Source organism: Pseudoalteromonas sp. PPB1 (genome assembly GCF_015356275.1).
Taxonomy (GTDB): Bacteria; Pseudomonadota; Gammaproteobacteria; order Enterobacterales; family Alteromonadaceae; genus Pseudoalteromonas; species Pseudoalteromonas rubra_D.
In genome coordinates, this window is record NZ_JACEQV010000034.1 from 1 (window position 1) to 57033 (window position 57033).

A 57033-nucleotide genomic window follows, 5' to 3' on the forward strand; every position below is an offset into this window, starting at 1 on the left:
GATGAGGACTTTGTTGTAATCGCGCCAGTTGGTGATACGCTTTGCTTTCAAAGTTCAGTCTCGGTGTTTGCTTTTGAGATCTGATCACACAAGACTAAATTAGTTCAATGATTTAGGAAACAACGCCACCAAAGGATACAATTCCAGCTAATCTACTCGAGCTAATAAATTGAGGTAAAGAAGCATTGTATGATGGAGGTTTTTTTAAACCGGTTCAGGGCGAAGCACTTTTTCATATCTTTTTAAATATCCAGAAACCTGTGTGTTGAGCTATCTACTATGAGGAATTTATGAAGAAGCATTGTGTAATTTTAGGCCTGGTTCAGTTTATGTTCGGTATGTTGATTTCGATACTGTTAATTGCTACCAACTTTAGCAACTTAGAATCTATCGTGACTATAAAATGGTGGTTGCAAATGTTTGTTGGCATATGTTTTTTCGTTAGTGCATTCAGTGGTTTCTATTTGGTAAAAAATAAGCCATGGGCAGTAAGTTTGAGTAAAAAAACGAGTTTTATCTGGTTGGTCTTTTTTCCGTTGGGTTTACTTGTGATTGCCTATAATTTCTGGCTAATCAGGCAGATTAATAGAGGTTTTAATTAGTCTTTTAAAGGGGGTTTAATTAGTTATATTGTGATTTTTATGAGGTTTATTGTTAGGCTTCTTTAGGAGAGGTTGAGCCAATACAAAGGAAGTTGTTATTTTAATTGTCACGCCGTTGAGCAGCTCTGATTGCTTTTTTAGCAAGAATTTTAAGCTTAAAAATCGTTTTATCCCCCCCTATTGTATTACTCAACATCAGTTAGTTTTGCATTTATATAGAACGTCACTTTTTTGCATCCAGTGATTACTTCGTGAAAGAAGGTTATGTATTTCGAGTTTCAGCGGGTTGCATTGTAAACAGCAAACCTGCACTAATTCGAATGCCCATGACTTTTTAGGACAGGTTAAGGAGTTTACTGAGGAGATGATCATGAAGGTATCGACTGCGCACACAAACATATAGATGCTAATCCTATCGGCGTGGATTTACCTGCCACCAATGATAATCAAGCTGGCATACTCGATGTGCTCGCGATCAAGAACGCGAAAATTAATTATCTTAATGACATAGCGCTCCACTGCACAGAAGCTAACAGAGCAGTGCGTGACGGCAGAAGTTGCAGATTGTAACCTTTGTATAGCTATTTTATCTTTTATTTTAAGTAAAAAAGGTCTTTTTAGTTTGAAGGTAAATGGTGCTACTGCTCGTATGAAATATCGACTTTTAGATTGTTTTTGTTGGGGCTAGTGCTTGGAATAATTTATTTACTCAAGCTGGGGGGTAACGTTGTTGTAAGTTTTTAGTTAGTAAAGTAAAGTGCCTTTTTAATTCGTTTTAAATTAATAGAAAATAACAAGTGTAGTCAAAACGGAGGCCTACTCTCTGGCCGATTTTTCGCGAGTCGTTTCGCGATAAATATGCCTATGAGGAATTTTTCGTTAATGTATACATTAGTTTTAAAGGAAAATTTATGAGACATTTAATTTGTGCGACTTTGTTTTTGGCTCCTTTTTTTAGTGGAGCAGGAGAGTTGGTAAGGAATGCTGTAATTACTGAAGTGGCTAGTTCCAGCAGTAATAAAGATGTGTTTTACGTTAAATTAAGCGGAGGGACTGGTCCATGTGCCAACGGATCTGTCGAGTTTCCAGCAAGTCAGTCACAATCAGAGCAGTCTTACAATCAAGCCTTTTCAATAGCCCTTGCAGCGGCAATGAGTAGGAAGAAGATCAGAATACACAATTATTCAAATAATGAGTGTAATGGAGCAAACTTTATTGGTATTTTCACAAACTAGTAAAATGTAGAATAAGACTTATCAGGGTTGGCGTTCGCGGCAGTTGAGCATATGAATGACTCAGTTTAAACGATATGTTGCTGTTGCGCGCCTGCTAATTCAGAGCTCCTGGTTTTGGCCTCGCAAAAATGACTGAACAGTTAGACAATAGTTGCATTCTTCTGGCACTAGTGCACATAAAAACGCGTATATTGATGTTACTTTCAAGTTTAAGTGAGGACTGGCTTAAAGAAAGGGCATTAAAGTGGAAACATTAGATTTCAGGTGGCTGTCCTTTCCCTCCTTCAAATGAATCGGAGTCTGAAATGGCTCGGTTCGACTTTACCGACTCAAACCAAAGACCATCATTGTCAAGATCAATAGATGCGTAAGTTAGGTACTATGTGTGCTTATCACTAGTCCGCAAGGTTAACACTTTGGTTTTTTGTAAGTGGATATTGGTTTTAAAGTGTCTCTATTGTAAGTACAATATTTATAAAATTATATTGTAAGGATGAGTGATGTATAAGAATTGGATGGGAATAATGACGACAGCTTGCGTACTGAGTGCGTGCGGTGGCGGAGGCGACTCGCCAAAGTCTGCACCAAAGTCAGAGCTTGGTTTACAAACACTGTCGGATAACCCCAGTGGTGATTCACCACAACGAAAGATTCAAGCTGTGTATGATGGTAAAAAAGAGCCAGTACAAATTGGCACTGACAACTTTATGCAAATTACGCACGATGTGCTGTACTGGCGTGATGTCGCTCAGTTTATTGTTAACACTGACAGTCGAAATTTCACTCCGCGCTACCCTAAATTCAAACAATACCATAATGGGAATTACTGGTTGCCAGATGACCAGTTATGCGAGTCAGGAAAAGCCACACTCCCTCAATTTGAAAATGAAACTGCTTTAAAGCCTAGTTATGACGTTGTATATGAAAACTGCAAAGTAGGGCCTCTGATTGCGAATGGCCAAGCTACATTACACTTGATTGGGCCTGATGTCGCATCGGGACGTGTCGAAAAACTTGCAATAGAATTATTATCCGGGTTTTCAATTCATGAGCAAAGTGCGGACCAAACCTATCAGGTTCAGGGGTACTCTATAGAAAGTCAGTACGAGCGCTCAAAGAGTGTAAGTATGGTTTTTAGTCAGGATGGCAAAAAACTCGCGTGGGTTGATTACGGCGAAGGCGCAGAGCACTACGATAATGTCTACTTGGCTAAGTATGGAAAAGTGAGTCACCCACTAAGCTCAGTAATTGTTGATGAACAGGGGGGCGAGATCCATCTCCAGCATAGGGAAGATGAGATTTGGATTGCACTTACACAGCCACAGGAAGAATACTTCTTTGAACTCAACAATTGGCAGCGAAATTATTTTTATTCTGGTGGTAAAGACGACGCCAGATGGATAGCAGTTGCAAACTCTGATTTTAACTTAACCACTTTGCTGGCTGACAATGGCCCAACACAGGTGCGCTTTGACGCCAAAAATGTGGTGAAGCAGGGAGAGCAGGTCACGTTACGTCCTTACTTTATTGACGCGCCAGATTATAACCTGTCAAAAGTCACTTGGCATATCAAGGCACCAGGCGTATCTGAACCTGTGACCGACAGTCAATGGGAAAAAGAATATACGTTCGAACAAAGCGGAGAATATCTGGTTACGCTGATTGCGACGGATACCCATAATAACAGTGCACAGTTCTCTGAGACTATATATGTCACTGGGGGAAGCACGTATCTGGGGGCAGAGGTGAGTATTGAAGTTGAGTCGGACTTAACTGAGCAAACACCTTATCGCGCTAAAATAGGTGTTGCTGAGAAAGGTACGTATCAGTTCGCTCTGGCTTCTGGCCCTGCTGGCATGACTGTGGACGAAGCCGGGGTTGTCAGTTGGGATGGACAACAGTCCGCGACTTTTCAGTTTGCGGATTCAGTTCATTACAGCGTGAAAGTGACAAACACAGAATCACAGGGATCCGAATTAATCTCTGGTAAAATCGTCCTGATGCACACACCTAAGCAGCTTGAGTCACTCTATCACTTAAGTGGTGATACACCTGCCAAAGCGCTAAGCTGGAAAAACCCCGGCAATGCAAATCGCTCTATGCTGTTAAGTAGTGAAGAAGCGTCCGGTGCTGGTATTACCTCTTTGACACTGCAAGATGAAACTCTGGTTGTCGAAAGTAACTTATTCCAAACTCCTACCAAGGGGAAGGTACTGAATGTGACGTATAGCGGCAACGCGGAAGAGCTCGTTTATTTATACGCACATGAATACGACTATAGCCGGCTGGTAAATTTTAAGGTTTCAACTGACGAAGCACATGTGTTCAATCCAGAAAATTCGCTCCATCGCATTGCTCCTTATATTACTGACCTGGATAACGACGGTGAGTTAGAGATAGTTAATACGTATTCTGTAAGAGGTGTTGAGCTGTATAACTCAAGCTATGAAAGAAGTGTGGCTGAATTAGTAAACGGTATGACGGGTTATACAAGTTACAGCAAGTGGCAGGAATGTGACTTGGATGGCGATGGGACTGCAGAGTTGTTGCAGACGGTATCAAACTCAAGTAGCGTTCAGCTCAACTTAATTAGCTATGCTGATAAACAATTCAGGGCAGTGAATAGCGCCCTAATTAGTAATGAATCATATTATCGTGACCCTATCGCCAATATGATTGATTTAGATGGTGACGGTCGATGTGAGGGGATTATTTCCTACGTAGGCACTGCCGGTAATGCATCACTTGGCTGGCATGTTTACGACGGTGAAACCTTGGTGTTAGAGCATACTTCTGATGAATATTCAGAGATGTTTGATTATGAACATGAGCCGTTTGCGGTGAATTATAGCGCACTCATTTTTAAGTCTCATTCTACTATGCGAACGCTAAGTTATAACCCGCAGGAATTGCAGTTTACTACCTCACCATTGACGTTTTCCACTGGATTAGATATTCAGCTGAACCCGGCGCACTCGACATTGGTTGGGCGAGCCGACCTGGATAATGACGGGACGCAGGAGTGGGTCTATAAACATGTATTGTCTCCTTTGGACGCATTGTATAGCGAATTAGGTGAGCACTATGGATCAGATTATAATTTTACTGCGCATGATATTGTTTATGTGGCCGCCAATGTAAAGCAGGGTCTGGTGACGCCCAAATATCGCAGCAAAGCAATCAGTATTGCGTCGGTTATCGGTGTACTTCCTGATGGCAGTGGAGCCACACGAGTGGTTACTGAGCGAGATGAATATAGTCAAGTTCGGTATTATACTGAGATAGACACGCAAGGAAAAATTACGCCTCAAAGCCGGGAAGAAATAGCGGGAGTACAGGTTGTATATCGTGATGATGGCTCGTATTACAGATTTGACTCATACGATAATACCTATGCGTTATATGATGCTGGCGACAAGGTTATGCATACAGGAGTGTGTACTTTTTATTCGTGTTTCCTCGACACTGACCAAAGTATAAGACGCGTTACAGGTAGCCATCAGGGGATCGATATAGTTGCAGAGCCTGGCGAGCATAATTTTCTACTCATTGACACGAACGCTAAGCAAGTTCACCGATATAATGAGCACTCAGATATCGGTATAACACATTTAGTGCCACATCCTGACTTTAATAATAATGGGTTGATTTTTGTTAAAGAGAAGAACCCGCATCGGCAGACAAACTTAGATGATTCAGAGCCGAACAAATTCGATATTCTGGACTCAGGTGTATACCGGATTACCCGCAACGGTATGGAGTTGGTTCATTCGTGGAAGGATAAAGTGTTCAGTCAGCACAGCGACTATACTTATGCGGCGGTGTGGATGAATACGGACGCCGACCCAGAGTTGGAAATTGTTCATTATATCCAGAGTGAATATCATTCCAGCTATGACGATACTCTGGAGTACTCGTTCTCGGCTGACAGCAATGGTGACAATGTTACGTACCATAAATACCTGAGTTACCTTAATATTGGTAGTAAAAGTCAGCAGGGTATTTTCGAGCAGGCATGTATTGAGCAATCTTGCCGGGAGTCAGTTATTCGCTTAGTCGAGTCTGATGAGGGGACTCAATTAAGTGCATCAGACAGGTTAACCGGATTACCAATTTGGTCGCGGAACATTGCAAGCAGCAATCTGCAAGGGCAAGTGCTTTACTATGATAAAGAGCGTATATACTTTAAAGCAAACGGACTGCATGTAATTCGCTAGCCTTAAAAGTCGGTGTCACTCATGTACAGCTGGAGTGCACGAGTATATTCCATTTAAACTAGGCCCACACAAAGTGGCAGTAATAGATTTTAGGTTGTTGTCCTTTTATCTTTTTACCTCAATCGACTTCGTCAATTAAACACCTGTGTCAAATCCGATACACTGGCCTGTTTCACCTGTCTCAAAACTGATACAACTGCAAATACCCCATTTTCAGGGAAATAAATAAACATCAATTAAAACAGTTGTATACAGTGGTTTTAAATCTGGCACATCCCTTGTAACACCTTCTGCAAACCAGACCCAATAACAGAAGGGAAAAGCAGATGGACATACAAAGAGATCTTACACAGCCAGTGCGCTGGAAAAAACTGAGTTATTTGCTGCCGGTTGTCGCGCTGGCTTTGGGTTACTTGGCAATGCAGGAGTTCACCGGTGATGCGTCTTATTTCGTGGATCGGGAAACTGTGGTCACGGCGAAGGTGGAGCAGGGCGATTTTCAAATCAATGTTCGGGCTACCGGTGTGCTAAAGCCCGCAGAGATCCGTTGGGTGGCAGCGCAGGTATCCGGTCGGGTAGAGCAGGTGCTAGTTAAAGCGGGTGCTGAGGTCGAAGTCGGGCAATTGCTACTCAAGTTATCTAATCCGCAGTTGCAACGAGAACTTGAGCAGGCGCGTTGGGAGCAAGAAGCCGCTAAAGCTGAAAATAACGCCACCATTGTGGCGCTGGAATCTCAACTGGTCGAACTCGACAATCAGGTGGTTTCGGCAGATCTGGGTTATCAGGCAGAAAAGCTAAAACTCGACGCCGAAACCCTGTTGATCGAGCAAGGCAATGCCACTGTGTCTCAACTGGATTATCAAAAAAGTCAGCTGGCAGTAAAGCGTGAGCAACAAAAGTGGCAGGCCGCGATGCAAAAAGCGCTCAAAATGCGCGCTGAAATTGAAGCTACCAAAGCCGCACAAACTGCCCGTTTTGGCCTGCTGGAGAATAATCTCAGGCGCATGCAGGAACAGGTTGATGCTTTGCAGGTACGTGCAGATAAAAGTGGTGTCGTACAGCAAATTTCGCTGGAGCTGGGTGAGCAGGTGAGTCTGGGCGGTAGCATCGCATTGCTGGCATCGCAACAGAATTTATACGCCGAGTTGCAAGTACCGGAAGTCAGGGTTCAGGACATTCAGATTGGCCAGAGCGTGACGCTGGATACCCGAAATAATGAAATAACCGGCACGGTCACACGCATAGACCCCGCAGTGGAAAATGGCATGGTATTGGTGGATGTTGCGTTACCCGACAGTCTGCCTGCGGATGCCCGTCCTGAGCTGACGGTAGACGCACAGGTTCAGGTCAGCCATCTGAGCAATACATTGTATGTCCGCCGTCCAACTTATGCACCCAAATCCAGCCGGATCCAGCTCTATAAACTCGATCAGGCTGGACGTTTTGCCCACAAAACGGCGGTGGCCCTGGGTCAGGTTTCCGTCAATCGGGTGCAGATAGTCTCGGGGCTGAGCGCGGGGGATGAAGTGATTATATCCGACAGCAGTGACTGGCAGGATCATGCCGAAATAAAGCTGAATTAATGCGTTTCTACTAGAAGAAACAAGCAGGCCGTTACGCCTTAACCTTGCCAACAGTGGCTGTTTGCTGCACCCTGTTGGCTCTGAAATGGAGTCATTCATGAGCGCACTCATAAGATTAGAAAATATCAGTAAAAGTTTTTATACCGATGAAATAGAAACTCAGGCATTGCACGGCATTAACCTGAGCATCACAGAGGGTGAGTATGTGGCCCTGACCGGGCAATCCGGGTGCGGTAAGTCAACCCTGTTGTCCTTGCTGGGATTGCTGGATGCACCCACACAGGGGCACTATATACTGAGCAATCAGGATGTATCCCGGTTGTCGCGCGATCAGCGGGCATCCATCCGCAGTAAGCAAATTGGCTTTGTATTTCAGTCGTTCAATCTCATTTCTGACCTCACGGTGGCAGAAAACGTCATGTTGCCTTTGAGCTATCAGTCCGGGGTCAGCCGCAAGGAAATGCAGGCCAAGGCGCAGGAAGTGCTTGAAAAAGTCGAAATGAGCCATCGTACTGCGCATTTTCCATCCCAGCTATCCGGTGGTCAGCAGCAACGCGTTGCCGTTGCCAGGGCATTAGTGAATGACCCTGCCATTATTCTGGCCGATGAGCCCACAGGTAACCTGGATTCTAAAAACGCCACGGCGGTGTTGTCGTTGTTCGACAAGTTGCATAGCGAAGGCGCAACCATCTGTATGGTGACCCATGACCCTGCGTCGGCATTGCGTGCGCAGCGTAGCCTGGAAATGTTTGATGGCCGCCTGGTAGGAGACACCCGTAATACACAGACATTGGCACACAACGCGTTGGATCTGGAGGCGTTATGATGGCCATGTTGCTGGACCTAAAATACGCATTGCGTCAGCTTTATAAGTCGCCCAAGTTTACCGTGATGACGCTGGGGGTGCTGCTTGGGGGCCTGTCGATAGCCCTGTTCACGTTTTCATTTTTGTATACCACTATCTACAAAGCGCTGCCTTTGCCAGAGGGCGAGTCAGCAAAACGTCTAGTGGTTTATAATGATGGCGAATTCGATATGCCCACTGCCAACGAGTTTCAGGCCCTGAGACAAGGTGCACAGGCTTTCTCTGAACTGGGGATCTTTCGCGATCAGGATGTGCGGATGAGTAAAGGTGAAGCTGGGCGCAACTTTTTTGGCGCTGCGGTTCAGGGAGGCTTTTTTGAATTCAGCCGTATAAAACCACTGACAGGACGCACGCTCAATGCTCAGGACAGCCTGCCAGGTGCCCCAGCTGTGGCGGTGATCAGTGAAGAGGTCTGGGAGGATGAGTTTAACCGGGACCCGCAAATGTTGGGTCAGGCCATTGAGCTTAATGGTGTACAGACCGAAGTGGTGGGGATCATGCCCAAGGGGTATCGTTTTCCACATATTGCACGTATCTGGTTACCCCTGCCCGACAAGGTACTTGATGCGCAAGCCCCGGTGAGCGAGCAGTTTAATGCGTATATTCGCCTCAAAGAAGGTGTTGAAATAGCCACAGCTGAGCGCGAAATGACGCAAATACTGCGTACCCTGCAACTGCAAAATCAGCAAAGTTATGGCATGGAGCCGGTACAAAAACAGGTGCGCATCCTCACCTTTCAGATGGCCCAAACTGGCGGCGAGGGCGCCACGGTGTTTTTCTTTCTGAGTGCGGTTTCCTGGGTGGTGCTGCTGCTGGCCTGTATCAATGTGGGCAACCTGTTGCTGGCCAGAATTCTTGAAAAACAAAAAGAGACGGCTATTCGCAACGCGCTGGGGGCAAGTTCCGGGCGCCTGATCAGCCAGTTAATGTGGGAAGGCGTGTTAATCACTCTGTTGGGGACATTTTTGAGTGTTTGCCTGGTTGGCGCAGTGTTGGATTATGTTAACGTGGCGCTGCGTTCCTGGTTGCCTGGTGCCGGCCTGTTTTGGTGGCAATATGGGCTTGATGGGGCAACCTTATTGATGGCGCTGGCCTATATGCTGAGTACCGTAATGCTGGCGGTCTTTTTGCCTGCCTGGCGCAGTACGCGTCAGGATATCAATGCCACGCTCAGAGATGGCACCCGTGGGGCGCAAAGTCGCAAAGCTGGTCGCTTGTCTCGTGTTCTGGTAACCACTCAGGTCTTTTTAGTGGCTTTGTTAATGTTGATAGGCTCGATATCAGCACTGATCGCCAATAAATTTGTTAATCTTGACCTGGGCGATGATTATCAGAATGTGATGAGCACGCGTTACAATACCCCAGAACACGAGTATCCCAGCTCACAACAGCGTCTTAACCTGACCTATGCACTGATGAATGAGGTGCAAAATCACAACGCAGTCACGCACGTATCGGTGGCACAATGGTTAGGCCCAAGCAACGTCTTTTTTGCCGACAATGCCTATGGGGATGGGCAAACGGGCACTGAAATTGACACGATTTCGATGTTGGGGGATTTCCAGGCCACCGGGGTTAAGCTACTCGAAGGGCGTTTATTTAACCTCGGCGATACCATGGATAAGCGCAAGGTGGTGATCATCAGTGACTCTATGGCACAGCGTTACTGGCCGGGACAATCCGCACTGGAGCAGCACTTTACCATGGAACTGGAGGGCAAAAATCAGCAAGTGTTTGTGGTGGGTGTGGTCTCGAACCTAATGAACCCGAAATCTTTGTTTGGCAAGCTGGACTCAGCCGATGAAATTTACATCAGTGGTAGTCAGTTCGTGCAAACTCTGCAAAAGCTGTCGTATCGCATTTTGCCCGGCACCCGCAATGCTGACGAAATCTTTTATCAGGCGATGTACAAAATTGCGCCTAATCTGGAGGTTACGCAGACGGTGATGCCGGCCATTAAAAATCGCGATAAAATGCGCGAGTCGATGAAGTTTATTTCTCAATTAACCTTTGCAACCGGCGGCTTTGCATTGGTGCTCGCGGTCATTGGTATTTATGGCCTGACAGCCAATGCCGTGGCACAACGCACGCATGAAATTGGCATTCGTCGTGCCGTGGGCGCACGTGACAGTATTATTGTGGGGTTGTTTATGCGTCAGGGGGCGGTTCAGCTGGTGATTGGCCTTGGGCTGGCATTGTTGCTGTTTGCTTTGTTAGCTATGGGTTTTCAGAAGTTTACTGAGGGTTTATTCCCCGTTGGAGCCTATTATGCTTTGGCTGTGGCGGTAAGTGCTGCGCTAAGCGCTGTGGTGTTGCTGGCGGTGTATATGCCTATCAAACGTGCGATTAAGCTTGAACCGAGCGCAGCGCTGCGTTATGAATAATCCCATAAAAGTGAAGGAAGTATAAGAACTGGCATGAGCACAAAACAACATATTCTGGTCGCCGATGATGATATGAACGTCATTGCCGGTTTGTCTTTTTTGTTGCAGGACGAAGGCTATGAGGTGAGTTGTGTTACCACGGCTCAGGCCGCGCTGGAAAAAGTCAAAGTGCAGTCGTTTGACTGCGCTTTGTTGGACATGAACTTTGGCAAAGACACCACCTCAGGACAAGAAGGGCTTGCCCTGATAGCTGAACTCAGACAGCTCGACAGCCGCCTGCCGATTGTGATGATGACCGGCTGGGCGACCATTGAACTGGCGGTAGATGCGATGCGCAGTGGTGCTCAGGATTTTGTGCAAAAACCCTGGGACAACGAGCGTTTGCTGCATACGCTGCAAACCCATATTACGCTTGCACAAACACAGGGGTTAAATGAGCGGCTGAAACAGCAAAACCAGTTGCTACAGCAAGCCGCCTATCCTCAAGAACGCAGCGAGATTGTGGCCTGTTCACAGCCGATGCAACAGTTGCTGACCCAGCTTGAACAACTGGCTCAAAGCGATATGAGCATCTTGCTGACTGGCGACAACGGCACCGGTAAAAGCATGCTGGCGGCCTATGTGCACCGTTGTTCGGCGCGCGCTGAACAGGCGTTTGTCACGGCCAACATGGGGGCGATAGTCGAAAGCTTGTTTGAGAGTGAGATGTTCGGCCATGTCAAAGGGGCCTTTACCGATGCCAAAGCCGCCAGAGCGGGCCGTTTTGAAATGGCGCGCCATGGCACCTTGTTTCTGGATGAGATTGCCAATATACCGTTGTCTCAGCAGGCTAAGCTACTCAGCGTACTTGAAGAGCGCAGGTTTGAGGCTGTTGGTAGTAGTCAGTCACAGGTTGCGGATGTCCGGGTTATTTCGGCCACCAATGGTGATTTGCCAGCGCAGATCCAATCGGGTGGCTTTCGTCAGGATCTTTACTATCGGCTGAATACGGTGGAACTCAGAGTACCCTCGCTCAGAGAAAGAGTGGCCGACATTGGCCCGCTGAGCGAGCACTTTTTGACACAGTTTGCAGCAAAGTACAACAAACCTGTTCCGCAACTGAGTGAGCAAGCCCTCACCGCGCTTTGTCAGTACGACTGGCCTGGCAATATTCGCGAGTTGCGCCATGTCCTGGAGCGGGCGCTGTTTGTATGTCGTACGGCCCAGATCATCCCGGACGATTTGGCTATCACAACCGGAGAGCCAGCGGAGGCTAATGTGGACGACCCAAGCCTGACGCTGGATGAAATCGAGCAAGCAGTACTGCGCCAGAGGCTACGTCATCACCAGGGTAATGCCAGTGAAACAGCTCGCTCTTTGGGGCTCAGCCGCAGCGGCTATTATCGCAGGCTGGCCAAGTTTGGTATGGCCGAATAGCAATGCGCAAGGTCTCTGGTTTTGCCCTGACGCACTTGCAGTGCTTGATTATCGCGATTTGTCTGCCTTGTTATCTGTTGATGGTGACAGGCTTGTATATGGCCACCTGGAATGGCTATTTGGTGGTATTTATTGCGACTGTGTTTGCTTTGTTGCTGATCTGTCTGGTGGTGGCGAGCAAGGCCATGGTGGCGCATCAGCTGCATACCTTAACGAATCTGATTGAAGCCATGACAATGGGGGATTATTCGATGCGAGGACGGGTGAGCGGCGATAAAGCCATGTCTGATTTGCTCAGTCAGGTTAATCTGCTGGCAGACAGCCTCAGCCATCATAAAACCCAGGCGGTGGAATCGCGTCTGATGCTCAATAAGTTCATTAATCAGATGGATGCCATGGTACTGGTGCTGGATGAGCAAGCGCGGGTCATTATGGCCAATCAGCCCGCCCAGACCGTGTTGCTTACAGGCATACCCAGCCCAGAGCAGCCACTCGAGCTTGCCAGCAGTGCTTTGGGCCGCCAACTGATTGCCTCTGATGGTAAAATAGTGATGCTCGACGACGGCCAGATCAGCGGTGAATACCTGGTATTACGAGAGCGCTTTATCAGCGAAGGCAAAGCACATCAGTTTTTAATTATCAGTAATGCTGAGCGCTTGCTGATGGAAAAAGAACGCACGGCCTGGCAGGGTCTGTTGCGGGTATTGAGTCATGAAGTGAACAACACCCTGACGCCCATTAGCACCATAGCGCAGCAGCTTAGCAAGCGTTTATCACAGCCAGACAAACAGCCATCAGCCGACAGTTTGTGTCAGGGCATAGGCATTATCAGTGAACGCGCCAGCTCTTTGAGGGTTTTTTTAGAAGGGTATACTCGTCTGACGCACTTACCTCAACCTAACAAAGTTCCGGTAAAACTGGACCGGGTGATCAGTACCCTCACAACCCTTTACCCTGATATACATTGGCAGTTTGAACTGGAGCAGTCTGCTTCAGTGCTGGTTGACCAACAGCAGTTTGAACAGGTGTTGCTCAACCTTACCAAAAACGCGCAGGAAGCCGTCACGCCCGGCCAGCGGGTCGAAATCACTTTGTCTTCTGCTACTTCACTGGGCCAGCTGGTTCTGACCATGGTGGATAATGGCGGTGGGATCGCAAACCCGGACAATGTCTTTGTGCCTTTTTACACGACCAAAGCACAGGGCAGCGGGATTGGCCTGGCTCTGTGCCGGCAGATCATGTTTGCACACGGCGGCAGCATTAAGCTCGACAATAACCCGGACGGTCAGGGCGCGCGAGTGCGCTTGCTATTTCCGCATTACGAAGGCTGACAGCAGGTAAATTGGCGATTGCTTTTTAGTTATCACTTCAACTGAAATAAAAAATTAACTTTTTGGTGTCTTTTTATTCACTCTGTGGGCTTAGTCTGTGTGTTGCCAGTATTGGCACTAATCAACTTAAGGAAGAATAATGAGAACACATTTGTTACGCGCCGCTATTGGCGTATGTATGGCAGGCAGCGCATTTGCTGCACAAGCAACCATCTTTACCTGTTCAGGAGTTGTGACCAGCGTTGCTTCTCACAATGGTAATTTTGAAGTCAGATACAACAGTGAGCGCACTGGTAATCAGATGGAGCCGGTAATCATCTATAGCACGCACACTTATCTGCTTGGCCCGGTGCTGAAAGCCATTGAAGCAGGTCAGGACTCACGCACAGTCTACAACCTGGTTATTGAGAATCGCGATGGCGGCAATACCCGTTGTTATGATGGTGAGTCAGAGAACGCCTTGATCGGCATCAGCGCAAAATACTAAGCCGCTGTGCTGTATGGCTGCTGGCGCACAAAGCCAGGCAGTTTAAGGGGCGTTACCGTGATGCCCCAATATATTGTAAAGTCCACTTCTTTCAAGATCATTTCTGTCTGCTTACTCAACCTTTTTCTGTATGAAATACAGGTGCAATTCAACTGTACCTTGGATGCTTTTTAATCTTTTTGTTTACAAGTGTAAAATTAGTGTTTATATTTTTCGGTTCCCAATAAAGGAAAAACAAAGGTATACACATGTTAAAGGTTAAAAAAACACTTTCAATGACAGCGTTGTCTGTATCGCTGGGGCTAGGTCTGAGTGCCGCAGTGGTTGCGCAACCAGCTAATGTGGGTGAGCACTTACTTGGTGGTATAAGTACTGAATATTATGAGCCTGAAATTGTCGGTGGTAATCCAGCTAACACCGCAGACTGGCCATTCTATACACAAATCTTAAGTTCGAATGGCACCACTGCATTTTGTGGTGGTAGTTATGTCGGTGATGGTTACGTACTGACTGCGGCGCACTGTGTGAGTGGCAGATCGGCAAGCGGACTTAATGTTAAAGTGGCGGGTTTTGTGCTTGGCGGCAATGATGGTGACCGCATTGCGGTTGCTGAAAAGTATGTTCACCCACAATATAACAGCAGCACGTTAAACCACGATATTGCACTGCTTAAGCTGGTTCGTACTCCAACTCAGGGGTCGAGCGTTACACTGGCACAGGGCAATGTTGAGCAGTATGTGCGCGTTGGTGATTTAATTTCTGTTGCAGGTCTTGGTCGTTTGAGTGAAGGCGGCAGCCGTCCTACTAACCTGTATGAGGTAGACGTACCACTGGTTTCTGATCAGGTATGTCGTCAGTCTGGCGGCTCGTACCAGAATGTAGGCAGCGTGGCATTCTGTGCCGGCTACCCTGAGGGTCAGAAAGACTCGTGTAGCGGTGACAGCGGTGGCCCAATCGTAGCAAACTCAGGCGGCCAGGTCGTACAGTTGGGGATCGTCAGCTGGGGGATTGGCTGTGCACGTCCAGCAAAATATGGTGTGTACTCAGATGTGGCGGCACTGCGCAGCTGGATCGACAGCGTAAAAGGTGGAGCTGAGCCGGTTTCTGTGTCGTTCAAAGCAAACGATACGCTCACGGGTTTCAAGGTTGGCGAAACCAAAGCACATACTTTCACCATCACGAACTCAGGTAACACGTCATTCAGCTTTAAGACCTTAAATGTAACCGCCAGTGGTGTCACTTCTGGTCTGGTTAAGCCGGTTGATACGTGTAGCGCGAGCACGCTTGCCGCAAATCAGAGCTGTCAGGTGGGGGTTGAATTTGGTGCTAGTCGCAGTGGCTCAGCCGGTGTTGCTGTCAACTTCACCCTGGAAGAAAGCCAGGTGAACTACAGCGCCAAAGCCACGGCGACGGTCACATCGGGTGGTGATACAAACTGTCCTGGTAACTGGGATGCGAACAAGGTTTATGATAAGCCAGATCAGGTGACTTATCAGGGCTTTAAGTATGAAGCGCGCTGGTGGACACGTGGCGATGTGCCAAGTGAGTCGGGCACCTGGGGTGTCTGGAAGCTGCTTGGCCAGGACACAAGTTGTACGCGTTAAGCAATTAAGTAAAAAAGCAGCCTAAGCTGCTTTTTTACTGCAAAAATAAGGGAAATCTATTACTCAGCTTATGGCTGGCGCTCGCCACCACGCGTCATTTTCAGCAAAGTCCTGTCACGTCTGACTAAGTGATGGTACAAGGCTGCACCTGCATGACCCAGGATCAGCAGCCAGATAAGCCAGGCGCCGAGAATTTCCTTGTGAATAAAGTCGATGGGTTTTTCAAACTCGGCGAATGACAGTCCCATCCCCTGCTCGACGAGCGCCCTAAACAGCACTGTGCTTTCAAATTTAGGAATATCAAACAAAAAGAAAAACTCGGTGTCCACACCTGTGCCAATATAGCCGGTTATTGGTGCGATGATCATCACGGCATACAAAGCGTAATGGCCGAGATGGGCAGCCAGATGTTCGATGCGAGTGCCTGGTTCGGCTGCGGGCGCAGTATTGAGCCATCGCCAGATGAGTCTGAGTGCGACAATCACCGCAATTGAAACACCGAACGACAAATGGAGCTGCAATGTGGTCCAGTTTTCCGGGGTTTTGGCTTCGGTAAACCACTGACGATAATAGACGCTGACATAGGCCGCCAGAAATAACAGGGCAGTGCCCCAGTGTAGCCATTTTGCAATGGTGCCATAATCTCGTGAGGTATTCTTGATGCTCACCGGTTCGCTCCAGATAATGAGTTGTTACTGCCGAGGATGGTAACAGTTTGAGGTATAAATGAATGCCACAAAGATCCGGATAAAGTATTCTGTTTTTGAGAACACTGATTTTAATGCTCTGATTTATATTACCTTTATTTTATTAAGTGTGAGTTGTGCTGATTGTATCGCGTGAGGCTGGTTTTGATTTGCCCTGCTATACTGCAAGCGAATACTGTGGGAATCATCCGGAGGTCCTTTGCACACTTTAACCTTAGTCTCTTTGTCGGGGTGGTCTGATATTGTTGAGCGTATTGGCCAGTCTACAGCACATAAAGTATGGCGTGCGTTAGTGACATTACTATCGCAAAATGTCCAATCCGGGTTGAAGCAGGACATATTTGAGCTGGGTGAGCTCTGGTTCGAAACTGACCAATTTGACTCTCCCGCGCAGGCAGAAAGAGCACTGAGCCAGCACGTGGCGCAGCACCTGCTAAACGAGTTGGATTGTCAGCTGGTTCATGAAGCCGAGATCCAGGTGAGCTCAGCGCAGGTGACAGCGCAAACTTCACAGGAACAAACTATCCGGGCTGGTGCAGCTTGTGCTCTGAACGAGCTTTACCCCGATAGTAAGGAAGATTTGTTGCGGGTGTTTGCCAACAAAAATCTGCTCCCTTACTGGCAGTCAATTCAGCATGTTCAAAGCAGCGGCATATTTGGATACGAAGCCTTGATCCGAGGTCCGAAGGCGTCACCCTTGCACCGTGCGGACAAGCTCTTTGGTGCTGCCATGGCACAGGGTCGACAGTTTGATATGGAAAAGCTGGCACTGACAACCCATTTAGCAACGCATCAGGGTCAATGTGAGCAACAAAGCGCGGTAAGGTTAACGGTTAACCTCTCTCCCGCTTTATTATTTGACGCGGATGTGTCGGGCAAATTGCTAGATTATCCTTATGCACACTTGCTCTGTATTGAGCTGACAGAACATCTGCCTGTAGATGACTGGGCACCCATCAAAGCAAAAATGGCCGAATTACGCCAGCTAGGTTACACCTTCTGGCTAGACGATGTTGGTTGCGGATTCTTTGAGCTGACTTTGATCAATGCGGTGAAACCCGATGTGGTCAAGCTGTGTATCACCATTATCAGCCGACTGGATTATGGCGCTGAGATCATCGATGAGATCAGGCAAGTGGTTGATACGGTCCACCTATATGGCGGTAAGGTGCTGGCTGAAGGCATAGAAACACAGCAGCAGTTAGCTATTGCCCGGGAGTTAGGGGTTGATTATGCACAGGGATTTTTGTTTGATAAACCCAGGGAAGCCGGGCTGTAAGCACCTAAACCTGTGCTCGTGTAAGGCGGCTTCCAATCTTTAGCGCAATCAGTATACTGCGATTATTAAACCAGTGCAGACGATTGGAGTAGTAATATGCAGTGTCCCAGAACTTCACACCCGCTTAAGCCAGTGAAAGTGGGTGGTATTAAAGTGTATATATCCGAGCACAGTGGTGGTGTCTTTTTTGACAACCAGGTGTTATCTAATTTTACTAATCCATCTGAATTGCGTTCAGAGGTGCTGGCAAAGCACCTGCGCCAGTTCTCTGCTCCGCTTGGTGATGAAAGCGCCCGGATCAAGTGCCCAAAATGCCCTGATATCGTTATGATGCGCCGTTATTTTAGTCCGTTACGTGTGGTTGAAATTGACGAGTGCCCGGGCTGTGGTGGCATCTGGCTTGATACCGGTGAGCTGGATACATTACATGAGAATCATCTGAGTGCTAAAGAGCGTGAGATGCTGAGGATCAAAATGCTCGAAGAGCATCAGGCCTTTCACATTGATAGCCCCAGGCGCTATAAATTGTCAGAGCAGGACGGGCGCAGCAACCTTGAAAAAGTGTTTGCAATTGCTGCAGACGTGATCGGTGATTGATGAGCAAGTAGGGCGTCCGCCCTTTAACTTTGTTAAAGAGCAGCTGTGTTATCTCAGTGAGTGAACCAGGATCACGGATAGCTGAATAACAATACCGAACCAAAAAACCACCGTGTAACCGGCATACCAGGTTTGACGCAATGGCTGAAACTCGGGCTTATTTGGCAGGGTGCGCTCGGGCGGGCCTATATACATAGGAAACCCTAGTTGGTAGTTGTTCATCTGGGTCAGGTTGAACAATCCCAGCATGAGATTAAGCGTTACAAAGCTGAAAAATTGCTCTAAAGGGTGGCTGAAGTAGCTCAGCGCAGACACAATAAAGAGGTATGCCCAGTATCGAGTAAACGAATAATGCGCATATATTACATTTATCACTCGGACTGACGTTGTTTTTGCGATTCGAAGCATGTGAATTAACTCGGGCACTAACCGTTGATATCCAGCAGCATACCGACGGCCACACCAATCGCTATACCAAGCGTTACACCATTGACAATATTCTCAGAAGAGACGCCTATGGCAGTACCAACAGCTAACCCGGTGACCATACTAACGCCAATTTTACTGGCTATCTTTTTACGATTTTGTTTATCTGTCTTCATGATTTCACTCCTTTAAAGTCACGTTAGACGGTGGCTAATTTAGCACCAAATGACACCTTATGCCATTTATTTCAATAAAGGGGGAATGAAAAAAATAGCTGCGCCACGTTATAGAGTTAGGCTTGATTGGCATTTTAGCAGCTAAGAGAAAGCCACTGTAAACGGGGTTTACAGTGGCTGTATAGGGCACTTAGCCGCGTTGGTGTGGCTGTGAGTAATCGATATCCGGGCCAACTGGCACAACCTGAGTCGGGTTGATCATGGTATGGCTAAAATAGTAGTGGCGCTTGATATGGTAGAAATCCACCGTATCGGCGACATTGGGCCATTGATATAGCTCGCGGATATAACCGGCCAGATTTGGATAGTCTTCAATTTGCTTGAGGTTACATTTAAAGTGACCATGGTAAACATTGTCGAAACGGATCAGGGTGGTGAATAAACGCCAGTCGGCTTCTGTTAGAGTATCCCCAACCAGATAGCGTTGCTTACTCAGTCTTTGCTCCAGTTGCTCAAGCGCTTCAAATAAGGTCTGTACTGCTTCTTCATAGGCAGCCTGCTCGGTGGCGAATCCAGCTTTGTATACCCCATTATTGATTTTGTGATAAACAAAATCGTTAATGTCGTCGATGTCCTGGCGCAGTGCTTCAGGGTAGTAGTCATCAGTGTTGCCTGTCAGCTCGTTAAAGGCTGAGTTGAACATGCGAATAATCTCGCTCGACTCATTACTGACGATGCGCTGAGTGTGTTTGTCCCATAGTACTGGCACTGTCACACGACCTGAATAGTCTGCTTTATTGCGTGTATACAGCTGGTGCATATAGTCCTGATCAAACAGGGTATCACCACTGCTGCCAGTTGCCTTGTCAAAGGTCCAGCCGTGCTCCAGCATATCAGGACTGACCACAGAGACATCAATGTGCGCTTCAAGCTGTTTTAATCGTCTGAAGATCAGCGTTCTGTGGGCCCAAGGACATGCCAGCGACACATATAAATGGTAGCGGCCAGACTCAGCTTTAAAGCCACTGTCGCCCGTAGGTCCGGCGCTGCCATCAGCCGTTACCCAGTTGCGTAATTGCGCGTCTTCGCGTTTAAACTTACCCTGATTGCTCTTGGTATCGTACCAGACGTCATGCCACTTACCTTCAATTAATCGTCCCATTGTGTTGTCCTCTTAATTTGCTAAATGCTTTACTGTGCCGGGTGTTAAATGCTACCGAATTTTCCGGCCTGATAATCACGTACTGCCTGATGTAGCTCCGCCTGGGTATTCATGACAAACGGACCCATGTGGGCAATTTTTTCTCCAATAGGCTGACCTGCCAACACCAGCATACCTGCTCCTTCTTGGCCACTGCGCAATTCTACCGGGTGCGCCGGGTCGAGTTCCAGCTGATAAGTGGCACTGAATTGCGACTCTGCCAGAGTACCGGTATGAATATAGATCAGGACTTTGCCATAGCCCGACATATCCAGTGTAATCTGCTGGTTGGGTGGTAAAGTCACATCCGCAATGGCGCCATTGCCTGCTAAATCTTTCAGTGGTGATCGAACAGTTTGTTCGCCCAGTTGCCAGCTACCAGCAAGCGCTTTGAGCTCTGCGCCGGAGTCGGTGATAATTACAGGTGCCTTATGCTCGGTGGTATCCTGATACCGCGGCGCGCGCATTTTGTCTTTGGCTGGCATATTGAGCCAGATCTGAAAACCATGCATACCTTGCTCGGCGTCACTGAGTGGCATTTCAGAGTGGATGACGCCGCGTCCGGTGCTCATCCATTGCACATCTCCGGCACGGATGGCCTTTTTGTTTCCCATCTGATCCTGATGCTCAAAGCCACCTTTACGAATATAGGTAAAGGTTTCAATACCACGGTGGGGATGAGGCGGAAAGCCTGCCATATAGTCGCTGCTGTTGTCTGATTTTAGTTCGTCGATCATCAAAAAGGGATCTAAACTCTTACCATCAAAGCCCGCAATACGGCTGATGTTCACGCCCGCGCCATCCTGCGTAGCCTGTGCTTTATTGGTACGAATAATCTGCATAAAAACCTCGTTGCTCGCGCTATCAGTTAAAGTTAGTCCAATGCGCTGTGTCTGCCTGATGTGATCACTTTAGCAATGCCGTTAGAAGAATGATATTTGCAAATATTGAAGGTTTTGTTCTGAAAAAAAGAATGAATGTGAGATGCGAGAGTTCACAAATGAGCCAACGACACCGTTTTAAATGCTTAAGGAACAAGTTAATATCAGGACTGGATGAAAAATAATAAAAATCTCAATAAGGATTATGACGGTGCAACCAGAACATAAGCTGGTTCAATGGGTTCTAGCGACTCGAGGATGAGTTGTGAAGAGCGCCACAGCTATGCAATACCCTAAAGTGAGGGGACCACAGAATATATTGCTCGCGCCGTATATAGCCCAGATTGAATAATAGAATCAGAGGGACACAAAAGGTTTGCCGCTTAAAAATCAGTCATTGTCTGTAATGCGCCTTGACCTGCGCAAAAAAGTGACTTTAACTTTGTGTGTTATTTGACCCACAAGGGGCAGATTGCAAGGTAGTAGGCACCCGATGAAATTTTCGTTAAACTTGAAGGTAGAGCCGTAGCTCTGTTTTAGGTGTAAGCACCTTTGAGTTTTTTGTGGCAAAGTTCCACAGCGCCCGGCTGAGCGTATATGTCAGCCTGATTAAGAGTACAAACTATGTTAGAGCAAATGCTACTGAGCAACCTGAACAATAAAGCTGAACTCAACGATGAGTCTTTCGAGTATAAAAGCATTTTTTTGAGCTCAGTTGTTCCGGACCCCACCAATGGCCGATTTTTACCGTCAATTTTCGTGAGTGATGAAGACGCTCGTCTGTTTGTAGCGCGTAAGCTGAGTAAAGCACAGCTCATTAAGCTCTATCAGGGAGAAAACCATGTTCTGATTGGTAAATCTATCATCATAAACTGTTTAAAACGCGATACTGAAGACTGGAAACGGGCTTCGCAGACCATAGATTCCATCATTGAGCTAGGCAACAACATTTCTGTGTCAGAAATGATTCAAGTACCCACTTTGTATCCATTGGAAGATGGTCGCTTTCAAATTCTCACAGGACATCGCCGCTTTTTTGCGCTGGTGTATGCCAAAGGGTATGGTGCGGCTGCGCAGTTTAAGGTTTACGATAGCAAGCCCCTGCTAACTAAGGTTAAGCAGTTTCAAGAAAATGCCAGTCGTGAGGATTTGCCTCAGTATGGAAAGTTACAGGCATTTTCTAATGCCATGACAGAGATTGAGCAGCTAAACAAGGCACGCCTGCAGTCTGGTATGTCTCGGCTCACTGTCAGGACAATAGTCCCCAAACTCGGCATTTCGATGGGGGCATATGATAACTACAACGTATTATCGCGTTACCCGGTGGTTATGTCAGCTTATGAAACTGGGTGTAGCTACTCTTTTGTCAAAATGAAACGTCTGATTTTGTCTGTGGAATCACAATATAAGGCAGATCATGACAAGTCTACCCTAAATGCCGTGGATAAACGCGCCATCTCAGATCTCATCGTGCAGCAGTTACGAGGGATCAAGAAGCGGCCTGAAAAAAGCAAAACCCCATTTATCACCACCTCGTTTGATTCACCCAGCGCACTACAAAAATTGCTGACACAGGATGTGACGCAACTGGCATGCGGTGTCGACTGGTCTGCTCTCGACTGGCAGGATAAAAAAGCGGTGTCAACGGCGCTGGCAAAGGTGATAGCCCATCTTGAGCAAGAGTAAAGACCTCAGGCGCGGGTTATCCTCTTAGGATTGTATCAGTGAAAATAGTGGCATAATGGAGATATTTTGGGGCCGTAATGACGTGCTCTTTTGTTGCGTTTTATACTATTTATTTAATTCCTACCTGTAACTTTTGGTCACTAAATAGACACTGAAACGCCGGAAAATGTGCTCCGGTATCAGTGTCTGCTGCGCTTAATTCGTGCACTTTTTGGGTAAGCTTTGCACCGTGTGTCAGGGTATAACCGGGTGTTTATTTGTGATCCGGGCATTGATGTCAGTTTTGCATTTGTGCCAACAAACCGAACGAATTGGAGATTATGACAACTAAAAGTCATTTTTTTATGGCGCTTTTATTTCACCGTCCATGAAAATAAAATCTATAAATTAATCAAGCCTATAAACGTCATAATCACTGTTAACCTGAGCGACTGGCTAAAAGCCTTGTAGCGCTTTTGAACCATTTTGAAACAATTAATTCCCTAAACCGTCATGTTATTGTCCCGATGTATGGGGTATAAATGTCCCCAATGAAGCACATTGAACAGGATCGAAACGCGTATATAGTATCGGTCTGGTTTAGGCTATGAGACACGATGTGGCGCCGCTGAAAGGGCTTTGGTGCGAGGGTTGTTAATGTTGTTGTTGAAATGTTGCTTTAAACTATACCTGTTTTGGGTAAATTTTGCGGATCAAGTGAAAAGAAGTTAAAAACTCAATTAAGTCAATAAAAATAAAGGTTTATTGATTTGGTTTATGAAATTTATAATTTTGAGAAATAAAAGTGTAGAAAAAAGATGCAGATTACATAATAATGCGTTTGCGTGAAAATTTAACACTTTGCAATACTTTTTAACATGGACTGATAAGATGAAAAATGACGCATTGACAGAACTGGGCATGAATCTGAATATTCACAATATGAATTCAGAGGCTGTAGATGTACAGCTGCTCCATCATATCTTCAAATTGGCCTATGACTTTGGTTACAAAGATGGGCGCAGCGGTGTATACGTGTGCCCGGCTTCGTCACTGCGTTCATTAAGCGGCAGCGAGCTTGACGCATAAGTCGGGCTATGAATTTATACATACCTAAATACCGCTGACTGACATTTATGCACGTCAGCGGGTAATAAACAGCAACATTAAACCAAAGAGCCGGTTGCATTTGCATGCAGGGCTTTACGATGCCAATTCACTTAATTGTGTACGCTGTTTTGTAGCGAAAAAGTGTCGCGACAACATGACAGCCCGGGTATGAGCTTGTGTTCATCGAGCCGGGTATTGAACAAGTACAGTGTGCGCTGGACTTTTCATTCAATATGGCAAAAAGATTAAGACTGATTGGACTTATGTATCACTGGTGCTGATATCACAGATTACCTGCTTTAGGGATTCTGATGCCGGTGTTTTTCTTTATCATTAATTTGATTGCAAAAGCGAAAATATGAAACAGTTCTTTTTACAGCTCAGCGAAAAAGGGATCAAACTTACTGTCGATGAACAGGGTAAGTTACTGGTCAGAGGTAAGCTCAAGGCTTTGACAGCAGATGAGAAAGATTTTCTAAAGAACAACAAACAACAGATCATCCAAGCGATTGGTCAACGCCAAAATGGCGTTACTGAGTCGCCCATTGCGGTTGCCAAAACACAGCCAGGCGAGCCGCCAGTATTGTCCTTTTCTCAGCGCCGTTTGTGGTTTATTGATCAACTGAATCGCGGCTCCAGCGAGTACAATATGCCGGTGGCTTTCGAGGTGCATGGACACCTGGATGTAGCCAAGGTGGAGCAAGCGCTGAACGCCATAGTGCAGCGTCATGAGGTGTTGAGAACGGTTTTTTATGAGTGTGATGGTGCGCCGTGTCTGCGCGTGTTAGACGATGCCAGATTGCATATCACAGTGTTAGATTTGAGTGACCAGGCCGACCCACATCAAGCTGCCAGGGCCCATCTGGAGCGCGAAGCAAGCCGCCCCTTTGATCTCAGCCAGGATCTGATGGTCAGAGCCAGCTATCTGCAATTAACGCATGATGATGCAGCATGCTGTCAGGCGCTGTTGAGTTTTAATATGCACCATATCGCGTCGGATGGCTGGTCAATGGATGTGCTGACTAAAGAGTTTTTCGCGATTTACCAATCACTTGAGCAAGGCACACCGAGTCCACTTGCCCCGCTTGCCATTCAGTACAGTGATTTTGCACATTGGCAGCAACACAGTTTTGCACAAGCAGGGCTTAAGAAGCAGCTAGAGTACTGGCAGCAACAGCTGCAACAAGTGCCGGCACTCCATCAGTTGCCTTTGGATGCCAGTCGGCCTGCTGAAAAGCAATACCGGGGTGAGTTGGTCACGTCGCAACTGAGTAGTAAGGTGGCGACCAGGTTGCTGACATTGGCCAGGGAACTGCAACTGACGCCGTTTATGCTGCTACATGCGGCACTGGCGCTGGTACTGAGTCGCCATAGCAATAGCAAAGACATTGTTATTGGTAGCCCGGTGGCTAACCGTCAGGATCCATCTCTGGCACCGTTGATCGGCTTTTTCGTCAATACCCTGGTGCTGAGGGTCAGCACAGCCCATGACACCTTACGCGATTACCTGGCACACGTCAGAGCGGTACACCTGGCTGCGCAGAGCAATCAGGATGTGCCATTTGAGCAGCTGGTCGAAGTATTAAACGTACCACGCAATAACGCCTATAGCCCGTTATTTCAGATTTTGCTGACGACAGACAATCAATTTAGTGCAGCTGCTGAGCAAGCGGAACATGTCCAGCTGGTGAGGCGTCATTGCAGGCGATGCAAGAGGTTAGCCTGACCACCAAATTTGATTTAGACATTCATATGTCGCTGAATGAGGAGGGTGTATCAGTTGGCTGGACCTACGACGTCACTTTGTTTGAACGAGCACACATCAGTCAGTTAGATCGGCACCTGGGTAACGTGTTGGGTGCGATGGCCGAGCTGGCTCACACAGAACGCTGGTCGACCAACCTGAGTGCACTCTCTATGGTGAGTGAACAAGAACAGCAGCAAGCGCTGGCGTTAACGAAGGGCGCACAGCTATCTTCTGAATGCCAAGCCGTGCATCAGTTGCTGGAATATCAGGCCCGACATAACCCGAACGCCATTGCGTTGCAGGATCACGCAACGGAGCTGACGTACGCAGAACTGAATGCCCGTGCTGATGCACTGGCGAGGCGCTTAGTGACGGAGCATGGTGTAACTGTGGGCCAGCCTGTTGCCATTGTGGCACAGCGCAGCATTGCCACTGTGTGCGCGGTTGCTGCTCTGCTCAAAGCGGGTGCAACCTATGTGCCCCTCGACCCCGAAGCCCCAGAAGAACGACTAAACTACATTGTCAGCGAGCTGTCACTCTCGTTGGTTTTATCGCAGACACAAGACACGTTTGCCGGATTACCTTGTGTACGATTGGACAACCCAGCTTTATGGCAGCCAGTAGCACAAGCGCATAGCCTGCCGGACATTGACGGCGATCACAGTGCCTATATTCTCTATACTTCCGGCTCAACTGGTCGGCCAAAAGGCGTCAACCAACGCCATAGCACTTTGGTGAACCTGAGTGCTCACCAGGCTGAAATTGACGGTATCACGCAGCCCTATCGTACTTTGCAATTTACTCCGCTGACTTTCGATGTGTCGGCTCAGGAGCTGGCCACCAGCTGGAGTACGGGTGCTTGTCTGGTGTTGATGTCACAGCAGCAGAAAGACCAGTTACAGGATCTTGCCAGCCTGGTTGCTGCGCAAGGAATAGAGCGATTGTTTGTGCCACCTGCGGTCTTTGATTTACTGGCTGAGCAGGCAAATCAAACCCCTGTCATTGACCTGACTGGACTCAGACAGGTGTTTGTTGCCGGAGATGTGTTGAAACTTACCCCCAGCATTCGTCAGTTTATGGCACAACATCCGTCTTGTGACCTCTACAACCATTATGGTCCTACTGAAACCCATGTTGCTACAACCTGTCACGTCACACAATTTGATCAGGAAGAAGCCAGCATTGGGCGGGCGATTGCTAATACCCAGTGTTTGATTTTAGACGCGGATTTAGTCCCGGTACCAACAGGCTGTGTGGGCGAGCTATATGTTGCGGGGCCAGGTGTTGCAGTGGGCTACTACAACAATGCTGAGCTGACTGATGAGCGTTTCTTTGATGCGACTAATGTTCAGATGTTGCCAGCTAATTTATCGCGCCTTTATAAAACCGGCGATTTGGTCCGCCTGACACCACAAGGTGATTTACAATACCTGGGCCGAAGCGATGAACAAATAAAAATCCGTGGATTCCGTATCGAACCTGGTGAGATAAGCGCCGTTCTGGAATCTTTTGAAGAGGTTGAGTCTGCACTGGTACTGGCAATCGGCGAGGCTGCGAGCAAGCAACTCGTTGCCTATGTACGCCCTTGTATCACGTGTGAGACAAGCGATGCGCAGCAACACTTGATTACGACACTGTTGACTGCGCTCAGGTCTGTTTTGCCTGCTTATATGGTGCCAACTGCTATCGCCTTAGTTGAGCAATGGCCACTCACTGCCAATGGTAAAATCGACCGACGTGCCTTGCCTGCGATTAAAACGGATCAGGCTCTGAGTAAGGGAGAAGCGCCCCAAACGAAGACAGAGCAGACTCTGGCCGAGATTTGGGCGCCCCTACTCTCGTGTGAGGCTGAGCAGTTAACTCGTGAAGCGGACTTCTTTGCGCTCGGTGGTCATTCGTTGTTATCGGTACGCTTGGTGTCTTTGATCCGTAGTGAGTTTGAAGTTGAAATTGCCGTCAAACAGGTTTTCTCAGCAAGTACTTTGGCAGATTTGGCTACACTGATCGAGCAAAGCAGTAAAGTATCACGACCTGTGATTGAAGCATTGCCACGCGATACGGACAGCTTTGAGTTATCTTACGCTCAGCAGCGACTGTGGTTTATCGATCAGTTCCAGGGCAGCTCTGCCCAATACAATATGCCGATGGCATTTGAGATTGAAGGGTCGTTTAACCTTGCGCTTGCGCAACAAGCACTAAGCACCATAGTGGCACGGCACGAAGTGCTGCGTACGGTTTATCAGGAAGGGCAGGCTGGACCCGTGCAGGTTATCCTAACGCCTCAGCCTGTGATTATACGCCACATTGAGCTACATCACCTGGCCGGGACTGATGCGCAACAACAGCTCGATCAACTGCTGGCCGAAGATGCCCACGCGCCATTTGATCTGGCCACTGATCTAATGTTGCGTGCCAGCTTCATCAGTTTGAATCCATCTCGTGGCGTATTGCTGCTCAATATGCATCATATCGCTTCAGACGGTTGGTCGCTAAACTTGTTCAGCAGAGAATTTTTCTCTTTATATACAGCATATCAAAATGGGTGTGATAACCCGTTAGCGCCGCTCAGTATCCAGTATGCCGATTTTGCTCAATGGCAACGCAACTGGTTACAAGGAGATGTGCTGCAACAACAACTCGACTACTGGCAAACTCAACTGAGCGATGCACCGGGTGTACATGGTATTCCACTGGATTATCCAAGGCCTGCTGAAAAAAGCTATGAAGGCGCAATGGTGTCGGGTAAAGCTTTTGCACAACTGGCTGCTCAGTTAAGCGATATGGCTGCACATTACCAGATGACACCATTTATGTTGTTGCATGCGGTGCTGGCACTGACCATCAGCCGTTACAGTAACAGCATGGATGTGGTGATAGGCACGCCAGTGGCAAACCGACTTCAGGCCGAAGTGGAGCCGCTGATTGGTTTCTTTGTCAATATTCTTGCACTGCGGGTGAACACAGAGCAGCCATCGCTGGATGCGTATCTGCAACATGTCAGAGATGTGCATCTGGACGCGCAAAGTCATCAGGACCTGCCGTTTGAGCAGCTGGTAGACGCATTACAGATCCCGCGGGGCGATGCCCATGCACCGCTGTGTCAGATCATGACGTCTTTCAATAGCGCGCAAACACAGCCCGGGTCTGAGCAAAGTACGCTCGACGGGTTGACGCTCACGCCACTGATGCAGGCCGGATGTGTGGCAAAATTCGACCTCGAAGTGGAGTTTTCACTGGGTGAAACGGCACTTCAGGTTAACTGGATTTATGACACTTCATTATTTTCACAGGCCCATATCACGCACCTGAGTGAGCACCTGATGTTGTTGCTGGAGCGTCTGGTACAAACTGAGATGACCCACAGTCTGAACAACCCGCCCGGGCAGCTGAGTGTACTGGCGAACGAACAAAGCCAGTATCTGGTTAATGCTCTCAATGATAACTATCATGAGTATGACCGGACCTTATGTATTCATCAGGCCTTTGAGCTGCAGGTTGAGCGCAACCCGGATCATATTGCACTTGTCTATGCCGATCAGCAGCTGAGTTATGCACAGCTCAATAGCAAGGCCAATCAGCTTGCACATTACCTGCGTGAACAGGGTGCTATCACATCGGATACTTTGATTGGGGTTGCCCTGGACCGCTCACTGGAAATGATCATCGCCACTCTGGCCGTGCTTAAAGCGGGTGGCGCTTATGTGCCACTGGACCCGGCTTATCCACCGGCACGATTAAGTTATATGCTCGAAGACGCGGGGATCAGGACCATCATTAGCAGTCAGGCTATCAGTGATGCAGTTGCCCTCTCCGATTACGCGCTCATTCCGTTGGATGGCTTGCTCGATGATACCTGTTTGGGGCCGTTCAGCCATTATAGCGAAGAAAATCTGGATCATAGCGCGCTGGGACTGCTGCCCACCAGCCTGGCCTACGAGATTTATACCTCAGGCTCGACGGGTCAGCCAAAAGGGGTGTTACTTGAGCATCAGGGTATAGTCAATCTGGCGGATAACCAACGCCGTGCTTTTGCCATTACTCCGCGCAGCAGGGTACTGCATTTCGCATCAATGAGCTTTGATGCGGGCACTTGGGAATATGCCATGGCACTGCTTAATGGGGCTACGCTGGTCATAGCCAGCAGCGAACAAAGACGCTCGCCTGACGACATTACTGCACTGCTTGCACAACAGCAGATCAGCCATGTGACTTTACCTCCGGCATTTTTGGCCATGATGCCACTCGACACCTCGCTGTCATTGCAGGCATTAATTGTGGCAGGTGAAGCCTGTGAACCGGAGCTGGTCAATCAATGGTCGGCACAATATCCTTTCTTTAATGCCTATGGCCCAACGGAAGCGTCGGTATGTGCGTCATATCAGCGCCTGTACCCGGGCACACCGATCACCATAGGTAAACCACTGAACAATGTGAGCCTGTATGTTCTGGATAACCATATGGCGCTGGTGCCTCCGGGTGTAATTGGTGAGCTACATATTGGTGGTGACGGGCTGGCACGTGGTTATCATCAGCGCCCTGAGCTGAGTGCCGAGAAGTTTGTTGAAAACCCGTTTTATTATTATCCGGCTCACCGTGACAGTACCCGTTTGTACAAAACGGGTGATTTGGCCAAAATATTGCCCGATGGCAGCATTGAGTTTGTCGGTCGCCTCGATGCGCAGGTCAAAATTCGCGGTTTCCGTATTGAGCTGAGCGAAGTGGAGGCCCAGCTCAATCGCTGTGCCGTGCTGGATTCTGCCGTGGTTTTGGTGAAGCAGGCCAGTAATGGCACGGATATGCTCATCGCGTATATTCAACCGCGCGATGAAGCGCAGGACCAGACTTCCGTGATACAGGACGTTGAGCAGCATTTACATGCTCAGTTGCCGGAATATATGGTGCCGAGCCGTTTTGTGGTGGTTGCTCAGTGGCCACTCACCCCGAATGGAAAAATAGATAAAAAAGCGTTGCCAGACGTGTCTGGCGCAGACAGCGAGCAGCCTTATGTTGCTCCTGAAACGGCCACCGAACAGGCGCTGGCAGAAGTCTGGTCAGCCCTGTTAGGCATAGAAGCCAGTGAGATAAGCAGCCATGCACGATTTTTTGAGCAAGGTGGTAACTCCATTTTAGTGACCCGACTGGAAACCCAGATCCGTCACCGTTTCGCTGTTGAGTTTTCTATTAAAGAACTGTTTGCACAGCCGCAGCTTAAAGAGCAGGCATTGCACATAGATTACTTGCTCAGCCGCCAAAGTGACCCGTTGGCAGAGGATGATGCTGAGCTGGAGGAAATGGACTGGTAATAAGGTTAGTCAGGCCACAGGCCTGAGATTCAAGCACACGTTAATACATAAAATAAACAATCTGCCAGTCTGATTAATCAGGCTGGTTTTAAGTCGTAGAGGCTAAGCCGGTGTATGGGCGCGATTCAGGTATCTGAGTGGTTCCTCCGATACGGGCACAGCGCTTTTGCAGTTAAACACAGATATGAGTTAGTCAGCCATTATGGAAAATATCAAACAGCTACTCGTTGAGCTCGAGCAGGCGGGGATCCGGTTATTCTTACAGGATGGGGCATTAAAGTCCAAAGCCAAAAAAGGGGCCATCACGGTCGATATCGCAAAGCAGATCAAACAACATAAAAGTGCCATTATTGAAGCACTCGCTCAGTATACTGAAGCTTCTGTTGTGAGTCCGGTGGCGCGTCGTGAAGATCTCAGCAGTTATCCGCTGTCGTTTGCACAGCAGCGTCTGTATACGCTGGATCAAATCCAGGGCGGCTCCAGCGAATACCACATGCCGATGGTGTTCAGACTCACAGGTCAGATTGACGTTGCGCTGATTGAGCGTGTGTTCCGCGACATAGTGACTCGTCATGACGTACTCAGAGCGGTGTTTCGTCAGTCTGATCTGGGCGTGCAGCAGTCATTGCTCGACCCGCAAGATTTTTGTGTGACGCAAGAGACCCTGACTGTACAAGATGACGCGGCAGGGATTGAGCAGTTTATTAATGATGCGGCAGGGCAGCCATTTGATCTGGCGCAGGACTTTATGCTGCGGGTGCGCTTTTTAGCTTTGAGTGCGGATGATGCCGGGGTGTTGTTTATCAACATGCACCATATCGCCACCGATGGCTGGTCCATGGACATACTGATCCGGGAATTCTTCGCGCTTTACCATGCTTATGGCTATGGTCAGCCAAATCCGCTTCCCGATTTAACGATTCAGTACGCCGATTATGCTCAATGGCAGCGCGACTGGCTCCAGGGGGAGGTGCTGCAAACTCAGCTCAATTATTGGCAACAGCAACTGGCTCAGTTGCCCCGGGTGCATGCTTTGCCACTCGATTTTCCAAGGCCAGACGTCAAAGCTTACCAGGGAGAAGTGGTATCACAGCCGCTCAGTGCTGAATTGTGTCAAAAGCTGTCAGCGCTTGCCCGGCGTTATGAATTGACTCCGTTTATGCTGATCCATGGTGCGCTGGCGCTAGTCTTGTCCCGTAACAGTAATCACCATGATATTGTGATAGGCACACCGGTGGCCAACCGCCGTCAGGTTGAACTGGAGTCTCTGATCGGCTTTTTTGTCAATACCCTAATCCTGAGAGTGGACACACAGGACCAGCCACTAACGGACTACCTGACGCAATTGAGACAAGTGCATTTAGATGCTCAGTCGCATCAGGATCTGCCGTTCGAAAAACTGGTTGAGGTATTGAAAGTCCCTCGTAGTACCGCGCACAGTCCGCTGTTTCAGATCATGCTGACCACCAATTCAGACTATGGTGTGAGTGAACCGCATTCCGACACTACAGAGCTGGCAGGGTTATCCATCTCTCCCATGGCTGGCAGTGGTGCTACAACCAAGTTTGATCTGGATATTAATGCCTCAATGAGTGACGAGGGCGGTGTCATTGAGTGGACGTATGACGTGACCCTGTTTACTCGTGAACGTATCGAAACCCTGGCAAAGCACTTGGATAACACGCTGATATTCCTGGCGGAAATGGATACCGACAGGGCAGCCAATATTGCGGCTATTACCATGTTGACTGAGCTGGAGATTGAGCAGCTCAGTCAGTTTAATAATAACGCCATTGATTATCCGCAAGAGCTCTGTATTCATGAGCTGTTTGAGGCTCAGGCTGCGCAAAACCCAGAACGCGCGCCGTACAACATGGCGCGGCGTCACTGAGCTATGGCGAACTCAATGCCCGGGCAAACCAGTTGGCGCATTACCTGAGATTTGAACATCATATCAGTCCAGATTGCCCGGTGGGCGTGTGTTTGGAGCGTGGCGTAGACATGGTCGTCGCGATGCTTGCGATTCTCAAGGCGGGTGGTGCCTACGTGCCGCTTGACCCGGCGTATCCGTCAGAGCGACTGGCTTATCTGATTGAAGATGCCAGCCTGAGCGTCGTCCTGACCCAGCAAAGTCTGACTAACACGGTGGCGCTGCCGGGTGCACAAGCGGTGATGCTGGACGATTTGGTTGCCCAAGGGAGTGCTTTCACTCATTATTCCACGGCGAACATTGGCCGCAATGAAAGCGGTGTGACAGCGCAACATCTGGCTTACTTGATTTATACCTCTGGCTCTACCGGTAAACCCAAAGGGGTGATGATTGAACACCGAAACACGGTAGCCATGCTGTACTGGGCTCGGGCCGCTTTTGACGATGCGGCGCTGCGCCGGGTACTGGCTTCGACCTCGCTGAACTTTGACTTGTCGGTCTATGAAATCTTCTTACCGCTGAGCTTTGGTTTTGAAGTTGTGGTGGTTAAAAATGCCCTGACGCTGGCGGATGAGCCGCTGGACATCAGTTTAATTAACACAGTACCATCTGCGATGAAGGCGCTATTGGATGTCGGTGCATTGCCCGATAGCCTGACGACCGTCAACCTGGCCGGAGAGCCGTTAACCGCTCAGCAGGTGAATCAGATCTTCGCGGCTTTGCCAGATGCAGAAGTATGCAACCTGTATGGCCCATCGGAAGACACCACGTATTCAACCTGTGCGCGTTTCACCGGGCAACTAGCGTCCGTGCCCGACATTGGTCACGTGATAGCGAACAGCCAGGCCTATGTGTTAGGCAGCGCGATGGAGCGGCTACCTGTTGGGTGTGTCGGAGAGCTTTATCTGGGTGGTGCAGGTGTCGCGCGGGGTTATCTGAACCGACCCGATCTGACCGAGGAGCGCTTCATCGCCAATCCTTATTACCAGGCAGGTGAGCACGATAACAGCCCACGCTTGTATCGCACAGGTGACTTAGTGCGTTATCGCCAGGACGGGCGACTTGAGTTTATTGGTCGCAGCGATGATCAGGTGAAGATTCGCGGTTTCCGCATTGAGTTGGGTGAGATTGAGCATCGTCTCAATCAGCTTGAAGACATAGCATTGTCACAGGTTCTGGCGCGCACGCTGGCTGATGGTCAGCAGCAACTGGTGGCTTATGTGCAGCCCTGTCTCACATGTGAGACAGCACAGGATGAGGCGCAACAGGCAAGCTGGATAGCCGATATTAAAACGCGCCTGGGGCAACAACTGCCAGCCCATATGGTGCCAGGCTTGTTTGTGGTGATGCCACAGTGGCCACTGACGCCAAACGGCAAAATTGATAAAAAAGCCCTGCCCGCGCCCGACGCACTGCAACAAAGCAGCGCCCAATACGTTGCGCCAGAAACAGAGCTGGCCTGCTTGCTGGCAGGCTTATGGGCCGAGTTATTGGGGCTGGAGCAGGATCAGATCAGTGCCACCGCCAATTTCTTTGAGCTGGGTGGGCATTCACTGTTGATTATGCAACTGCTGGCCAAACTCCAGCAGCACAATCTTAATAGCAGCGCGCAACAGCTATTCCAGGCTAAAGACCTGGCCGCGATGGCCGCCGTTATTGATGAGGCTGATGACGCGTTTGCTATCCCTGACAATCGCATCCCGGCGCACTGTGAGGCCATCACACCTGAGATGCTGACGCTGGTAACGCTGGAACAACCTGAAATAGAGGTCATTGCAGCGGCTGTGCCTGGCGGGATGCGCAATATTCAGGATATCTATCCATTAGCACCGCTTCAGGAAGGGGTGCTGTTTGTACATACTCTCAATCCGGAGCATGACCCGTATGTCACCACTGCTAGTTTTGAGTTTGCCTCAGCAGACAAGCTGGCCGGGTTTGTGGCGCAGCTAAATTGGTTAGTGCAGCGTCATGATGTGCTGCGTACCGCAGTGTTCTGGCGAGGCCGGGAGCAGGCGATGCAGGTGGTGCTACGTGAAGCGACATTACCTGTGACTGAGCTGGCACTGAGTGGGGACGATCTCAAAGCACAGTTTGCCCGCTATGTGGCAAGCGGACCACATGGCTTTGACCTGGAATCAGCACCGCTGATCCAGCTAGTCACCAGCCCGCAAGACGAGCAGGGGCGCACCTTTGCCATGCTCAAGTTCCATCATTTGATTACGGATCATGTTTCTTTAGAGATCCTGATGAATGAACTCGAAGCTGATGATGTGCAGACACTGCCCGCGCCTTTACCGTATCGAGAATTTATCGCCCGCTCTATGGCGCAAAGCGCGCTGCTGGATACGGCCGAGTTTTTTACTGAATTACTGGGCGACATCGACACCCCAACTCTGCCGTTTGAACTGGCTCAGGTGGCAGGCGATGGCAACGCGGTGGTTGAATATACTCAGTCTTTAAGTGCCGCACAATCTGAGCTGATCCGCACCTTAAGTAAGCGTCATCAGTGCAGCCCGGCGGCTGTGTTCCATCTCGCCTGGGCTCAGGTTTTAAGTGCCTGTTGTGGCCGCGACGAAGTGGTGTTTGGCACTGTGATGTCAGGCCGGATGAATGGCATGGCTGGCATCGAGCGGATGATGGGCATGCTGATCAACACCTTACCTATTCGCGTGTCTTTAGGTCATCAGGCTGCCCATGTGGCACTGAAACAAGTCAATGATGCGTTGCGGGCGCTGCTACCCTATGAGCAGGTTTCGCTGGCCGAAGCACAAAGTTACAGCGGGATTGACGGTAATACGCCTTTGTTCAGCGCGATTCTAAATTATCGTCATTCAGCGACTCATGTAGCTCCTGAACAAGCTCAGGAACAAGCCGACCCGGGCATTGCCTTGCTTAGCACCCGTGAGCGCACCAATTATCCGTTTGATTTGTCGGTGAATGACCTGGGTGAGGGAGACAGTTTCAGTCTCGATTATCAGATTGATCAAAGTGTATCGGCAACGCGGATCGCTGCGCTGATGGAGACGGCGCTGAGTGCATTGCTCACGGCGCTGGATGAACACTCTGAGCAAGCCGTCGCAACCCTGGCTGTATTGAGCAAGCCTGAACTGACTATGCTGGATAGCTGGCAAAGTCATGATGCCGATTATCCGCGTAGTGCTTGTATTCATGACGTGTTTGAGCTGCATGCCAAAGCCACACCGGATAGTATTGCTGTGCAATTGGACAATGAGACGCTCAGTTATGCACAGCTAAACGCCAAAGCCAACCAGCTGGCGCGTTACCTGCGTGAAGCACATCAGGTGAGCGCAGGTACCCTGGTCGGATTGTGCATTGGCCGTTCGGTCGACATGCTAGTGGCTAGTTTAGCCATACTCAAAGCGGGCGGTGCCTATGTCCCACTGGACCCGAACTATCCGCAGTCGCGACTGGCGTATATGTTAGAGGACACGCAGCTGACGGTGATACTGACTGAGCAGGCACAGCAACAGACGCTGGCTTTCAGTCCGCTAAGCAAAATTGTGCTGGATGATGCACACGGCGCCTGGTCAACGCTGAGTGATGAAGATTTGCCACGCGCTGTCGGGTTGACGCCGCAATCGCTGGCATACGTGATTTATACTTCAGGCTCCACAGGCACACCTAAGGGTGTTATGACGCCCCATCGTGCAGTGAATCGTCTGGTCCATGCGCCGAACTTTATGACGCTGAACGCAGACACAGTGTTTTTGCAAAGTGCTAATATTGCCTTTGATGCCGCGACGCTGGAGATCTGGGGGCCACTATTAAATGGTGGGCGTTGTGTCTTGTATCCGGATAGCCTGATCACCCTTGAGGGACTGAATACTGTACTGAGTACGCAGGGGATCACGGCGTTGTGGCTGACCTCAGGTCTGTTTACAGAATGGAGTAAGATCTGTGGTGAGCTAGATACTGACAGGCTTGCGTTGCAAAGTGTGCTGGCCGGGGGCGATGTCCTGAACCCACAAGCGGTTAGTGCAGTGCAGCAGGCCCTGCCAGAGGTGACGGTGATTAACGGCTACGGGCCGACGGAAAACACCACCTTTACGTGCTGTTATCCAGTACCACGAGATAGCGACATCAGCGCTGGCGTGCCAATCGGGCAGGGGGTTCAGGGCGATAAATTACTGATTTTAACACCGCAAGGTCGCCGGGTGCCGCAAGGCGTGGTCGGTGAGCTGTGTGTGGGGGGAGATGGCCTGGCACTGGGTTATCTGAATCAGCCCGCGCTGAGCAAAGAGCGCTTTATTCACAACCCGTACGCTAACGAAACCGGGCAACCAGAACTGCTGTATCGCACGGGTGATTTGGTGCGCTGTAATGATGATGGGCTGATCACCTATGCCGGTCGCCTGGATGATCAAATCAAGATCCGGGGTTTCAGGGTTGAGCTGGGTGAAATCGAACGTCAGCTGGAAGCGCTGGATGATGTGACTCAGTCTCTGGTAACCATCAGAGCGCGCAGTGAAGGTGACAAACAACTGGTTGCGTATATTGAATTGAACGCCGGTTGTGAGCAGGCAGACCCTCGTACACACACGCAGGCGCTGGCAACGGCTTTAGCCGCACAACTGCCCGCGTACATGATCCCTGCGGCGTTTGTGTTGGTGCAAGAGTGGCCATTAACCCGCAATGGCAAAATTGACAGACAGGCACTGCCAGAGCCCGATTTTAGCCTGATGCAGGCCGACTATGTTGCGCCCGCCAATGAGCTGGAAGATCAGCTGGTGGCCATCTGGTCTGAGTTATTGAATCTGCCCCCTGAGCAGATCAGCACGGGCGCTAACTTTTTCGAACTGGGTGGCCATTCCCTATTGGTCATGAAGTTACTGCAGCAGCTGAATCAGCGACTTGAGATTGAGCTGCAAATTGCCGATTTATATCGCTGCGAAAACATTCAGCAAATAGCCGGGTTTATAGGCTCGGTGCAGGCCATCCACAATCAGGCCGAACCGCAGTGCGAAGACAACGATGAATTTGAGGATTTTGAGCTATGAGTGTTGAGTTGCTTTTTCAACAACTACAACAGGCGGGTGTTATTTTTCAATCTCAGGATGAAAAAATCACCCTGAAGCTGCCCAAGGAGATGGACAGCCAGCTGAAGCGTCAGCTGGCAGAGAACAAGGACGCACTCAAAGCGTTTTTGCATCAACTCTACGCCCGTAGCCATAAGCGCCCGGTGTTGACCAAAACGGCCGGTAACAGTGCGCCCTTGTCTTTTGCCCAGCAGCGCTTGTGGATGCTGAACGAACTGCATGGTGGCAGCGCGCATTACAACATGCCACAGATCTATCAGGTTGAAGGCCAGCTTGAGCCGGTGCTGGTCGAACAGGCACTGGCGCGGATCGTTGAGCGTCATGAAGTGCTGCGCACGGTGTATCAGTCGCAACAGGGACAAGCCACTCAGGTTGTTCGCGATGATGTGGCCTTTACATTAACCTGTGTCGACTTGAGTGAGCATGATGAGCAGGCAGCGCAACAGGCGCTGGATTCACTGATCCAGGACGACGCCCGGACGCCTTTTGATTTGAGTCAGGACCTGATGATCCGGGCAACCTGGGTAGACCTGGGGTTATCCGCAGATCAGACACAGGCACAGGGTTACCTGTTGCTTAACATGCATCACATTGCGTCGGATGGCTGGTCGATGGCGGTGCTCAGCCAGGAGTTTTTTGCACTCTACGCCAGCCTGGCACAAGGCAAAAGCTGTCCTCTGCCAACACTGACATTGCAATACAAAGACTACGCACAATGGCAGCGCGCCTGGCTAAATGACGAAGTGCTCGCCAGTGGGCTGGATTTCTGGCGTCGCACCTTGGCAGATATTCCAGCATTACATGGCTTGCCACTGAGCTACTCAAGGCCTGCTCATAAGGGCTATCTGGGGGGCAAGTATGATGCCTCACTGGATGCGACCGTTGCCAGTGCGCTTGGTCAGCTTAGCGAGCAACATCAGCTCAGTCCCTTTATGCTGATGCACGGAGCGTTGGCACTGACTCTGGCACGTTTTAGTGGCAGCTCGGACATCGTCATAGGCACGCCGGTTGCCAATCGCAGTGATGCACAACTCAGAGAGTTAATTGGCTTTTTCGTAAACTCCCTGGTGCTAAGAGCAAGTACAGATCATGAGACACTGGCAGACTTTTTGGCGCATATTCGTAGCGTCAATCAGCAGGCACAGTCCCATCAGGACGTACCGTTTGATCAGGTAGTTGAGGCACTGAACCTTGAGCGTAACAGTGCTCATACGCCTTTATTTCAGATAGTACTGACTACCAATTCAGACTATGGCGTTGCCGCCGAGCAAGCCTCTGGCGTGGCTTTGCCTAAGCTGAGTATGACGCCGCTGATGAGCGATGAGCCCATTTGTAAGTTTGATATAGAGCTTAACCTGAGCCTGGATGAGTCGGGTGTCACGATTAACTGGTTATACGACAAAGCCCTGTTCAGCCCTGAATTGATTGCACGGTTTAACGCGCAGCTGATGGCGGTCATCGAACGCCTGGCCAATGCCACGAGGCGTGGCGGCAATCCGCTGCTGAATGAAATCAACGCACTGCACTCGGATGAAGTGGCACAGCAAAAAGCGCTGATGGCACCAGGCGAGCTGGTTGAGGCGGCGCAATTAACCGTGACTGAGCTGTTTAGCCAAAGTGTAAACCGCGCAGCGCAGCATGTGGCGTTGGTTTGTGGTGAGCAGCAGCTGAGTTATGCTGACCTTGATCTGGCTTCTAACCGGCTGGCGCGCTATCTGGTCGCGCAAGGTCGCCAGGCACATATTGGATTATTGTTACCGCGGGGCATTGAAATGGTCGTGGCCATGCTGGCGGTGTTAAAAAGTGGCGCAACCTATGTGCCGCTGAACCCGGATTACCCGCAGTCCCGCATTGATCACATCATGGCTGATGCTAAGCTGCAGCACGTGATCACCTGTGAAGCGCACCGTGATTTAGTCAGTGGCAGTTCGGTGCAGGCGCTGGAATTGACACCTGAGCTGACGATTGCCGGGTGTGATGAATTTGCGCGTTTTGGTTCTGCCCCCGTTACAACATCTCAGCCCGAACCACAAAGCGCTGCTTATGTGATTTATACCTCAGGCTCGACGGGCTTGCCTAAAGGCGTTGTGGTGCCGCATCGGGCTATCAGCCGTTTGGTGATGTCGCCAAACTTTATGACGCTGGATCAGGATACGGTCTTTTTACAAGCCGCAAACGTGGCCTTCGATGCGGCCACATTGGAGATCTGGGGCCCGTTGCTCAATGGCGGGCGTTGCGTGCTTTATCCAGAAGCGCACATCACACTGGAGACGCTGGATCAGGTCATTGAAACTCAGCAGGTCAATGCCATGTGGCTGACTGCCGGGCTATTCAGTGAGTGGAGCAAAACATGTGGTGACGCGCCTGAGCGCTTGCGTACTTTGCGCACGGTGCTGGCCGGGGGCGATGTGCTGGAGCCTCAGGCGGTGGCCCGGGTGCAGAAGGCGTTACCTGACGTACAAGTGGTCAATGGCTACGGGCCTACGGAAAACACCACCTTTACCTGTTGCTATCCGGTGCCTGCCGACTTTGACCCGGCAACTGCCGTACCGATTGGCCGGGCACTGCAGGGTGACAGTGTGATGGTGCTGAACGGCAATGAATTGGTGCCGCAGGGCTGTGTCGGGGAGTTGTGTGTCAGTGGTCCCGGACTGGCGCTGGGCTACTTGAACTTAGCAACGCTGAGCGAAGAGAAGTTTACCGCTAACCCGTTTTACGATGAGGCTCAGCCAGCGGCCTATCAGCGTCTTTATCGCACTGGTGATTTAGTGCGCATGCGTGGCGATGGCGTGGTTGAATACATTGGCCGTACTGACGATCAGGTTAAGATCCGGGGTTTCCGGGTTGAGCTGGGCGAAATTGAGCAGCATATCTCACAGCTTGAAGAGGTCGCCAGCGCGCTGGTGGTTGTTAAAGGAGACACCCACAAGCGGCTGGTGGCTTATGCAGAATTGACGGCCGCGGCGCGCGAGAATGGCAGTACTGACAGCATTCAGTTAAGTCAGACTCTGGCACGCACTTTACCTGGCTATATGGTCCCGGACGCGCTGGTGTTGGTGACACACTGGCCATTGACTGGTAACGGTAAAATAGACCGCCGTGCGCTGCCTGAGCCCGACGTTATTGATGCGCAAGCTGCGTACACCGCGCCTGTCAGTGCCGCTGAGCAGGTTATGGTGGAAGTATGCGCTGAGTTGCTTGAGCGCGACCCGGCGCAGCTCAGTACTTCGGCTAACTTCTTTGCGCTGGGTGGCCATTCGCTGTTGGTGATCCAGCTGATAGCGCAGCTCAAAGCACGCGGTTATCAGGTTGACAGTCAGGCGTTATTCACCAGCAGTAGCCTGGCCGAGATGGCGAGCTTACTCGCAGCAGACACCGGGCAGGGGTTTGTGGTACCCGAAAACCCGATCAAACCGGACTGCACGGAATTGACGCCTGAGTTGCTGAATCTGATCACATTGGCGCAAGATGAGATAGATGAGATCACAGCACAAGTACCGGGCGGGGCCGCAAACATCCAGGATGTATATCCGCTTGCGCCGTTGCAGCAGGGGATCCTGGCAATGCATACTCTGAGCGATGGTCGCGACCCTTATGTGACGACCATGGCTTTTTCTTTCTCACAGCCAGAATTATTAACATTGCTGGAAGCACAGCTTAATACCCTGATTGCCCGCCACGATGTATTGCGCACTGCGATTTTATGGCGCGGCCGCACAGAGCCGGTTCAGGTGGTATTGAGAGCTGCGCAAATTGCCGCGCAATGGCTGCCAGTTAAAGTCGGGCAGGACGTGCAAACCGTATTCGAGAATTACGTCGCACAGGGTGCACACCGCCTTGAGCTTGAATCTGCCCCTATGATGCAGTTGCAGGCCATGGAGGATAAGCAAACGCAGCAAATTTATGCGGTGCTTAAGGTGCATCACCTGCTGATTGACCACGTATCGTTGGACATTCTGATGGCAGAGCTGGCCCAGATTGAAAGCGAGGGAGCAGCCAGTTTGCCTGCTGTCACGTCGTATCGCCACTTCATTGCCCGGGTGCTGCATGACCAACAACATCATGACAGTCAGCAGTACTTTAGAGCTCAACTGGGGGATTTTGATCAGCCGGCTTATCCGTTCGGGCTCAGTGAAGTAAACGGGGATGGTGCCCACATTGATGAGTTTAAACAGCGTATCCCGGCTGAGCTTGCACGCCGGGCCAGGCATTATGCAAAAAGTCAGGCGATGAGCCCGGCGGCGTTATTTCATCTGGCCTGGGGCCGGGTGGTTGCTGCCTGCGCGGGTCAGCAAGATGTGGTGTTTGGCACTGTGTTATCTGGTCGGATGCAAGGTGGTCCTGAGATGGCACAGATGCTGGGTATGATGATTAATACTTTGCCGATCCGTGTGACACTGGACCAGCGCTCCGCACGGGATGCCCTGCACAACGTGCATGCTGCCCTTCAGGCGTTGCTGCCACATGAGCAGGCTCCGCTCTCTGATGCCATGCAGGCTTCGGGCGTCGAAGGCAATATGCCCCTGTTCAGCGCAGTACTCAATTATCGTCATTCTCACGACGTCAGTGCGCCAGACGAGCAGGCGGAGCTGAAACTCTTGGGTGTGAAAGAGCGCACTAACTACCCGTGTGTGATGTCGGTCGATGACCTTGGCAGTGATTTTTCCCTGACGCTGCAAGTGGACAGCAGTGTTCATGGTAAGCGAATTAATGATTATCTGGTCACAGCACTGGCTCAGTTGCTGGAGATGCTTGAAAGTGACTCACCGCAGCCGGTTGCCTCCTTGAGGGTGTTGCCAGATGACGAGCAGCATCGTTATCTGAGTGAGTGGAATGATACAGAGCAAAACTATGCGCGCGACGTGTGTGTACATCAGTTATTTGAGCAGCAGGTCGCAGCGACACCGGGCAACATTGCATTGCGTTTTGAGGCCCAGACCCTCACTTATACCGCGCTCAATAGCAAGGCCAATCAGCTGGCGCATTATTTGCGAGACACCCATGGTGTAGGGCCGGATTCACTGGTTGGCTTGTGTGTGGAGCGCTCCTTTGAAATGGTGATTGGTATTTGGGGTATTCTCAAGGCGGGTGGTGCTTATGTCCCGCTGGACCCAGAGCTACCTGCGGCACGACTCAACTATCTGGTTGAGAATGCCCGTGCTGATGTGGTGCTCAGCACCCGCGCTGTGGCCAATCGTGTCGAACTGGGTGAGGCCGAGGTTGTGGCACTGGATGGGTTTGATTTTGATGCCTATGACGAAAACAATATCCCGGCGAGCGACATCGGACTTACGGCGCAGCATCTGGCCTATATGATCTATACCTCAGGCTCAACAGGCAAACCCAAAGGCGTGCTACTGGAGCATCAGGCGCTGCACAACCGCATCGACTGGATGGACACGGAATATGGCTGCGATACTTCAGACAAAATCCTGCAAAAGACGCCCTACAGCTTTGATGTCTCGGTCTGGGAGTTTGTCTGGCCGATGCTCAAAGGTGCTGAGCTGGTGATTGCCAAACCGGGTGGGCACAAAGACCCTACCTATCTGAGCGAGCTGATCACAGCCACAGGTGTGACTAAGCTGCACTTTGTGCCTTCTATGTTAGGTGTGATGTTGGAGCACGGTGATCTGAGCCGCTGCACTTCAATACAGCAGGTGTTCTGTAGTGGCGAGGCATTGCAGATAAGCCATGTTGAGCAATTTAAGGTGTGTTTACCAACGGCACAACTGCACAATCTGTATGGGCCAACGGAGGCAGCCATCGATGTTAGCTATTGGGATTGTGCGCAACCTCATGGCAGCAGTGTGCCCATTGGTAAGCCGATTCAGAATATTCAGTTACTGGTGCTCGATGAAGCGCTTAATCTGTTGCCCCAGGGAGCGTGTGGCGAGTTGCATATTGGCGGTGAGGGCCTGGCACGTGGCTATCTCAATCGCCCCGAGCTGACTGAAGAGCGTTTCATTACCAACCCATTTTTTAATGCCAGCGCTGCGAACAGCAGCCCGCGCCTGTACAAAACCGGTGATTTAGTGCGCTATCGTGAGGACGGCAACATTGAATATATGGGTAGGATGGACCATCAGGTGAAGATCCGTGGCTTGCGTATTGAGCTGGGTGAAATTGAGTTTTATATCGGTGAGCACAGCGACGTAGATTCTGCGCTGGTTATGGCCCTGACGGATGAGCATGGCAATCAACGGCTGGTGGCGTATGTGAAGCCTTTACAGGCGTGTGATGAGCTGGCATTAGTTGCAGCCATCAAAACACAGCTCAGTGAGGCACTGGCCGAGTACATGGTGCCCGACAGCTTTATGTTTGTCAGCCAGTGGCCGCAAACACCAAACGGGAAGATTGACCGCAAGGCATTACCAGTACCAGAATTGACGGGACTGGCTGGTGCCTATGAAGCGCCACAGAGTGACACCGAAGTGATGCTCGCTCAGGTCTGGGCCGATGTACTCAAGCTGCCAGCCGAGCAGATCAGCCGCGATGCTAATTTCTTTGCACTGGGTGGCCATTCACTGCTGGTGATGAAGCTGGTGCAGAACATTGACCAGATTTTCAAAACTCACGGTATCGCCATCAACAAAGTAGTTGAGCGGCCCATACTCAGCGCCATGGCGCAGCTAATCGAAGATCACAATGACCATGAATGGCAGGCTATTCGCCCTGTGTTATCACTGGACTTTGACCCGGCTGCAACGATATATCTGGCCCCAGGTGCGGGCATGACCAGTGGTGGCTATATGGATCTGGCGCGGGCATTACCTCAGGTACAGATCATGAGTCTGGAGCCGGTGGGAATGAGCGAGCAGGACCCGGATATCGACAGTTGGGATGCACTCATCAATTGCTACGCCGACGCCATTATCAGCGAGCGCACAGCGCGTGGTGCTCAGAATGAGCTTGCGGTTCTGATGGGCCATAGTTCAGGCGGGGCAGTGGCATTTGCAACGGCACTCAGGCTGGAGTCATTAGGGTGTCAAACACAGCTGCTACTGTGTGAGTGTTTAGTGGCAACCGATGATCAGGCACAGTTCGAAATCAGCGATGCTGAAAAGCAGGAACTCATGCTGTCGTATGCTAGAGAGTTGAAACCTGAAGACAGCGAGGAGCAATTGCTTTCCTGGCTTAGTCTGGCGATGACACAGCGGTTGTTCAATGTTTATTTCCAGCAGGTTGACTGGTCACGGCGTTATCAGCCTGACGCGAGCCTCAAAGGTGCAGTCAGTATGATCAGTACCCCTGAACTGGGAGACGCGTATTGGGCGCAAAAGCAGGCACAGTTGCAGGCACATGTAAGTACACAAATCACGACCATCAACACTCAGGGCAAACACGTCACTATGGTGAAAAGTCCTTATGTTAGTGGTCTGGCAGACAAACTCATGACGCTACTGGCATGAGTTAACAGCACGAAAAACCGGGCTCTTTGACCCAAACAGGCAGGCTGAGGCAACAGTGCCTCAGCCTGAGTAATACCCATTTTAGTTTTAAGTAACCATTACAAGGCTGTTTTATGTTATATCGGCTAGTTTTATCTCATAAGAAACTCCTCATCCTTGCCACTTTGTTGAGCGTGGTCAGTGCATTATCTGGCATTGGCATCATCTCACTGGTCAATGCTGAGATAGAAAATGTGTCTAATCCCGACTCGGATGTGATCCGGGGGCTGACCATCTTTTTCGCTGCGTTGGCGGGATTTCTAACCTTCAGTGTGATTTCTCAGTACATACTGACGAAGTTGTCTGTTCAAATCATGGTGAGTATTCGGGAGAATTTGGTACAGCGGGTCTTATCGACCAGTTATGAGCAGATTGAACGCGTTGGTGGTCACCGTATTTTCGCGACTCTGACCAAAGATATTGAGTCACTCACTGCCACACTGAGTGCTGTGCCACATGTCGCTTATAACCTGGCAACGGTACTGCTGTGCTTTGCTTACATGGCCTATCAGTCGTGGCAGTTGTTTTTATTTGTCGGTGGCGTTTTGTTGCTGGCTATGGTGGTTGCCCAGTTGTTGATGGGGTTAGGCATACAACGTTTCCAGGCGGTGCGTGAGCTGGATGACAGCTTATTTAAGAACTTTCGCGCGCTGATCGACGGTGGTAAAGAGCTGAACATCAACTTCAATCGTAAGCGCTTTTTTTACAAGGATGTGGTGACACCAAACATTCAGGAGATTAAAAAGTCGACGATATCAGCGCATATTGTTTTCATCATTCTGAGCAACTGGACCAATTTAATCTTATTCCTGGCGCTGGGGTCTGTGGTCTTTATGTCACAGTTATTCTTAAGTGGTATCGCCACGGCCGTGGTAGTGAGCTTTGTTTTGACCCTGGTGTATGTAATAGGGCCGTTGACAGTATTGATCAACACTTACTCTGTGGTTGCCGAAGGCATAGTGTCGAGCCAGAAAATTGAAAAGCTGCAACTGTCCGAGGAGATCCTGACCGACCAGCTGGATAACACATTGCATCCGGAACATAACTGGCAAACCCTTGACATTGAAGCCATTGAGTATGAATACCGTCGGGATGACAGCGACGACTATCATTTTTCCATTGGGCCAATTAGTACACAGATCCAGCGTGGTGAAATTGTCTTTTTGATCGGCGGTAATGGCTGCGGTAAATCAACCTTCGCTAAAGTGTTGTGTGGCTTATATACGCCAACTCAGGGCAGTATCCGCCTCGATGGTCGCGATGCTGCACATGCAATGGATTGGTATCGCTGTCACTTTAGCACCATTTTTTCTGACTTTTATCTGTTTGAACAAGTGATCGATGCCAACGGTATGCTGGCAGATGATGACAAGATTCGTCAGTACCTGAGCAAGCTTAAACTGGATCAGAAAGTCACGGTAGAAAAGGGGATTTTATCCACCACAGAACTGTCTCAGGGTCAGAAAAAGCGCCTGGGTCTGTTGTTGTCTTATATGGAAGATACGCCACTGTATATCTTTGATGAATGGGCCGCTGATCAAGACCCTTACTTCAGAAACTTCTTTTATCGTGAACTGTTACCCGAGCTGAAATCGTTGGGTAAAACCGTGTTTGTGATTAGCCATGACGAGCATTACTTCTCACTGTCAGACCGGATCCTCAAATTTGAAGCCGGTCAGATGGAAGACGTATCGACGTCATTCTCAGCGACAGCGCCAGTGACCGAGCGCCAGCCAGCAGCTCTGGCTTAATCGTCTGACAGGCGGGCTTTTGGCCCGCCACGTTTCGTTGCCTTCGGGCGAGGCTCAAAGGCATTGCCTTAGGGCCAGAGTATTATCAAGGTTCCCGCACAGAGGGGCCAGTGAGTATGGATAGACCAATCATGAGTAATAGACGTTATCCCCTGACATCATCCCAGCAACCTGTCTGGATGGAACAAGTATTCAAAAGAGAGTCCCCGCTGTATAACGTTGGGGGTCGGTTTGTGTTGACGGGGGCCTTGGACCCGGTACGCTTTAAACATGCACTGGATCACGTTGTGGCACATACCGACGCCTATCGGATCAATCTGGTGCTGGAAGATACACAGCCGTCGCAAATTATCAATGATGATCTGGAACTGGACTGGAAGTGTATTGACTTAAGTGGCTACCCGGATGCGCATCAGCGTGCGGCAGACTACTGTCAAAATCAAATGTCTACGCCCATTGATATTTATGGTCCTTGTTTATGGCGTATTCACTGGTTAAAAATCTCCGAGCAAGAAAGTGCCATGTGCATGGTGTTCCATCATTTGATAGTGGATGGCATCGCGGGCAGTTTATTTATTGAATACCTCAGCGAAACGTATCTGGCAATGGATGGACAAGGTCGCTTTCTCAGAGAGGTTCCTGAGCGTCCACTCTATAGTGAATTTATTGAAAAAGACCTGGCTTACCGGCAGAGCAGCCGGTTCGAAAAAGACCAGGCTTTTTGGCAGGAAAAGTTTGCTACTTTACCCGAACCATTGTTGCTGAAGAAAACGAATCAGTTTGATGATCAGCCATTCGCGCGCCGCGAATACGAATTTACGCAGCAACAATACAATCAAATAGGGGCTGTTGCCGCACGGTATGGCTGTTCAGCTACGCACTTTTTCACAACTCTGATCGCCGTCTATTTTTCACAGATGAACGATAAACGTGATCTGGTCCATATCGGTATGCCGGTGCACAATCGTAGCTCAGCCAAGCTACGTCAGACTATTGGCATGATGGCGTCAGTGATCCCCGTTGGTGTGGCATTTTCTCGTACTGATAGTTTCGCCGATACCTTCAAATCGGTCGCTGCCGAGCTCAAACGCAGCTACAAATATCAGAAATATCCGCTGCACGAAATCATTCGTGACCTCAGACCGCTGAATGACGGCGAAGGCCAGCTGTTCGATATTCAGCTGTCTGTAGAAGAGCATCCTTCGGATACCCAGTTTGGCGAAGTGACTAGCCATAAGGCCGTACTGAACAGCGGATTCGGCTCATATCCTTTGTCTATTTATGTGCGCAGTCATGATAATATTAATAACGTTCATGTCGAGTTTAATTTTGATCGTAATTTCTTCAATGACGATGAAATAGATAGCCATGTCAGCCGTCTGACTACCATGATTGCAGATGTTGTGACCAATCCAACCATGCTGATTGGTGATTACACATTGGCAACCGAGCAGGAAATCGAGCAGCAGCTGTTTGATTGGAACGGCAACCAGACCGACTATGCCTCTCAGCTGACTATCCAGCAGGTATTTGAGCAACAAGTTGCTGTCGCCCCTGAGCAGTCAGCCCTGGTGTTTGGAGACACATCACTGAGCTATCAGGCGCTGAATGAACGAGCCAATCAACTGGCCCATTACCTGGTGCACCAGGGAGTGATGCCGGGCAGCTATGTGGGTGTCTGCATTAACCGGTCACTTGAGATGATGATCGCGATCCTTGCCACGTTGAAAGCGGGCGGGGTGTATGTACCACTGGACCCCAATTATCCGGCAGACCGTCTTGCTTATATGATGGAAGACTCTGCGGTGAGCGTGATCCTCACTAATTCCCGCTGTCGAGAGTCGGTGGCGTTTGCCGCTGACAAAGTGATTTCGCTGGAAAATGTAGCTGCTGAACCAAAGGCTTGCGAATGGGCACAGTTTAGCCAGAGCAACCTCAGTACAGAGATACAGCAACACAGCGATGAACTGGCCTACCTGATTTATACCTCGGGCTCGACGGGTAAACCGAAAGGCGTGATGTGTACTCATCAGGGGATCGTCAATCTGGCGCAAAACCAGCAAGACAGATTCGCTATCACGGCACAAAGCCGGGTCTTACATTATGCCTCGATCAGTTTTGATGCAGGCACCTGGGACTGGGTGATGGCGCTGCTAAACGGGGCGACTTTAGTGATCAGCAGTGATGAAGCGCGCCTTGAGCCAGCAAAGGTGGCTGATTTATTTGTCCAACAGCAGATCACTCATGTGACTTTACCGCCGGCATTTCTGGCGACCATGGAATGCCGTGATGACTATGCGCTTCAGTGCCTTATTGTGGCTGGAGAGGCCTGCGAGCAGGAACTGATGGACTTATGGTCTGCCCGTTATGGATTCTATAATGCGTATGGTCCTTCAGAGGCGTCAGTCTGTGCCACGGTTTGCAAGTTGTCGCCCGGCAACCCTATTCGTATCGGCAAAGCGCTCGACAATGTGTCTTTGTTTGTTCTGGATGAATATCAAAAAATGCTGCCGATTGGCTCTATTGGTGAGTTGTACATCGGCGGTGCCGGGCTGGCTCAGGGCTATCTGAATCGTCCTGAATTGAGCCAGGATAAGTTTGTAGTCAACCCATTTTACCAACAAAATCAGAAGACTGGAGAGCGTTTGTATCGCAGTGGCGATCTGGTTCGTTACTTACCAAACGGTGAGCTGGAGTTCGTTGGCCGCGCCGATGATCAGGTGAAGGTGCGAGGTTTTCGTGTCGAGCTGGGTGAGATTGAGCATGGCCTGAATAAACTGTCGGCGGTGCACTCTTGTGTGGTACTGGCGAAGCGTCAGGGTGGCACGAATCAACTACTGGCTTGTGTTATCCCGGAGCAACCAGTGACAGGATCAGAACAGGCTGAATTTGTTTTTGCTCTGCAACGGGAACTTGAGCAAGAGCTGCCAGCACACATGGTGCCAGGTCATTTTACTTTACTAACCCAGTGGCCACTGACCCCAAACGGAAAAATCGATAAGAAAGCACTGCTGGCCAGCACAACCATCGCTTTGCAGGGAGAATATCTGGCGCCGCAAACCGACACGGAAGTTACGCTGGCTGCTCTGTGGTCTGAGTTACTCAAAGTAGACGAGGTGAGCGCGACTGCGAACTTCTTCCAACTTGGGGGACATTCACTGTTATTGATGCAGTTGGCCAGTCAGCTTCAGGGTCTGGGCTGGCAAGCGCGGGTGCATGATTTGTTTGCCACTGCGTCGCTTCGGGAGATGGCTGAACTGCTTGATAAGCAGGGCAAACAGTCTCAGGCCTTTACTGTGCCTGTTAACGCTATCCCGGCAGACTGTGCGCGGGTGACCCCCGAGATGCTAAATCTGGTCGAGCTGAATCAGCAGGAAATTGACGAAATTGCGGCAAAAATTCCGGGTGAACATAGTAATATTGCTGACATTTATCCTTTAGCGCCCCTTCAGGAAGGGGTGCTATTTGTGCACACCCTGAATACGCATTCAGACCCTTATGTCACGACTGCGGCATTTGAGTTTCAAGGAGCCAAGCAGTTAGCGAATTTCCAGCGGGCATTGCAACATATGGTTGCGACTCACGATGTGCTGCGTACGGCAGTGATGTGGCGCGAGCGCGAAACGGCGTTGCAGGTCGTACTGCGAGAGGCACAGTTAAGTGTGTCACATTTGGTGTTCGATACTGAGCAACCGGTTAAAATGGCTTTTGAAGCCTACGTAGCGGAGCATCCGCATACATTAGATCTGGAAGCGGCTCCATTGATCAAGCTGGCGATCACGGAGGCCGATGAGCAGGGCAAGCACTATGCATTGCTGACTTTCCACCACTTGACGACCGACCATGTATCACTGGACATTTTAGTTTCTCAGTTACAGCAACTATGTGATGAGCCTGATAGCGCACTGCCTGCGCCTTTGCCTTATCGTGCCTTTATTGCCCATACCCTGGAGCACAATCGTAATCTGGATGTTGCCGGGTTCTTTTCGGCGCAGCTGAGCGACATAGAAACCCCCACCTTGCCCTTTGATTTGAGTGAAGTGACTGGCAATGGTGAGACTATCGTTGATCATCATGACACATTACCGGCTGAGCTGAGTGAGGCAATCCGTACCCTGGCACGGCGTGAAAGATTGAGTCCGGCAGCCCTGTTCCACCTGGCCTGGGCACAGGTGATTGCGGCCTGTTGTGGCACGCAGGATGTGGTGTTTGGCAGTGTTATGTCGGGTCGGATGAATGGTCTGGCGGGTATTGAGAGCATGATGGGGATGATGATAAACACTCTGCCATTGCGTGTTTCTCTGGATGATGCCCCGGTGCTGGCGCAACTTAAGCGAGTTGATCAGAGCCTTAAAGCATTGCTGCCCTATGAGCAGGTATCGCTCGCTGAAGCACAAAAATATAGCGGTCTTGCCAGCGGTGCAACGCTGTTTAGCGCCATGCTGAACTACCGTCATTCTGCGACACAGGATGATATGACCGCGCTGCAGCAGGATAATGCTGTCTGGACTTTGCTGAGTGCCAAAGAGCGCACCAACTACCCATTCGGTTTGTCAGTTAACGACCTGGGACAAGGTTTCTCGCTTGAGTATCAAATCGATCAGCAGGTCGAAGTACAGCAGGTTGCAGCTTATCTCACCAACGCGCTGACGCAGCTTGTGACAGCATTAGAAGAAACACCAGATCAGCCCGTCTCTTACAGCGTGCTGCCTGAGCTGGCACAGCAACATCAGTTGGTGCAGTGGCAGGCGAGTGCGCCCTGGTATCGCAGCGACATGCAGATCCAAAAGTTGTTTGAAGCACAGGCCGCAGCAACGCCGGACGCCATTGCGCTACAACTCAATGAGCAGACACTCAGCTATGGTGAGCTGAATGCTCAGGCAAACCAACTAGCACATTACTTACGTGAGCAACATAAGGTTGCTGATGGCACTTTAGTAGGCTTGTGTATTGGTCGCTCCATTCAGATGGTGGTTGCCACTTTGGCGATACTGAAAGCCGGTGGTGCCTATTTGCCGTTAGAGCCTAATTACCCTCAGTCCCGTCTGGAGTTCATGCTGTCGGACAGCGGTGCACAGGTGATATTGACGGAGCAGGCGCTAAGTGAGCGACTGGCATTTAGCGATGCCGAATTACTGGCTGTGGACACCCATAGTGCACGTTTTGCGCAGTATGGTACTGATAATCCGCTGTATGCCAATACTCAATCGCCAGAGTCTCTGGCGTATATCATTTACACGTCAGGCTCAACGGGTAATCCTAAAGGGGTAATGACACCACACCGCGCGGTCGTACGCCTGGTGGATAACCCTGACTTTATTCAGCTCGGTGGTGAGACAGCCTTCTTACAATGTGCCAACATTGCCTTTGATGCTGCGACCATAGAAATTTGGGGACCGCTACTTAACGGCGGTCGCTGTGTGCTGTTCCCGGATGAGTTTTTAACCGTGTCTCGTCTGGACGAGGTGATTTTTGAGCAGCAGATCACTGATATGTTCCTGACAACCGGGTTGTTTGATGAATGGAGCCGTACCGGCGTTACCCAGGATTCATTGCGTTGCGTGTTGTCTGGCGGTGAGGCTGCTCGTCTTAATAGCTGGGAAAAGGCACTGAGCAGCAACCCAGATTGTCGGTTTGTTCATGTCTATGGACCGACAGAAAACACCACCTTTTCGACCTGGTATGCGGTTAACAACGACGATATCGCGCGAGGCGTGTTGCCGATTGGCCGCGGAATTTGTGGAGACCGTTGTTATATCTTGTCTGCACAACAGCAACTTCTGCCTGTTGGATCTGTTGGCGAACTTTACCTCGGTGGTGATGGACTGGCGCTGGGATATCTCAACCTGGCTGAGCTTAGTGCTGAGCGTTTCATTGAAAACCCTTTTGCCGGGCGTGAGGGACAGCCTCAGCGCTTATATCGATCTGGCGACCTGGTGCGTTATGATGAACAGGGCGAGATTGTGTATGTCGGACGAGTAGACGACCAGATTAAGATCCGGGGTTTCCGCGTAGAGTTGGGTGAAATCGAGCACACGCTGAATGCGCTGGAGCAGGTTGAGCAGGCACTAGTCGTTGCCCGCAAAGATCTTAGTAACAATGCCATGATAGTGGCCTATGTCGAGCCTGCGGTTCAGGTGCCTGAAGACCAGACGCTGAGTCACTGGTTAAGTGAGGCGCTGGGTGATAGTTTACCGGCTTACATGGTTCCCGGCGCATTTGTGGCTATGATGCAGTGGCCTTTGAATGCGAATGGTAAAATTGATAAGCGTGCGCTGCCAGAGCCTGATATGGCCGCAGGACAGGGCCAGTACGAGGCACCACAGGGCGATATTGAATGCCTGCTGAGTGAGATTTGGTCACAGCTACTTGGTATTGAAACAAGCAAAGTCAGTCGTACCGCGAACTTCTTTGAGTTGGGCGGCCACTCCTTGTTGGTCATGAAGATCCATGCCCGCCTTAAACAGGCCGGGTATACGGCAGAAGCGGCGGCTATCTTTAAAGCCCAGACGCTGGCCGAAATGGCCTCAACTGTCAGTACGCTGGAAGCACAGCATAGCTGGCAAGTGCCCGCAAATGGCATAACGGCTGACACCACAGCCATTACACCTGAGATGTTACCTTTGATCAGCCTGAGTCAAAGCGATATTGATACCTTGTCTGAGCAGGTGCCGGGTGGCATGGCAAATATTCAGGATATTTACCCGCTGGCACCACTGCAGGAAGGCATTTTATTTGCACACTCCTTGCAGCAGGAGTTTGACCCGTATGTGATTTCTGCGGCACTGACCTTTGCAGATGAGGCAAAGTTTGAGTCTTTCGTTGCGGCTCTGGAGCAGGTCGTTGCTCGTCATGATATTTTGCGCAGTGTGATCCTCTGGCGCGGCCGTGAACAGGCGGTGCAGGTGGTGCAGCGCGAGGTGGGCAGTCTGGTTGAGTGGCTGGACTTCGGTGCTGAGCAAGATGTGCTGGCCGCATTTAATGAGTTCGTTGAGCATGGTAATCATAAAATCGATGTAGAGCAGGCACCGCTGGTACGCATGCAGGTTATTCGGGATGAGCACAGTGGTAAAGTGCATGCTTTGTTTAAACATCACCACCTGATCACTGACCATGTGTCGGTTGAATTGATCCTGGAAGAGCTGGCCATGTGTGTGGCGGGCGAGCAGGCCAGTTTACCGCCACAAGTACCGTATCGCGAATTCGTTGCCAAATCACAACACATTGCCAACACCCTCGACAGTGCGGCATTTTTCTCGGCGCGTCTGGGAGATGTTGATACGCCAACTTTACCTTTTGGCCTGGCAGATACGCTGGGTGATGGGTCGAATTCGCAGGAGCTCAGCTATGCGCTGGCAGCAGAGCAGGGTGAACGTATTCGTCAGCTGTCGCGGCAGTTACAAATGGGTCCGGCGGTGTTGTTCCATGCTGCCTGGGCACAGGTGCTGAGCCACTGCTGTAATATGCAGGATGTGGTATTTGGTACTGTATTGTCCGGGCGTATGAGTGGTGAAGCGGGCGTAGAACGCATGCTGGGTATGCTGATCAATACCTTGCCGGTGCGCGTACAGCTGGCCAATGTAGATGCCAGAGCCTTACTGACTCAGGTACATGATCAGCTGCAGGGATTGATCCCTTACGAGCAGGTGGCACTGGCCGAAGCGCAGCGCCACTCTCAGGTTGATGCCAGTTCGCCCTTGTTCAGCACCACGCTGAATTTCCGCCACTCTGAAAACCTCGATGAGCAACAAAGCTTCCTTTATGACATTGCTGCAGTACGTGAACGCAGCAACTATCCGCTGGATCTGTCGGTCAATGACTTTGGTGATGAGTTCACCCTCGACTTCCAGGCTGATGCGCGCGTTCCATTGGCGCTGGTGGCTGATCTGATGAATACTGCCATCGATAACTTATTGCACCACGCAATGCGAGATTCCGAAGAATCACCGGCTCAGTGGACAGCGTACTCTGCCGAGCAGCGCCAGGCGTTACTGAGTGCACAGCAAGGGCCGGCTGTGGCCTTACCACAAGCTTCGGTACACCAACTGTTTGAGCAACAGGCCGCGAAAACCATGGGCCGTGTTGCTGTCAGCTATGATGATGACATTCTGACTTATCATCTGCTTAATGAACGCGCCAATCAGCTGGCACACTATTTACGGGCTGAGCATCAGGTGGGCCCGGATACGCTGGTGGGTCTGTGTGTTGGCCGCTCGCTGGAAATGATGGTGGCGGTGCTGGCCATCCTTAAAGCCGGTGGGGCCTATGTGCCGCTGGATCCGGATTATCCGCAGGAACGTCTGGCTTACATGGTCGAAGACACCGGCTTGTCTGTGGTACTGACCCAGCAAAAAGTTGCCGGGATCCTGAACGATTTTAACGTCACGGCTGTGCTGCTGGATAACGCCAGCCAGTTTGCAAACTATCCAATCAGCAACCCGGATGTGGCGCTGGCCCCGGATAATCTGGCCTATGTGATGTACACCTCGGGCTCAACAGGTAACCCCAAAGGCGTGATGATAAGTCATCATAACCTGATCAACTTTGCCGCTAACTGTGAGCAACGCTACGAAATCACCGAAGCCGACAACGTGTTGCAGTTCTCTACTATGAACTTCGATATTTTCGTCGAAGAATGGCTGGCGACATTGACGCAGGGCGCCACCCTGGTGCTGCGGGATGAAGACGTGTCGCTGAGTCGCGAGGCCTTTATCGCCTTCTGCGACAGCCATGCCATCAGCGTGGCCAGCCTGCCAACGGCGTTCTGGCATATGTTGGCGCTGAGCGAGGCGGAGCTTGAATCTCTGGCACTGCGACTGGTGATTGTCGGCGGTGAAGCACTGGACAAACAGTCGGTGGCTTCTCTTAAACCAGGCTTTGTGCTGCTTAATACCTATGGTCCGACCGAGACCACAGTTACTGCATCGGGCTATGCCATCAGCGGTGGTTACGATGACCCGCGGGCGGTGCCCATTGGCCGCGCCAACGTGAATACTGCGACTCTGGTACTCAGCGAGCAGCTGACGTTATGCCCGCCGGGTGTTGTGGGCGAGCTGTATGTCAGTGGTCAGTGTCTGGCCAGTGGTTATTTGCATCAAAGCGAACTCACCGCCGAGCGTTTTATTGATAACCCGTATTGTGATCCGGCTATTCCAGCGTTGAGCGCGCGTTTATACAAAACCGGTGACTTAGTGCGTATCGGCGCAGACGGCGAAATCGAGTTTGTCGGACGCAGCGATGATCAGGTCAAGATCCGTGGTTTCCGGGTGGAGCTGGGTGAGATAGAAACCCAGCTGATGAGTCATGCTGACGTGGAGTCGGCGGTGGTACTGGCCGAGACTGGTCAGCAAGGTGGTAAGATACTTCGCGCCTTCATTCAAAGTGAGCAAGACAGCAGCCTGATTGACGCACTGCAACAGCACCTGAGCAGCAACCTGCCGGATTACATGGTGCCGTCGGCTTATAGCTTTGTTAGTCAGTGGCCGCTGACGGCCAATGGCAAACTGGACAAGCGAGCACTGCTGGCCTTGCCGGCTAAAACGGTGGAGCAGCCTTATCAGGCACCGCAAACCGACGCCGAGAAAATGGTGGTCGACATCGTCGCGTCGCTGTTGTCGCTGGACGTCGATAAGGTGGGTGTCCATGCTAATTTCTTCGCGCTGGGGGGTCATTCATTGCTGATTATGCAGCTGGTCAGTCAGCTGCGCGCACGCCAGTATCAGGCGGACGTGCAGGCCTTGTTCAGGGCACACACGCTACAGGACATGGCGCGCCAGGTTCGGGCACTTGGGAGTGAGGAATCAAGTTGTGTGCCCGCCAATTTAATTCCGGCGGATTGCACCCAGATCACCCCGGAGATGGTGACGCTTACTGAGCTGGATGAGCAACAGCTCACGGATATTGCCCAGACCATCCCCGGTGGCATGGCCAATATTCAGGACATCTACCCGCTGGCACCGTTGCAAGAAGGCGTGCTGTTTGTACACACCATGAGTGAAGGGCAGGACCCGTATGTTACCAGCACCACGTTT

25 protein-coding genes are annotated in these 57033 nt (G+C 50.1%); 20 read left to right on the forward strand and 5 right to left on the reverse strand.

The genetic code is table 11. The features are described 5' to 3' along the window. Positions 1-1513 precede the first annotated feature (1513 nt). The 9 genes from IY568_RS22480 (at position 1514) to IY568_RS22520 (ending at position 15724) form a co-directional block, all read left to right on the forward strand. Positions 1514-1837 (forward strand): DUF5992 family protein, encoded by a 324-nt coding sequence (locus IY568_RS22480; protein ID WP_194868760.1) that lies wholly within the window; start codon positions 1514-1516, stop codon positions 1835-1837. Positions 1838-2337: 500 nt separating this feature from the next. After that, positions 2338-6054: an FG-GAP repeat domain-containing protein gene (locus tag IY568_RS22485; RefSeq protein ID WP_194868761.1), complete on the forward strand. Its 3717-nt coding sequence runs from the start codon at positions 2338-2340 to the stop codon at positions 6052-6054. Positions 6055-6380: 326 nt separating this feature from the next. Beyond that, positions 6381-7637 carry an efflux RND transporter periplasmic adaptor subunit gene (locus IY568_RS22490; protein WP_194868762.1) on the forward strand — a complete coding sequence of 419 codons (1257 nt, stop codon included), beginning with the start codon at positions 6381-6383 and terminating at the stop codon, positions 7635-7637. A 97-nt stretch (positions 7638-7734) separates the two neighbouring features. Then, a complete protein-coding gene (locus tag IY568_RS22495) occupies positions 7735-8463 on the forward strand; it encodes an ABC transporter ATP-binding protein (protein ID WP_194868763.1) in 729 nt (242 codons plus the stop codon). Beyond that, a complete protein-coding gene (locus IY568_RS22500; protein WP_228553522.1) occupies positions 8460-10886 on the forward strand; it encodes an ABC transporter permease in 2427 nt (808 codons plus the stop codon). The genes IY568_RS22495 and IY568_RS22500 overlap by 4 nt, the downstream gene beginning before the upstream one ends. A 33-nt stretch (positions 10887-10919) precedes the next feature. Continuing rightward, entirely contained in the window at positions 10920-12302 is a 1383-nt protein-coding gene (locus IY568_RS22505) for a sigma-54-dependent transcriptional regulator (protein ID WP_194868764.1), read from the forward strand. Positions 12303-12304: 2 nt separating this feature from the next. Further along, positions 12305-13633, forward strand: a complete 1329-nt coding sequence (locus IY568_RS22510) for a sensor histidine kinase (RefSeq protein ID WP_194868765.1) — start codon at positions 12305-12307, stop codon at positions 13631-13633. 139 nt (positions 13634-13772) lie between these two features. After that, positions 13773-14120, forward strand: a complete 348-nt coding sequence (locus tag IY568_RS22515; protein ID WP_194868766.1) for a hypothetical protein — start codon at positions 13773-13775, stop codon at positions 14118-14120. 248 nt (positions 14121-14368) lie between these two features. Further along, positions 14369-15724, forward strand: a complete 1356-nt coding sequence (locus tag IY568_RS22520; RefSeq protein ID WP_125560603.1) for a trypsin-like serine protease — start codon at positions 14369-14371, stop codon at positions 15722-15724. Positions 15725-15792: 68 nt separating this feature from the next. Here IY568_RS22520 and IY568_RS22525 read toward each other — a convergent pair whose 3' ends face one another. Further along, positions 15793-16392 carry a cytochrome b gene (locus IY568_RS22525; protein WP_194868767.1) on the reverse strand — a complete coding sequence of 200 codons (600 nt, stop codon included), beginning with the start codon at positions 16390-16392 and terminating at the stop codon, positions 15793-15795. Between the two features lie 238 nt (positions 16393-16630). Here IY568_RS22525 and IY568_RS22530 point away from each other — a divergent pair, with 238 nt between their 5' ends. Beyond that, positions 16631-17710: an EAL domain-containing protein gene (locus IY568_RS22530; RefSeq protein ID WP_228553523.1), complete on the forward strand. Its 1080-nt coding sequence runs from the start codon at positions 16631-16633 to the stop codon at positions 17708-17710. A 96-nt stretch (positions 17711-17806) separates the two neighbouring features. Next, complete coding sequence (locus IY568_RS22535; RefSeq protein WP_194868768.1) at positions 17807-18307, forward strand: zf-TFIIB domain-containing protein; 501 nt, start codon at positions 17807-17809, stop codon at positions 18305-18307. A 48-nt stretch (positions 18308-18355) separates the two neighbouring features. Here IY568_RS22535 and IY568_RS22540 read toward each other — a convergent pair whose 3' ends face one another. The 4 genes from IY568_RS22540 to IY568_RS22555 all read right to left on the reverse strand — a co-directional run bounded on the left by IY568_RS22540 (position 18356) and on the right by IY568_RS22555 (position 20952). Then, positions 18356-18682: a hypothetical protein gene (locus IY568_RS22540; protein ID WP_125560608.1), complete on the reverse strand. Its 327-nt coding sequence runs from the start codon at positions 18680-18682 to the stop codon at positions 18356-18358. A 50-nt stretch (positions 18683-18732) separates the two neighbouring features. Continuing rightward, complete coding sequence (locus IY568_RS22545) at positions 18733-18909, reverse strand: hypothetical protein (RefSeq protein WP_164517542.1); 177 nt, start codon at positions 18907-18909, stop codon at positions 18733-18735. A 190-nt stretch (positions 18910-19099) separates the two neighbouring features. Next, positions 19100-20071 carry a glutathione S-transferase family protein gene (locus IY568_RS22550; protein ID WP_125560610.1) on the reverse strand — a complete coding sequence of 324 codons (972 nt, stop codon included), beginning with the start codon at positions 20069-20071 and terminating at the stop codon, positions 19100-19102. Between the two features lie 44 nt (positions 20072-20115). After that, complete coding sequence (locus IY568_RS22555; protein WP_125560612.1) at positions 20116-20952, reverse strand: pirin family protein; 837 nt, start codon at positions 20950-20952, stop codon at positions 20116-20118. Positions 20953-21615: 663 nt separating this feature from the next. Between IY568_RS22555 and IY568_RS22560 the strand changes: the two genes are divergently transcribed. From IY568_RS22560 to IY568_RS22590, 9 genes are all read left to right on the forward strand, one after another. Next, positions 21616-22677: a hypothetical protein gene (locus IY568_RS22560; protein WP_194868769.1), complete on the forward strand. Its 1062-nt coding sequence runs from the start codon at positions 21616-21618 to the stop codon at positions 22675-22677. A gap of 870 nt (positions 22678-23547) precedes the next feature. Further along, positions 23548-23745, forward strand: a complete 198-nt coding sequence (locus IY568_RS22565) for a hypothetical protein (RefSeq protein WP_125560616.1) — start codon at positions 23548-23550, stop codon at positions 23743-23745. Between the two features lie 379 nt (positions 23746-24124). Beyond that, complete coding sequence (locus tag IY568_RS24970) at positions 24125-25492, forward strand: condensation domain-containing protein (protein ID WP_228553524.1); 1368 nt, start codon at positions 24125-24127, stop codon at positions 25490-25492. Continuing rightward, entirely contained in the window at positions 25474-30816 is a 5343-nt protein-coding gene (locus tag IY568_RS22570; RefSeq protein WP_228553525.1) for a non-ribosomal peptide synthetase, read from the forward strand. Before IY568_RS24970 ends, IY568_RS22570 begins: the two co-directional genes overlap by 19 nt. A 202-nt stretch (positions 30817-31018) precedes the next feature. Continuing rightward, positions 31019-32707: a condensation domain-containing protein gene (locus IY568_RS24975; protein WP_228553526.1), complete on the forward strand. Its 1689-nt coding sequence runs from the start codon at positions 31019-31021 to the stop codon at positions 32705-32707. Beyond that, on the forward strand, positions 32704-37764 hold the full coding sequence (locus IY568_RS22575; RefSeq protein ID WP_228553528.1) for a non-ribosomal peptide synthetase: 5061 nt from the start codon (positions 32704-32706) through the stop codon (positions 37762-37764). Before IY568_RS24975 ends, IY568_RS22575 begins: the two co-directional genes overlap by 4 nt. Further along, positions 37761-45212 (forward strand): non-ribosomal peptide synthetase, encoded by a 7452-nt coding sequence (locus tag IY568_RS22580; protein WP_194868770.1) that lies wholly within the window; start codon positions 37761-37763, stop codon positions 45210-45212. Before IY568_RS22575 ends, IY568_RS22580 begins: the two co-directional genes overlap by 4 nt. A 113-nt stretch (positions 45213-45325) precedes the next feature. Next, positions 45326-47002, forward strand: coding sequence for a cyclic peptide export ABC transporter (locus IY568_RS22585; protein WP_125560624.1), 1677 nt, complete (start codon positions 45326-45328; stop codon positions 47000-47002). A 131-nt stretch (positions 47003-47133) separates the two neighbouring features. Then, on the forward strand, positions 47134-57033 hold a 9900-nt coding region (locus tag IY568_RS22590; protein WP_194868771.1), incomplete at its 3' end, for a non-ribosomal peptide synthetase.

Coding starts and splice junctions, on each gene's coding strand:
- IY568_RS22495 (WP_194868763.1), top strand. CDS start 7,735: ATGAGCGCACTCATAAGATTAGAAAATATCAGTAAAAGTTTTTATACC.
- IY568_RS22545 (WP_164517542.1), bottom strand. CDS start 18,909: ATGAAGACAGATAAACAAAATCGTAAAAAGATAGCCAGTAAAATTGGC.
- IY568_RS22480 (WP_194868760.1), top strand. CDS start 1,514: ATGAGACATTTAATTTGTGCGACTTTGTTTTTGGCTCCTTTTTTTAGT.
- IY568_RS22585 (WP_125560624.1), top strand. CDS start 45,326: ATGTTATATCGGCTAGTTTTATCTCATAAGAAACTCCTCATCCTTGCC.
- IY568_RS22505 (WP_194868764.1), top strand. CDS start 10,920: ATGAGCACAAAACAACATATTCTGGTCGCCGATGATGATATGAACGTC.
- IY568_RS22565 (WP_125560616.1), top strand. CDS start 23,548: ATGAAAAATGACGCATTGACAGAACTGGGCATGAATCTGAATATTCAC.
- IY568_RS22500 (WP_228553522.1), top strand. CDS start 8,460: ATGATGGCCATGTTGCTGGACCTAAAATACGCATTGCGTCAGCTTTAT.
- IY568_RS22555 (WP_125560612.1), bottom strand. CDS start 20,952: ATGCAGATTATTCGTACCAATAAAGCACAGGCTACGCAGGATGGCGCG.
- IY568_RS24975 (WP_228553526.1), top strand. CDS start 31,019: ATGGAAAATATCAAACAGCTACTCGTTGAGCTCGAGCAGGCGGGGATC.
- IY568_RS22490 (WP_194868762.1), top strand. CDS start 6,381: ATGGACATACAAAGAGATCTTACACAGCCAGTGCGCTGGAAAAAACTG.
- IY568_RS22510 (WP_194868765.1), top strand. CDS start 12,305: ATGCGCAAGGTCTCTGGTTTTGCCCTGACGCACTTGCAGTGCTTGATT.
- IY568_RS22520 (WP_125560603.1), top strand. CDS start 14,369: ATGTTAAAGGTTAAAAAAACACTTTCAATGACAGCGTTGTCTGTATCG.
- IY568_RS22550 (WP_125560610.1), bottom strand. CDS start 20,071: ATGGGACGATTAATTGAAGGTAAGTGGCATGACGTCTGGTACGATACC.
- IY568_RS22485 (WP_194868761.1), top strand. CDS start 2,338: ATGTATAAGAATTGGATGGGAATAATGACGACAGCTTGCGTACTGAGT.
- IY568_RS22580 (WP_194868770.1), top strand. CDS start 37,761: ATGAGTGTTGAGTTGCTTTTTCAACAACTACAACAGGCGGGTGTTATT.
- IY568_RS22560 (WP_194868769.1), top strand. CDS start 21,616: ATGTTAGAGCAAATGCTACTGAGCAACCTGAACAATAAAGCTGAACTC.
- IY568_RS22515 (WP_194868766.1), top strand. CDS start 13,773: ATGAGAACACATTTGTTACGCGCCGCTATTGGCGTATGTATGGCAGGC.
- IY568_RS24970 (WP_228553524.1), top strand. CDS start 24,125: ATGAAACAGTTCTTTTTACAGCTCAGCGAAAAAGGGATCAAACTTACT.
- IY568_RS22535 (WP_194868768.1), top strand. CDS start 17,807: ATGCAGTGTCCCAGAACTTCACACCCGCTTAAGCCAGTGAAAGTGGGT.
- IY568_RS22570 (WP_228553525.1), top strand. CDS start 25,474: ATGCAAGAGGTTAGCCTGACCACCAAATTTGATTTAGACATTCATATG.